46 protein-coding genes and 3 pseudogenes are annotated in these 53,217 nt (G+C 58.2%); 17 read left to right on the top strand and 32 right to left on the bottom strand.

Annotated features, from left to right (window positions below; translation table 11 throughout):
- Positions 1 to 131 precede the first annotated feature (131 nt).
- The 5 genes from ACVWZ1_RS08505 to rpsO form a co-directional block, all read right to left on the bottom strand.
- Entirely contained in the window at positions 132 to 1,913 is a 1,782-nt protein-coding gene (locus ACVWZ1_RS08505; RefSeq protein WP_457467093.1) for an NADPH-dependent assimilatory sulfite reductase hemoprotein subunit, read from the bottom strand.
- A gap of 153 nt (positions 1,914 to 2,066) precedes the next feature.
- Positions 2,067 to 4,094, bottom strand: coding sequence for an ABC transporter ATP-binding protein/permease (locus ACVWZ1_RS08510; RefSeq protein WP_457467092.1), 2,028 nt, complete (start codon positions 4,092 to 4,094; stop codon positions 2,067 to 2,069).
- Between the two features lie 150 nt (positions 4,095 to 4,244).
- Positions 4,245 to 5,438 carry a nickel pincer cofactor biosynthesis protein LarC gene (gene larC / locus ACVWZ1_RS08515; RefSeq protein ID WP_457467107.1) on the bottom strand — a complete coding sequence of 398 codons (1,194 nt, stop codon included), beginning with the start codon at positions 5,436 to 5,438 and terminating at the stop codon, positions 4,245 to 4,247.
- A gap of 95 nt (positions 5,439 to 5,533) precedes the next feature.
- Entirely contained in the window at positions 5,534 to 5,971 is a 438-nt protein-coding gene (locus ACVWZ1_RS08520; RefSeq protein WP_457467091.1) for a PAM68 family protein, read from the bottom strand.
- Positions 5,972 to 6,007: 36 nt separating this feature from the next.
- On the bottom strand, positions 6,008 to 6,283 hold the full coding sequence (gene rpsO / locus ACVWZ1_RS08525) for a 30S ribosomal protein S15 (RefSeq protein WP_457467090.1): 276 nt from the start codon (positions 6,281 to 6,283) through the stop codon (positions 6,008 to 6,010).
- A 92-nt stretch (positions 6,284 to 6,375) separates the two neighbouring features.
- On the opposite strand from rpsO, the gene ACVWZ1_RS08530 reads away from it, so the two are divergent.
- Entirely contained in the window at positions 6,376 to 7,059 is a 684-nt protein-coding gene (locus ACVWZ1_RS08530) for a HEAT repeat domain-containing protein (protein WP_457467089.1), read from the top strand.
- 4 nt (positions 7,060 to 7,063) lie between these two features.
- On the opposite strand, the gene apcD is transcribed toward ACVWZ1_RS08530, so the two are convergent.
- The 4 genes and pseudogenes from apcD to ACVWZ1_RS08550 form a co-directional block, all read right to left on the bottom strand.
- Entirely contained in the window at positions 7,064 to 7,549 is a 486-nt protein-coding gene (gene apcD, locus ACVWZ1_RS08535) for an allophycocyanin subunit alpha-B (RefSeq protein WP_011431857.1), read from the bottom strand.
- Positions 7,550 to 7,740: 191 nt separating this feature from the next.
- Positions 7,741 to 9,066, bottom strand: coding sequence for a type IV pilus twitching motility protein PilT (locus tag ACVWZ1_RS08540; RefSeq protein WP_457467106.1), 1,326 nt, complete (start codon positions 9,064 to 9,066; stop codon positions 7,741 to 7,743).
- A gap of 271 nt (positions 9,067 to 9,337) precedes the next feature.
- Positions 9,338 to 9,907 (bottom strand): annotated as a pseudogene (folE, locus tag ACVWZ1_RS08545) (GTP cyclohydrolase I FolE); the annotation flags it as partial.
- Positions 9,908 to 10,154: 247 nt separating this feature from the next.
- On the bottom strand, positions 10,155 to 10,886 hold the full coding sequence (locus tag ACVWZ1_RS08550) for an SDR family oxidoreductase (RefSeq protein ID WP_457467088.1): 732 nt from the start codon (positions 10,884 to 10,886) through the stop codon (positions 10,155 to 10,157).
- Positions 10,887 to 11,128: 242 nt separating this feature from the next.
- Here ACVWZ1_RS08550 and ACVWZ1_RS08555 point away from each other — a divergent pair, with 242 nt between their 5' ends.
- The 5 genes from ACVWZ1_RS08555 to ACVWZ1_RS08575 all read left to right on the top strand — a co-directional run bounded on the left by ACVWZ1_RS08555 (position 11,129) and on the right by ACVWZ1_RS08575 (position 15,978).
- Positions 11,129 to 12,364 carry an ABC transporter ATP-binding protein gene (locus ACVWZ1_RS08555; RefSeq protein ID WP_457467087.1) on the top strand — a complete coding sequence of 412 codons (1,236 nt, stop codon included), beginning with the start codon at positions 11,129 to 11,131 and terminating at the stop codon, positions 12,362 to 12,364.
- A gap of 164 nt (positions 12,365 to 12,528) precedes the next feature.
- The gene (locus ACVWZ1_RS08560) at positions 12,529 to 13,272 is read left to right on the top strand and encodes an NUDIX hydrolase (RefSeq protein WP_457503126.1); all 744 of its coding nucleotides are present in this window, start codon (positions 12,529 to 12,531) and stop codon (positions 13,270 to 13,272) included.
- A 386-nt stretch (positions 13,273 to 13,658) separates the two neighbouring features.
- On the top strand, positions 13,659 to 14,000 hold the full coding sequence (gene trxA, locus ACVWZ1_RS08565; protein ID WP_011431863.1) for a thioredoxin: 342 nt from the start codon (positions 13,659 to 13,661) through the stop codon (positions 13,998 to 14,000).
- A gap of 127 nt (positions 14,001 to 14,127) precedes the next feature.
- Positions 14,128 to 15,198 (top strand): LOG family protein, encoded by a 1,071-nt coding sequence (locus ACVWZ1_RS08570; protein ID WP_457503128.1) that lies wholly within the window; start codon positions 14,128 to 14,130, stop codon positions 15,196 to 15,198.
- A 99-nt stretch (positions 15,199 to 15,297) separates the two neighbouring features.
- Positions 15,298 to 15,978 (top strand): phosphoribosylanthranilate isomerase, encoded by a 681-nt coding sequence (locus ACVWZ1_RS08575; RefSeq protein WP_457503148.1) that lies wholly within the window; start codon positions 15,298 to 15,300, stop codon positions 15,976 to 15,978.
- A gap of 16 nt (positions 15,979 to 15,994) precedes the next feature.
- Here ACVWZ1_RS08575 and ACVWZ1_RS08580 read toward each other — a convergent pair whose 3' ends face one another.
- From ACVWZ1_RS08580 to rbfA, 5 genes and pseudogenes are all read right to left on the bottom strand, one after another.
- On the bottom strand, positions 15,995 to 16,522 hold the full coding sequence (locus ACVWZ1_RS08580; RefSeq protein ID WP_457503149.1) for a DUF4115 domain-containing protein: 528 nt from the start codon (positions 16,520 to 16,522) through the stop codon (positions 15,995 to 15,997).
- Between the two features lie 156 nt (positions 16,523 to 16,678).
- Positions 16,679 to 16,891, bottom strand: a pseudogene (locus ACVWZ1_RS08585) (helix-turn-helix domain-containing protein); the annotation flags it as partial.
- Between the two features lie 65 nt (positions 16,892 to 16,956).
- Positions 16,957 to 17,829, bottom strand: coding sequence for a pseudouridine synthase (locus ACVWZ1_RS08590; protein ID WP_457503129.1), 873 nt, complete (start codon positions 17,827 to 17,829; stop codon positions 16,957 to 16,959).
- A gap of 41 nt (positions 17,830 to 17,870) precedes the next feature.
- On the bottom strand, positions 17,871 to 18,404 hold the full coding sequence (locus ACVWZ1_RS08595) for a hypothetical protein (protein ID WP_457404785.1): 534 nt from the start codon (positions 18,402 to 18,404) through the stop codon (positions 17,871 to 17,873).
- Between the two features lie 351 nt (positions 18,405 to 18,755).
- Positions 18,756 to 19,190: a 30S ribosome-binding factor RbfA gene (gene rbfA / locus ACVWZ1_RS08600; RefSeq protein WP_457503130.1), complete on the bottom strand. Its 435-nt coding sequence runs from the start codon at positions 19,188 to 19,190 to the stop codon at positions 18,756 to 18,758.
- 106 nt (positions 19,191 to 19,296) lie between these two features.
- Here rbfA and ACVWZ1_RS08605 point away from each other — a divergent pair.
- From ACVWZ1_RS08605 to ACVWZ1_RS08615, 3 genes and pseudogenes are all read left to right on the top strand, one after another.
- Positions 19,297 to 19,480: pseudogene (locus ACVWZ1_RS08605) on the top strand (hypothetical protein); the annotation flags it as partial.
- Between the two features lie 165 nt (positions 19,481 to 19,645).
- Positions 19,646 to 19,876: a hypothetical protein gene (locus ACVWZ1_RS08610; protein ID WP_414399672.1), complete on the top strand. Its 231-nt coding sequence runs from the start codon at positions 19,646 to 19,648 to the stop codon at positions 19,874 to 19,876.
- 127 nt (positions 19,877 to 20,003) lie between these two features.
- Positions 20,004 to 21,479, top strand: a complete 1,476-nt coding sequence (locus ACVWZ1_RS08615; protein WP_457503131.1) for a cryptochrome/photolyase family protein — start codon at positions 20,004 to 20,006, stop codon at positions 21,477 to 21,479.
- Between the two features lie 85 nt (positions 21,480 to 21,564).
- Here the strand turns inward: ACVWZ1_RS08615 and ACVWZ1_RS08620 are convergent, their stop codons facing one another.
- Both ACVWZ1_RS08620 and ACVWZ1_RS08625 read right to left on the bottom strand, forming a co-directional pair.
- The gene (locus tag ACVWZ1_RS08620; RefSeq protein WP_457503133.1) at positions 21,565 to 22,914 is read right to left on the bottom strand and encodes an alkaline phosphatase; all 1,350 of its coding nucleotides are present in this window, start codon (positions 22,912 to 22,914) and stop codon (positions 21,565 to 21,567) included.
- Positions 22,915 to 23,161: 247 nt separating this feature from the next.
- Positions 23,162 to 25,540, bottom strand: a complete 2,379-nt coding sequence (locus ACVWZ1_RS08625; protein ID WP_457503134.1) for a transglutaminase family protein — start codon at positions 25,538 to 25,540, stop codon at positions 23,162 to 23,164.
- A gap of 192 nt (positions 25,541 to 25,732) precedes the next feature.
- On the opposite strand from ACVWZ1_RS08625, the gene uvrA reads away from it, so the two are divergent.
- The 5 genes from uvrA to ACVWZ1_RS08650 all read left to right on the top strand — a co-directional run bounded on the left by uvrA (position 25,733) and on the right by ACVWZ1_RS08650 (position 34,391).
- Positions 25,733 to 28,636, top strand: coding sequence for an excinuclease ABC subunit UvrA (gene uvrA / locus ACVWZ1_RS08630; protein ID WP_457503136.1), 2,904 nt, complete (start codon positions 25,733 to 25,735; stop codon positions 28,634 to 28,636).
- Between the two features lie 223 nt (positions 28,637 to 28,859).
- The gene (locus ACVWZ1_RS08635; protein ID WP_457503137.1) at positions 28,860 to 31,100 is read left to right on the top strand and encodes a WD40 repeat domain-containing serine/threonine-protein kinase; all 2,241 of its coding nucleotides are present in this window, start codon (positions 28,860 to 28,862) and stop codon (positions 31,098 to 31,100) included.
- A 329-nt stretch (positions 31,101 to 31,429) separates the two neighbouring features.
- Positions 31,430 to 32,752 (top strand): NAD(P)/FAD-dependent oxidoreductase, encoded by a 1,323-nt coding sequence (locus tag ACVWZ1_RS08640; RefSeq protein WP_457503139.1) that lies wholly within the window; start codon positions 31,430 to 31,432, stop codon positions 32,750 to 32,752.
- 86 nt (positions 32,753 to 32,838) lie between these two features.
- Positions 32,839 to 33,513, top strand: a complete 675-nt coding sequence (locus ACVWZ1_RS08645) for a hypothetical protein (protein WP_457503140.1) — start codon at positions 32,839 to 32,841, stop codon at positions 33,511 to 33,513.
- Between the two features lie 125 nt (positions 33,514 to 33,638).
- Positions 33,639 to 34,391, top strand: coding sequence for a glycerophosphoryl diester phosphodiesterase membrane domain-containing protein (locus ACVWZ1_RS08650; protein ID WP_414358464.1), 753 nt, complete (start codon positions 33,639 to 33,641; stop codon positions 34,389 to 34,391).
- Positions 34,392 to 34,403: 12 nt separating this feature from the next.
- Here ACVWZ1_RS08650 and mnmA read toward each other — a convergent pair whose 3' ends face one another.
- Both mnmA and ACVWZ1_RS08660 read right to left on the bottom strand, forming a co-directional pair.
- The gene (gene mnmA / locus ACVWZ1_RS08655) at positions 34,404 to 35,516 is read right to left on the bottom strand and encodes a tRNA 2-thiouridine(34) synthase MnmA (RefSeq protein WP_457503141.1); all 1,113 of its coding nucleotides are present in this window, start codon (positions 35,514 to 35,516) and stop codon (positions 34,404 to 34,406) included.
- Positions 35,517 to 35,618: 102 nt separating this feature from the next.
- Complete coding sequence (locus tag ACVWZ1_RS08660) at positions 35,619 to 36,356, bottom strand: HEAT repeat domain-containing protein (RefSeq protein WP_457503142.1); 738 nt, start codon at positions 36,354 to 36,356, stop codon at positions 35,619 to 35,621.
- Between the two features lie 136 nt (positions 36,357 to 36,492).
- Between ACVWZ1_RS08660 and ACVWZ1_RS08665 the strand changes: the two genes are divergently transcribed.
- On the top strand, positions 36,493 to 37,467 hold the full coding sequence (locus tag ACVWZ1_RS08665) for a hypothetical protein (RefSeq protein ID WP_457503143.1): 975 nt from the start codon (positions 36,493 to 36,495) through the stop codon (positions 37,465 to 37,467).
- 188 nt (positions 37,468 to 37,655) lie between these two features.
- On the opposite strand, the gene ACVWZ1_RS08670 is transcribed toward ACVWZ1_RS08665, so the two are convergent.
- Positions 37,656 to 38,243, bottom strand: a complete 588-nt coding sequence (locus tag ACVWZ1_RS08670; protein ID WP_414329849.1) for a hypothetical protein — start codon at positions 38,241 to 38,243, stop codon at positions 37,656 to 37,658.
- Positions 38,244 to 38,550: 307 nt separating this feature from the next.
- Here ACVWZ1_RS08670 and ACVWZ1_RS08675 point away from each other — a divergent pair, with 307 nt between their 5' ends.
- A complete protein-coding gene (locus tag ACVWZ1_RS08675; protein WP_414373965.1) occupies positions 38,551 to 39,492 on the top strand; it encodes a hypothetical protein in 942 nt (313 codons plus the stop codon).
- Positions 39,493 to 39,539: 47 nt separating this feature from the next.
- Here the strand turns inward: ACVWZ1_RS08675 and ACVWZ1_RS08680 are convergent, their stop codons facing one another.
- The 3 genes from ACVWZ1_RS08680 to selD all read right to left on the bottom strand — a co-directional run bounded on the left by ACVWZ1_RS08680 (position 39,540) and on the right by selD (position 42,527).
- Positions 39,540 to 40,676 carry an ABC transporter permease gene (locus tag ACVWZ1_RS08680; RefSeq protein WP_457503145.1) on the bottom strand — a complete coding sequence of 379 codons (1,137 nt, stop codon included), beginning with the start codon at positions 40,674 to 40,676 and terminating at the stop codon, positions 39,540 to 39,542.
- Between the two features lie 142 nt (positions 40,677 to 40,818).
- Positions 40,819 to 41,316, bottom strand: coding sequence for a hypothetical protein (locus ACVWZ1_RS08685; protein ID WP_457503146.1), 498 nt, complete (start codon positions 41,314 to 41,316; stop codon positions 40,819 to 40,821).
- A gap of 143 nt (positions 41,317 to 41,459) precedes the next feature.
- On the bottom strand, positions 41,460 to 42,527 hold the full coding sequence (selD, locus tag ACVWZ1_RS08690) for a selenide, water dikinase SelD (RefSeq protein WP_414329229.1): 1,068 nt from the start codon (positions 42,525 to 42,527) through the stop codon (positions 41,460 to 41,462).
- A gap of 117 nt (positions 42,528 to 42,644) precedes the next feature.
- On the opposite strand from selD, the gene ACVWZ1_RS08695 reads away from it, so the two are divergent.
- Positions 42,645 to 46,142, top strand: a complete 3,498-nt coding sequence (locus ACVWZ1_RS08695; protein WP_457467332.1) for a DNA polymerase III subunit alpha — start codon at positions 42,645 to 42,647, stop codon at positions 46,140 to 46,142.
- 37 nt (positions 46,143 to 46,179) lie between these two features.
- Here ACVWZ1_RS08695 and ACVWZ1_RS08700 read toward each other — a convergent pair whose 3' ends face one another.
- The 10 genes from ACVWZ1_RS08700 to ACVWZ1_RS08745 form a co-directional block, all read right to left on the bottom strand.
- Positions 46,180 to 46,446, bottom strand: coding sequence for a glutaredoxin family protein (locus ACVWZ1_RS08700; protein ID WP_414522819.1), 267 nt, complete (start codon positions 46,444 to 46,446; stop codon positions 46,180 to 46,182).
- Between the two features lie 9 nt (positions 46,447 to 46,455).
- Positions 46,456 to 47,283 (bottom strand): carbon-nitrogen hydrolase family protein, encoded by an 828-nt coding sequence (locus ACVWZ1_RS08705; RefSeq protein WP_457467333.1) that lies wholly within the window; start codon positions 47,281 to 47,283, stop codon positions 46,456 to 46,458.
- Positions 47,284 to 47,324: 41 nt separating this feature from the next.
- Positions 47,325 to 47,546, bottom strand: coding sequence for a DUF2839 domain-containing protein (locus ACVWZ1_RS08710; RefSeq protein ID WP_011432808.1), 222 nt, complete (start codon positions 47,544 to 47,546; stop codon positions 47,325 to 47,327).
- Between the two features lie 149 nt (positions 47,547 to 47,695).
- On the bottom strand, positions 47,696 to 48,442 hold the full coding sequence (locus tag ACVWZ1_RS08715) for an anti-sigma factor domain-containing protein (RefSeq protein ID WP_414522818.1): 747 nt from the start codon (positions 48,440 to 48,442) through the stop codon (positions 47,696 to 47,698).
- Entirely contained in the window at positions 48,439 to 49,020 is a 582-nt protein-coding gene (locus ACVWZ1_RS08720) for a sigma-70 family RNA polymerase sigma factor (RefSeq protein WP_457467334.1), read from the bottom strand. Before ACVWZ1_RS08720 ends, ACVWZ1_RS08715 begins: the two co-directional genes overlap by 4 nt.
- A gap of 298 nt (positions 49,021 to 49,318) precedes the next feature.
- Complete coding sequence (locus ACVWZ1_RS08725) at positions 49,319 to 50,119, bottom strand: DUF4394 domain-containing protein (protein WP_414341748.1); 801 nt, start codon at positions 50,117 to 50,119, stop codon at positions 49,319 to 49,321.
- A gap of 281 nt (positions 50,120 to 50,400) precedes the next feature.
- The gene (locus ACVWZ1_RS08730) at positions 50,401 to 51,183 is read right to left on the bottom strand and encodes an ABC transporter permease (RefSeq protein ID WP_457467335.1); all 783 of its coding nucleotides are present in this window, start codon (positions 51,181 to 51,183) and stop codon (positions 50,401 to 50,403) included.
- A gap of 1 nt (position 51,184) precedes the next feature.
- On the bottom strand, positions 51,185 to 51,931 hold the full coding sequence (locus ACVWZ1_RS08735; protein ID WP_457467336.1) for a class I SAM-dependent methyltransferase: 747 nt from the start codon (positions 51,929 to 51,931) through the stop codon (positions 51,185 to 51,187).
- Between the two features lie 42 nt (positions 51,932 to 51,973).
- Positions 51,974 to 52,609 (bottom strand): FHA domain-containing protein, encoded by a 636-nt coding sequence (locus ACVWZ1_RS08740; protein WP_457503147.1) that lies wholly within the window; start codon positions 52,607 to 52,609, stop codon positions 51,974 to 51,976.
- Positions 52,610 to 52,640: 31 nt separating this feature from the next.
- Positions 52,641 to 53,129, bottom strand: a complete 489-nt coding sequence (locus tag ACVWZ1_RS08745; protein ID WP_457467338.1) for an RNA-guided endonuclease TnpB family protein — start codon at positions 53,127 to 53,129, stop codon at positions 52,641 to 52,643.
- Positions 53,130 to 53,217: the final 88 nt, after the last annotated feature.

The raw sequence follows: 53,217 nt of genomic DNA on the forward strand, positions 1-53,217 counted from the left end.
AGCCTAGAGGTCAAGCCTACGGCTCGCTTCGCGAACGTGGTTGGCTTGCCAACTGCAGGGCTACCGTTCGCGCCAGCGGGCCGGAGGCCTTAAGCTCGCCCTGTACTGCGAAGCAGTCAGGGTTGGGTAGTTTACGCAAAAACGCCATCCCTTTGCTGCACCTGGGCCCTCAGGTAGGGGATCCCCACCCGATGGCAGTAATCTCCAAAGCTCTCGCCAGGACGGCGCTCCTGCTTGTAGGCCTGCAGGAGAACTCTCATGAGCGGCACGATCTGGCTGATGTGTACCCGATCCTGAAACACTTGCGCCAGGCGATCCCCGCGGGGGCTGGCTCCCAGCCAAATCTGGTAGTAGCCATCGGGGGCGGATCCCACCAATCCCAGCTCGGCCAGGTAGGGTCGGGCACAGCCGTTGGGGCAGCCGGTCATGCGCACCAAAAAGGGCGAATCCTGCAGATCCAGCTCCTGCAACAGCCGATCCAACTGGCGCACCAGCCCCGGCAAAGCCCGCTCCGACTCGGTAATCGCCAACCCACAGGTGGGCAGGGCAGGGCAGGCCATCGACAGCCGCACCAGTTGAGGGATCTCTTCTTTGGAGAGCACCCCGTGGGACTTGAGGATCTGGTTGATGGCCTCCCGCTGGCCATCCTCGATGTCAATAAAGATCACGTCCTGAGTGGGGGTCAGCCGCACGTGCAGAGAAAAGGCTTCCACAATCCGGCGCAGCGCCGTTTTGAGCTGCCGCTCTGGGGTGTCCTGGATGCGGCCATTTTCAATGGAGATGCCCAAAAACCAACGGCCATCCCCCTGCTCGTGCCAGCCTAGGTAGTCGTCGCTGTTGGGGACAAACTTGGGCATGCGCCGGAAGGGCAACAACTTCTCCCCCAGGTACTGCTCGACCACACGGCGAAACTTGCGGATCCCCCAGTCTCTCACCAAGTATTTCAACCGCGCCTGCTTGCGGTCGTGCCGGTTGCCGTAGTCCCGCTGCACAGCCAAAACCGCTTGGCAAACCCGATACACCGCCTCCGGCGGGGCAAAGCAGAGCTTCTGGGCCAGCAAGGGCTGGGTTTCTTCCTTGCCGTGAGTGCGTCCCATCCCGCCACCTACCACGATGTTGAAGCCCTTCAAGTTGCCCTTGCGATCCGTGAGCACAATCAAGCCCAAGTCCTGGGAGTACACATCTACCGTGTTTTCCCCGGCTACGGCGATGGCTGTCTTGAACTTGCGGGGCAAATAGACGGGGCCATACAGGGGTTCTGGCCCCTCCAGGCGCACCCCGTTGCCCACAAACTGCTCTGCTTCCCGCACTTCCTCATCCACCGGTGGGATGGGAACCGGCTCCCCATCCACCCAGATCTCGTAGTAGGCAGAGGTCTTCGGAGCCAACAGATCCGCCAGCTTGCGGGCATACTCTTGGGCATAGCGATAGGCAGGGCGATTTTTGTAGGGGGCAACCGGTGCCATCACGTTGCGGTTGACATCGCCGCAGGCGGCCAGGGTGGATCCCATCTGTTTGAGAATGCTGGCTATGGTGGCCTTGAGGTTTTTCTTGAGGATCCCGTGTAGCTGAAACGTCTGCCGCGTTGTGGCTCGCAGGGTGCCATTGCCGTACTCATCGGCCAGCCGATCCAAGGTCAAATAAAGCTGCGGGGGCACGTGTCCCCCTGAGATGCGGGTGCGCAACATGATGGAATAGGCCCGCTCCAATCCTTCCTGCTTCCGTTGCTGCCGCAGATCCCGGTCATCCTGCTGGTAGGCGCCATGGAACTTGAGCACCTGCACCGCCGCCTCGCTGAAATGGGTGGTGTCTTGGGCCAGCTCCTGCTGAAGGGGATCCCGTAGAAAGTGGCTGTCTGCCTTGATCTGCTCCACCTTGGAGCGCTTGGCCTCGGATGGGATCATGGGGGGCATTGGTGATCTCCGGTAAACCGGTCGGAATACTTGTGAATAACAGGCTATCACCTCCCTTGGGCGGCGTCCAGTTGGAAAAGTCAGCCTCCTATCCGGGTTTTGTCCCAAACCCGCAAAACTTGTTATTTGAGTCAGCTGGAGATGTCGGCGCTTCTAGCTGGCCAGGGCTAGGCGGGCACCATACTCCTGCACCGACCACAGTTGCCAGGCACAATTCCCCTGCAGCTCCAAAACCAGGTCGTGGTAGGCCAAGAGGGTGGGACGATGGCCGACGCTGATGTAGGTGGTGTTCAGGTGTTGCAGCTGCAGGTAGAGCAGTTTTTCGTTGGCCACATCCAGGGCGCTGGTGGCCTCGTCCAAAATGGCGTAGCGGGGCTGGGTGATCAAAATGCGGGCAAAGGCAAGACGCTGCTGTTCCCCTAGGGAGAGAGTGCTGGCCCAGTCTTTCTCCACATCAAAGCCGCCCACCCGCTCCGGCAAGTCTCCCAGGTTCACCTGGGCCAAGACTCGGATGAGATCTTCATCGGTGAGGTCTCGGCGGCGTTTGGGATAGAGCAGTTGATCCCGCAGGGATCCCAGCAGCATGTAGGGCTTCTGGGGCAAAAAGAGCATCTCCTGGGTATCTGGGCGGGCGATGGATCCCTTGCCGTTGGTCCATAGGCCGGCAATGGCCCGCAGCAGAGAGCTTTTGCCGCTGCCGCTAACACCGACAATCAGCAGCCGTTGGTCGGCTTCCAAGGCGAAGGAGAGATCCCGAACCAGGGTTCGTTCTGAATTGGGGGTGAGCAAAGTGACGTGGTTTAGCGCCAATTGCTGGGCAATGCGAGTTTGAATGTTGCTTTCCCGAGCGCCGGTGTGGCGCAGCGCCGGATCTTCCAGAGACTCGTGAAAGGAGCCTAAGCGGTTGATCCCAGCGGCAAAACTGGAAATGCTTTGAATCTGGTTGGCCACAATGGAGAGGGCGCTCAACACCTGGCTGAAGGCAATGGTGGCCTGGGTGATGGTGCCGAAGTCTCGCACGCCGCTGAAATAGAGGGGAGCCACGATGACATAGGGCACAATGCGGGTGAAATAGTTGTAGGCGTATTGGAAAATATCGATGATGGCCTGCCAGATGATCAGCAAATTAAAATTGCGCAAGGCCGCACCAAAGCGATGCAAAATTTGCCTGAGTTCTTGATCCTCTCCCTGGTAGAAGGCAATGGACTCGGCATTATCCCGCACGTGCACTAAGCTGTAGCGAAAATCGGCTTCGTAGCGCAGTTGATCGAAGTTAATTTTGATCAGCTTGCGACCAGCCAAAATGGCGATGGCGGTACCAATGGTGGCATAGACTACCAGCCCCAACGCCAACGGACGAGAAATGCCGTAGAGGATGCCGGTGAAGGCGTAGAGGGTGAGAATCGAGTCAAGGATGTCCAACAGGAAGGAGAGGGTGGTGCCGGTAAAGGAGCGGACATCCTCTGATATACGCTGGTCGGGGTTGTCGATTTCGGTGTTGGCGGCGTTGGAATCCAGCTCGTAGTAAGCCCGCTGATTGAAGTAGCGATCCAGAAAATGATCGGTCAGCCATTCTCGCCAAAACAGCCCTAGCTTGAGGCGAGTGTAGCGGTAGATCACCAAAATGGGAATAGCTGAGATAATCAGCACTCCATAAATAATCAAAAACTGCCAGAAAGTGGGCTCTTCTTTTTGCTGCAGAGCTGTGTCGATAAACCGAAAGATAAAGCTAATCATCACGTTCAGCCGGTTTACCGTCAGCGACAGAAACAGCAAAAAGGTGAGCAGCGCCCACTGCAACCAGCGCTGGCGAAGCTGCCGCCACACTGCCCCAAAACAAAGGCTGCTCAAAGCCAAGCTGACCGAGGCCACCCACAGCACTGGCGAGGACAAGTTTCTCTCCGTTTGCGCCACCAATCCGGCTGCCACATTGGTGAAAAACTCCGGGAACAGGGCCTGACCGACCAAAGTTACCCCAATCTCCACAAAGAACATCAGGGCAACCACAAACACCATGGCCGCTGCCAGCAAGCCCAAAAAGATCCAGCCCCCATAGCGCACTCTGGGGTAAAAGTAGGGCTGGGCCACGGTGATAAACCGATCCCACAGTTTGCGGTCGAAGTTAAATTGAGAGGCTTGGGATTCCATTGTTGTGGTCGGCGGAGAGAGCAAGATCGACATCTCCCAGGCTAGCAGGCCATGGGTGCCAATCTGTGTTCAACAGGAGCGGATTCATTGGGGGTGAAACGCGGATCCCCCTTGTCCCATCCAAACCGTCTTGGCTCTGGGTCTTGCTCACCCACACACCCCTTGCTTAAAGCCAGTGTCCCTTCAACCTTGCAACCGGCTTTGCCAAGCCGATTGGGCCGCCAGCCACACCGTCTGAACCGGCACGTGCAATTCCTGGGCGCGGGCCACACAATCGCGAAACTCCGGCTGAGCGTTGACGATGCGGCCATGGTGGCGGGCTACCTTGATGTCTACCAGGCCGTAAGGGGTTTCCACCCGCTCAATGACCCGCTCCAGTAGGGTGCGCTGCTGTTGGAAGTGGCGAATGCCCAGGGTGGTGGTCTCCCGGAAGATGAGATCTTGACACTCCGGCACCCGATCCGGCGGACAGATAACGGTGAGCAGGATCCCCGGTCGCCCCTGTTTCATGGTGATCGGCTGGGTAAACACGTCCCAGGCCCCCAGGGCCAACAACTGCTCGCAGGTGTAGGCAATCACTTGGGGGTTGAGATCGTCGATTTGGGTTTGCAACACCGATACCGTTTCCGTTAGCTCTCCCCCATCGGCTTCCCCAATCCAGAGACGAAACACGTTGGGAATGGGCAGCTCTTGGGCACCGGCCCCACGCCCCACTTTTTCCACCCGCATCAGCGGACAGGGGCCAAACTCTTCCGCCAACGCCACAGCCAAGGCTGCTCCTGTGGGGGTCACCAGCTCGGCTTCCACCCCGTTGCTGAACACCGGCACGCGGCCCATTTCCCACAACTCGATCACCGCCGGCACCGGCACGGCCAATTTGCCATGCTCTGTGCTCACCCAGCCGCCCCCAATAGGATGGGGGGATGACAACACCCGCTCCACCTGCAGCCAATCCAGGCCGATGCAAGTGCCGACAATATCCACCAAAGCATCCACTGCCCCCACTTCGTGAAAGTGCACTTTTTCCACGGGCACTTGATGGACTTTTGCTTCTGCCTGCGCCAACTTTTCAAACACCGCCAGGCTGCGGGTCTTGATGGCTGGGGAAAGCTGGGATCCGGCAATCAAAGCCTGAATCTCCGACCAGTGCCGAGCAAGGGATCCCCCACTCTGGGATCCCAGCACCTCCACCACAGCTTGCAGAGCAGGCTGCCCACACCGCTGCACCCGGCTCACCTGCAGGCTATATTCCCCCTCGATGCCCAACGCCTGGAGCTGACGGTTGAGGTACTCCAAAGGCACCCCGCAATCCAGCAGGGCTCCTAGACACATATCGCCGGCAATGCCCGCCGCACAGTCGAAGTAGGCTATTTTCATGCTGGAGAACTGGGGGTAGCCGCTGCCGCCGGGATGGATGGGATCCCTCTTGATTGTAGGCAGCAACCGGCCTGGAAAAGGCGATGGGAGAAGAATCAAGCTTCTCCAGAGTCGGAAGATTCAGAAGATCGGGCAGCAGATTCCCGCCACTGTTGGATGACGTTGCCCAAATTGCGCCGAAACTCTCCAATGCCCAGCAGGGATCCGGGCTGGGGATCCCAGGAAGCTGAGAACACACCGTAGCTGATGCCCAAAAAACCAAGGCCAAACAAAGTTAGCGACTCCGCCAAGGTGAAGTAAGGGGGCAGAGGAACCACGTGGTTGGTCAAGAGATAGTAATTCACAAAAAAGCTGCTCAGACCTAGCCCCGAAGGGATCCCAGAAAACACCAGAATCCGCCGCACCATCCGCCGGCTGACCTCAGGGGGAATCACGGCAACAGGCTCCTTCTTGGCCGGCTTCTTCTCCACCTCAACAGAGGCGGAGGGGGAGCGACGGCGAAAGGTTTTGGACTGGCGGCTGGATTTGCCCACGAAGACAGATCTCCGATAGCGTTTTGGATGGGCTGCCTACTTTTTCACCCGGATGTTCAGCCGTTCGGCCAGCTCCCGGAAGCGGTCAGGAGAATGCTTGGCGATGTAGTTGAGCAAACGCTTGCGACGACCGATCATCATCAGCAGGCCGCGGCGGGAGTTGAAATCCTTCGGGTTTCTCTGAAGGTGCTGAGAGAGCTGGTTGATGCGACTGGTGAGCAGAGCCACCTGAACCTCGGCAGAACCGGTGTCGGTGTCGTGCAGTCGATAGCTCTCAATGATCTGCTGCTTCTCTTGTTGCAATAAGGACATAAGATCAAGGGACTGGATGCACTGCTTCAAGATAATAACATCGGCTTTTCCTCCCTCGCTATGGCCGAGGAGGGTTATGGAGAGAATGGGATATGACAACAACCTCTGGGGATCCTCCGGCACTGCCCGCTTTGCTGGAGCTGTTGAGCTCACAAGACTTGGGAAATCGGCTGCGCGCTGTCAACAAAGCCAGAGAACTGCCTGGGCCAGAAGCCCTGACATTGCTGCAGCGAGCGATTCACGACGAGAATGCCCGCGTCCGTTATGCTGCCATCAGCCAGATGGGCACCCTGTCTGGCGTCGATCCGAACCTACTGTTGCCCATTTTGCAGCGCTCTTTGCGAGAGGATCCGGAGTTCGATGTGCGGGCTGCTGCCGCCGCTGCCCTGGGGGATCTCAAGCAGCCACAGGCCCTGGCCGATCTCCTGGAAGCTTATCGGCGAGAAACGGAGTGGCTGGTACGGTTTAGCATCATCGCTGCCCTGGGAGAGCTGGGGAACCCTGCCGCCTTCGACACTCTGGTGGAAGCTTTGCAGGACAAGAGCGAGCTGATCACCACAGCCGCTGCCGCTGCCTTGGGCGATCTGGGGGATCCGCGGGCCATCCCCTACCTGGATCCCCTCATTGATTCCGACGACTGGCAACTGCGCTACCGCGTCTGCATTGCCCTGGCCAAGTTGGGAACAGAAGCCGCTCGCGCCGGACTGACCCGACTGGCCCAGGATTCCCAAGAACAGGTGGCCGTACATGCCCGGGCTGCCTTGGGATCCCTGTAGTTCCCTAGCTCATGGCATTGATGATGTAGTCAAAGTAAGGGGCGGCTTCAGCGGCTGCCGCCGGCTCCAACAAGCTGAGGGCAGCTTCCTTCAAAAAGACAATCGCATCGATCATGCCGGCGATGGGTACGTTGAGGGCATTGTACATTTCCCGCACCCCTATCAGGCCGATAGACTCAATCGGCTCTTTGCTGCCGGCAATAATGCCATAGGTCACCAGACGCAGATACCAGTCGTAATCTCGCAAACATTGGTTGTAGCGCTTGTCACCGTAGGCATTGCCACCGGGTTGCACATACTCGGGCCGCTTGGCGAATAGCTGCTTCTGGGCCTGGTCAATGATGCGCTTTTTGTTTTCTGCTAACACCTGAGCGATTTGCAAGCGCCTCTCGCCGGTGGTCATGTAATTCCTGATGGCTTCCAGTTCGCTAACTGAGAGGTAACGCAGCTGGTCATCTGCGGTCTCGATGATCTGGTTGATCACGCTCACGGTAGGGATTCTCCTGTTTTCTAACTTGCTTTCAATTCGGTTCATCAATTCGCAACCCATCCCCCCAGCCCAAGGTCGGCCCAAGAGATGAGCAGGTAGCTCGGCAAGCCAGCGCCGCCGGCTGCTCCCAGTTTAGGATAGGGCAAACCTTCCCTCAAGCACTTTGGCGTGACTCCATCTCGAGACTGGCCCTAGATCCGGCCTCGCAGCCATTGGGCCATCTCATTGCGGCGTGGGGCAGCCTCCAGACACACCTCTTCGGTAATCCGCCCCTCTTGGTAAAGCCTAAACAGGGATTGATTCATGGTACACATGCCCTCATAGGAGCCGTCGGCGATCAGCTCCTCAATTTCATCCACCGCCCCCCGCTTGATGTAGTCGCGAATGGCATCGGTGTTGCGCATGATCTCGTGGGCCGCAGCTCGCTTGCCATCGGTGGTGCGCACCAGGGTTTGAGCGATGATCGCCACCAGGGTTTCTGCCAGTTGCAGGCGCATCGGCTCCTGTTCTTCCGGCTTGTAAATCCCCAGCAGACGCTCGATGGTGCGGACGGCGCTGTTGGTGTGCAGGGTTCCAAAGACCAAGTGGCCCGTCTGGCCAGCCTTTAGGGCAATATCCACCGTCTCTCGATCCCGCATCTCCCCAATCAGGATGATGTCCGGATCTTCCCGCAGAGAGGCTTTCAGGGCATTGGCAAACTCCAGGGTGTGGATCCCGACCTCCCGCTGCCGCACCATCGATTTCTTGCTCTGGTGGACAAATTCGATGGGATCCTCGATGGAAATGATGTGTTTGGGAAAGTTGGAATTGATGTAGTCCACCATCGCTGCCAAGGTTGTGGACTTACCGGATCCGGTGGGGCCGGTCACCAAAACCAAGCCTTTGTGCTCTTCGGCAATGCGCTTCAAGACTTCCGGCGCCCGCAACTGCTCCAGCGTCAAAATTTTCAACGGGATCAGACGCATCACCATAGCCGGGCCAAGCAAGGAAACAAAGCAGTTGACCCGACAACGCACCAAACCCTCGTACTGGATGGCGGTATCCAGTTCCAAACATTCTTCAAACTGGCGAATTTGGTTCTCCGGCAGGCTTTCCCGCAGCCAGCCATAGAACATCTCGGTGGTGGTGACCGGGTAGTTGGTCAAGAGCATCTGCCCCCGATCCCGAAAGCGAGGCACTTCCCCCACCCCCAAATGAATATCGGAGTAGCCTTTGTCATAGGCTTCCTGCACCAGTTGGCGCAGAGTCAGGCCCGCAGGAGTAGCCGGGGCCACTGGGATCCGACCGGCAGCCGTTGGGCGAGCTGGTGGCGCAAAAGGCGGAGCGGCAGGATTGGGGCTGGGCGGCGGCACTGGAGGCCGAGCAGCAGCCGGGGTGGGCGGGGGCATCTGAGGAGAAGCGGCAGAGCCCGGCACAGGCACCGGTACCTGAGGGGGAGCGACAGCCACACCAGGCGGAAGGGGCCGACCCAGAATGGGGTTGGGGGGGCTTTTGGCGTTGACAGGCCGGGATCCCATCCCTTGGGAAGCTGAACCCAGCACCGGATCCAGTTGCGTTGGGGGCTCCACCGGGGGCGTTTGAGCAGCCGGACGAGACGGACGCTGCATGACCGGCGGAGCCGGGGGCTGCCAATTGGAGTCCAAATCGGTGGGAAACTGGTTTTCGGGGCTGACCTCGCTCATGACAAGCCTCGCTTCTGGCAGGGTTTGAGTCAATCTTAGGCTAGTATTCCCAGCCTGAGCAGAGGGTTAACTCAACCCAACCACCGGCAAAGCTCCGGGAAGCTCCCTAAAAATTGGACGGATGGCGAATAAGACTCAAAAACTCCTCACGGGTACGGGGATCCTCTTGAAACACCCCCACCATCGAGCTGGTGACCGTCCAGGAGCCAGCTTTCTGTACCCCCCGCATCACCATGCACATGTGGGTAGCCTCGATAACCACCCCCACCCCATAGGGATCCAACACCTCCATCAAGGCTTCAGCAATTTGCCGTGTCAGGCGTTCCTGAACCTGCAGGCGACGGGAGTACATCTCGACGATACGGGCAATTTTGCTTAGGCCCACCACCTTTTGCTTGGGGATGTAGGCCACATGGGCTTTGCCGATAAAGGGCAGCAGATGGTGCTCGCACAGGCTAAACAGAGAAACATCCCGCAACAGCACCATCTCGTCATGGCCCTCATCAAAGATGGCACTGTTCAGTAGCTCCTCCAAAGACTGCCGATACCCACTGGTCAAAAACTTCAAAGCCGCAACCACTCGTTCCGGGGTTTTTCGCAGCCCCTCCCGTTGGGGATCCTCCCCGATCCCCCGCAGCAGCGTCTCCACCGCCGCCACCATAGCCGGATCTGAGACATCCGAGCTACCCAATTCTTCTTCCGCAAAAGTGGCTCGATCTCGAATCACCCGAGACTTGAAATGGGCTTTGTCATCCATTCGAGATTGCGAGCCAGATCCGGGTTTTGCAAGGGTCATAGCAGGATATTCCTTGTTGAACGAAAGGCTAAGAGAACTCAGTGCAACTCAGCTCAAGGGGCATCCAGTCAAAAGCTGCGATAGCCAAAACCCTCCCAAGTCACGGGCAACCCCAAACCAGCCAGGTCTAAAAGGCTCCCACCGCAGGCATGAAGGTGAGATCTTCCACCACCGCGCCTGTGGGCAACCGAACAATGTAGGCAATCAAATCGGCTACCCATTCCGGCGAGAGCATTTTGGAGCGGTCGAAGTTGACTCCCACCGTGTCCGTATCCCAGAGGGACGTGTCCACGGCACCAGGGCACAAGCTGGTGACCCGAATGCCATGCTGTCGCTCCTCTTCGGCCAGAGCTTGAGAAAAGCCCATCAGGCCGAACTTGCTGGCACAGTAGGCTCCCCAGTTGGGAAAAGCTCGCTTGCCCGCAATCGAGATGACGTTCACAATCGTGCCGAAGCGCTGCCGGCGCATTCCGGGAAGTACGGCTTGGGCGCACAGAAAAGCTGCCGTCAAGTTCAAGTCGATCACTCGCTGCCAATCCGACAAGGGTAAGGTGGCCAAGGGGCCAACATGGGCTATGCCCGCATTATTGACCAAGACATCGCAGACGCCAAATCGATCCAGGAGAGCCTGCAACTGCTGGGGCAGAGCCGCTAGGTCGGCCAAGTCGATGGGAAAAATCGCTGCCTTGCCGCCCTGGGCTTGGATTTGGGCTTGCACCGCCAGCAGATCAGGTTGGGAACGGGCCACCAGAGCTACTGCTATCCCTTGTCGAGCTAGGGCTAGGGCTACAGCTCTGCCGATCCCTCGACTGGCCCCTGTAATCAGAGCACGTTCGGGAAACTTTGTCTCAAAACTCATTTAGAACAAGCCTCTGGAGTGCGCCACACAAGCAAGCGCCGCCCAGGCCTGAGAAACTTCGTTAACTAAGTTTAACACTGATTTTCCGCTGCTTCGCTTGGAATCAGGGCGAGGCGTAGAAACCTTATTCTGTCCTGCTCAAGATCTGGCTGCTGGCTGTTGGATCTCGATCCGGTTGGACGGGATCCGGGGACATGGTAGTGTGGTAAAAATAGTGAAAATCTTTTGCAACAACAACCGTCATGGCTGAGTTCTTGTTTTCTCCAAGTCCCACTGCCGTGCGCGAGGATCCCTCCTACATCCTTCAGCTCGAGGGCATCAGCAAGGGGTTTCCCGGCCAGCGGCAGTTGGTTTTGCGGGAAGTTGAGTTTCGCCTGCCCCAAGGAGACATCCTCGGCATTGTGGGCCCATCGGGCTGTGGGAAAACCACCTTATTGCGCACCATTGCCGGATTTGAGCAGCCGGATAGCGGGCGGATCCTCCTGGGGGGGCAGGTTGTGGCCGGGGAGGGGCAGTGGATCCCACCGGAGCGACGGGGAGTGGGGTTGGTGTTTCAAGATTTTGCCCTTTTTCCCCACTTGGATGTGTTGGCGAATGTGATGTTTGGCCTACGGCCCACTGTCGTGAATGGCCTACGGTTCACCGGTGTGACCGCGTCAGCGTTGCGCAGCGACCCTCGCTCTCCCCTGGCCGAGTTGCCAAATCCGTCTCAGCAGGCGCGCGAACGAGCTTACGAGGTGTTGCGGTTGGTGGGCCTGGAAGACTACACCCATCGTTATCCCCACGAGCTTTCGGGTGGGCAACAGCAGCGAGTGGCTTTGGCGCGGGCTTTGGCCCCCAAGCCCAGCTTAATTCTGTTGGATGAGCCCCTGAGCAATTTGGATGTGCAGGTGCGCTACTACCTGCGGGAAGAAATCCGCAAAATCCTCAAGCAAACCCAGACCTCGGCCATTTTTGTCACCCACGACCAAGAGGAGGCTCTCTGCCTTTCCGACTGGGTGGCGGTGATGCGGGAAGGCCGTATTGAGCAATGGGGATCCCCGGAGGAGGTCTATCGGGAGCCGGCTACCCGCTTTGTGGCAGAGTTCATTACCCAAGCCAACTTTCTCCGCTGCGAGCGGCGGGAGTTGGGTTGGCAGGCTGAAGAGTTGCTGCACATCCCATTCCAGGCTTTGAGGAATCAGCCCGACCCCGGTTTACGCTGCGCAGAGTTGATGGTTCGCCAGGAGGAGTTGCATTTGCACCCTGATCCTCAGGGAGGCATTGTCATTCGGGATCGGCAGTTTTTGGGACGAGAGTACCGCTATTGCCTGATCACAGAGACCGGCAAAGAACTGCACGCTCTGGCGCGGGAAGCTCTGCCTGTGGGCACGCGGGTTCAGATCGCTGTCAGACAAGGTCGGCTGTTTCCCCTCTCTGAGGGGCCATCTGTGGCTGAAAAAGAGCCAAATCGGGCAAAAGGCAAAAGTGTTGCCTGACATCGAGGTTCTTTTGCACACCCTCGGCAACGCATCTTCCCCCCAGAACACGCAAGCCCTTGCCCCAGACAAGGCTTAGACCGGCAAGACGGTGGTTCATGCCGGCGGCTCCCTCTGGAGCGACAAACTGGGTAGGCTGTTGGTGGAGGATTCGATGCCAAGCTATGCAGGGATCCCGCATCGTGGCAGGCACATCGGAGAACCGGATCGCCATGGCGGAGTTCCGGGTGGGCGTGGATGCGGTCATTTTCTCCATCGATACCGAGCAGAATCGCCTTCTGGTGCTGCTGGTGCGGCGGCGGGAGGATCCCTTCCGCGGTTGCTGGGCTCTGCCGGGAACGCTGGTGCGGCGCTCAGAATCCTTGGAAGCAGCGGCTTATCGCATCTTGGCCGAGAAGATTCGTGTTAGGAACCTCTATCTGGAGCAGCTCTACACCTTTGGGGGGCCGGAGCGGGATCCCCGCGAGGCCGAGGATGCCTATGGGGTGCGCTACCTGTCGGTCAGCTACTTTGCCCTAGTGCGGTTCCAGGATGCTGAATTGCTGGCGGACGGAGTGGAGGGCATTGCCTGGTATCCCGCCGACCAGATTCCCCCCTTGGCCTTTGACCACGAAGAGATTTGCCGCTACGCCCGCCGTCGCCTCTGCGCCAAGTTGGAGTACAGTCCGATTGCCTTTGACATTTTGCCCGCCACCTTCACGCTAGGGGAGGTCTACCAGCTCTACGGCACCGTTTTGGGCGAGGGGTTCTCCGACTACTCCAATTTTCGCGCCCGCCTGCTAAAACTGGGCATTTTGCGGGATACCGGCCAGAAAAGCACCCAAGGCACAGGCAGACCGGCAACCCTCTACCGTTTTGATGCGGCTGCTTTCGAGAAAATCCGTCATAAGCCAATGGTATTTGTCTAAGGGATCCCAGCTCACCAATGCTAATCCGGCCAGTCCAGCCAGATCGTTAACGTTCTCCCCACGGCTAAAGCCGGGGGATTTTTTCCATCGCTCCACGCTCCTCGCGCTTCGTTGCAATGGGCTACACGAGGGCCTATATCCTCGTGGGGGACGCCATCTCCTCAACTACTGAGATGCCAAAACACCCCAGATACTTCTACTTCACCTTTAACGCTGCACCCTTCCATAAGCGGGTGGAGCGAGTCTCCCGTCCTGTCATGAGACGGTGACTTATCCCCAGGCATGAATGCCGGGGCCTGCGACGCCGAGTTTTCGGTCAGCAGCAGCCAGAGAGCTGTGCTAAGATTAGAAACCATGATAGGTATTGTTTCAGGAGTTCTCCAAGCATGTCTGCAGCAATAGATATCGCTGATGCTACCTTTGAGGCAGAGGTGCTGCGCAGCGATATTCCGGTTTTGGTCGATTTTTGGGCACCTTGGTGTGGCCCCTGCCGGATGGTGGCTCCTGTGGTTCAGGAGATAGCTGAGCAGTATGTCGGCAAAGTTAAGGTTGTAAAAATTAATACTGACGAGAACCCTCAAACTGCCAGCCAGTACGGCATTCGCAGCATTCCCACCCTGATGTTGTTCAAGGGCGGCCAGAAGGTGGATGTGGTGGTCGGCGCCGTACCCAAGGCAACTCTGACCACGATCCTGGAAAAGCACTTCGACACACCTGCCGAAGCCTGAGGACAGCCCTGAGGCCAGGAGCCTGGATGTTTCAGAATGTAACTTTTGGGTTCTGCATTGGAACCTGGTTGATATTTTGTGCTGAGAACTGATTAAAGTGAATCCCAGAGAACTTTAGGATCCCAGCTTGACCGATTCTGTTTCTTCCCTTCTGCGAGAGGTTTTTTCCAACGCTGAGACTCGCCTAAAGCAGTTGGAGCATCACCCCAACCGGACAGCCTGGCTGCGTATTTTGCAGTCGCTGCAGCGCATGGGATCCCTAGAGCTGAGCCGTTTGGATGCCAAGATCTTGGCGGCCACTCTTGAGGATCTAGAGCAGGGGTTTGCCGCCTTCCAAAACTACGCTCATCAACGCAAGATCACCGTTTTCGGGTCGGCACGGCTAGGGCCAGAAAGTCCCGAATATCGCCAGGCCCAGTTGTTCGCCCACTGCATCAGTCAACGGGGGTTCATGGTGATGACGGGGGGCGGCAGCGGCATCATGGAAGCCGGCAATCGAGGGGCAGGGCTGGAGAACTCTTTTGGGCTCAACATCCAGCTTCCCTTCGAGCAAATGGCCAATCCCGTCATTGCTGCCAGCGATCGGGTTATCAACTTCAAGTATTTCTTTTCCCGCAAGCTCTTTTTTGTTAAAGAAACTGACGCGCTGGTGCTTTTTCCCGGCGGTTTCGGCACTCAGGATGAAGCCTTTGAATGCCTAACCCTAATGCAAACCGGAAAAACCAAGCTCATGCCCTTGGTGCTGGTAGACAGAACAGGTGGCTGCTACTGGAAAGAATGGGACGAATACGTGCGGGAGCACCTGCTCGGTCGCGGCCTGATCAGCCCAGAGGATCTCTTTCTCTACACCCTAACCGACGATGTGGGAGATGCCTGTCAGCAGATTGTCGATTTTTATCGCGTCTTTCACAGCAATCGCTACGTGCGAGAGCTCCTGGTTTTGCGCTTGAACACTAAACTTTCACCGGAAGCCCTAGAGATTTTAAACGAAGAGTTTGCCGACATTCTCGATTCGGGCCGGATCGAGCAAACTGGGGCTTTGCCGGAGGAAGCCGAGGAAGATATTGCCCATCTGCCACGGCTGGTGATGCACTTCAACCAGCGCAACTTTGGACGGCTATGGCAAATGGTGCACCGGATCAACAAGCTTCACCCGGAGCACCCGGATCCCTTGCAAATGCGCCCTGAACAAAAGTAGATGTATCGGCACCCTCAGAAAAATCTAAAGAACCAGCAGCTAACCGTGTTTATTCTTTGTTTATTAGCTATTTATTAGCTAGCACTCCCAATGGGCCGGTTGTTTGTCAAAATCTGCGGCATCACCTGTCAGGATCAAGCGGAGGCTATCGCCGCACTGGGGGTGAGTGCCCTTGGGTTTATTGCGGTGCCCAATACACCCCGCTATTTGCCCCTCTCGGAAATGGCCCGTTGGGTGGGATCCCTGCCCGGCCCTGTGGAAAAGGTGGGGGTCTTTCTGGATCAGGATCCCCGCGCCATCGCCGCCTGGGTGGAAACGGTGGGCCTCACGGCTGTCCAGTTGCATGGCCAAGAATCCCCGCAAGATTGTCAGCAATTGGGGGAATGGCTTCCCGGGATCCGCCGCATCAAGGCCCTGCGCATTCGCCAGCCGGCGGATCTGGAAGTAGCCCATCTCTACCGAGACTGTGTGGAGATGCTGCTTTTGGATGCTTATCACCCCCAACAGGCGGGTGGAACGGGGCGAACTCTGAATTGGTCAGAACTTGCCCACCGCTCCCTGCCCTTGCCTTGGCTACTGGCTGGTGGGCTGAACCCGGACAATGTTCTGCAGGCGCTCAGCCACCTTCAGCCAAGCGGCATCGACCTCTCCAGTGGTGTGGAACGCCACCCCGGCGATAAAGACATAGACAAAGTCCGACACCTGCTGCAGCAGCTCCGCTCCCAGGGGTGGGAGATTGCTCCTACTCTGCCGCCGATAACGCCAAGCGCAACGGGATGATCATTTGGCTGGGTTCCTACTGCAGCGACTGAATATCCAACCCCGGCTCGAACATCAGCTCTTTCACTTCCCCAAGTCGGCCCATCACTCCAAGCTCCCGGTCGTTAAAGGTCACCAACACACCGCCCGCATTGCCGGTACGCAACACGATTGACTGCTCCGCTTCCCAATTCAACTCGGCCCCTGGCTGTAAGGTGGCCTCAAAAACCGTTTGCCCATCGGCGATGACCCGCAACCAGGAAGGGCGCTCCACAACGCGAATATCCAGACGCACCGGCTTGCGCCCCGCCCCCCCTGAGTGAGCATCCAAGACCTCGGGGAAGACGCCCTGAATGCGCGTCCATTGGTCGAGGGTGGGAAACAGTTGGCGGGCCGTGGGCTGAGCTGCCGACAGAGTGGGATCCGGGGAGTTGGCAGCAGGCGGTTGCTGGCCGGATCCCTCCCGACTGACCGTTGACAGGCTCACCAGCCAACGCCCAAAGGGATTGCCTGTGCCTTCCAAAAGAGCCGACAATCCCCCCACCGTCAGCACAATCAGCACCACATAAGCAGCCCAAAGGTGGAGAGGACGCAGGGCAAAGGCAGGTTGCTGGCCGACAACAGCAAGAGGAGCTGGCGCGCGGGGGGTTTTGGCCGATCGCGTAAGCGGGCCGGAGGCCTTTAAAAGCGGAGAGGCACGCCGAGAGAGGGTTTCGCCATCCAACCCCAAATAGTCGGCATAGCGCTTGAGAAACCCTTGCACATACACCGGCTCCGGTAACCGGCTCAAGTCAGCTTCCTCCAGCGCCTGCAGATATTGGCAGCGAATGAAGGTATCGTTAGCTACTTCTGTCAACGTCAGTCCCCGTGCCTCCCGTGTTTGCCGCAACAGGGATCCCAGGGCTTCTAAAGAGTATGCTGGCTCTTGCATCATTTGGCCACCTGCGGAAGAAAGGAGGCTACTGTGAGAGTTTGCACTCAGTTAGAGGCTCTGACGAGCTAATCGCGTGAGCGGGCCGGAGGCCTTAGAGGGCGCTTCCCGTTCGCGTAAGCGGGACGGAGTCCTTGCGCGTAAGCGGGACGGAGTCCTTGCGAGGATGAGCTGCTGTGCCCGGTGAGAGGGGCCAGCAAAGCTTGGAGCTCATGGGGATCCAACTGGCGGAACTGGCCTGCTTTCAGGTTGCCCAAGCCCAGTGGGCCAATGGCTTCCCGATGTAAGCTGAGCACCGGATGCCCAAGACGCTCCGCCACCCGCCGAATTTGCCGGTTGCGTCCCTCAAACAACACCACCCTCAGCCAGGAGCAATTGGGATGCTCCCTTTGCCGGAAATCCGGGGCAGGACAAAACTCCACCTCCGCCGGCAGAGTGGTGTACCCCTCTAAGTCTACTCCGTCTCGCCAATGTTGCAGAGTGGCCTGACTCGGATGCCCTTGTACCTGTACCCGGTAGGTTTTGGGCAGATGATAGCGCGGATGGGTCAGCTTCAAGGTCAAGTCGCCATCATTGGTGAGCAGCAAAGCGCCACTGCTGTCCGCATCCAGCCGGCCCACCGGGTAGAGGCGGGTTTGCCGTTTCCAAGATGGGGGGAGCAGATCCAGCACCGTCTTGCGTCCCCAAGGATCTGCACAGGTTGACAAAACCCCCACTGGCTTGTGCAGGAGCAACACATAGCGCGCCGGATCCTTGGCCAAAGGGATCACTTGCCCATTCACCTCGATGCAATCCCGCTCTGGGTCGGCTTTGGAGCCCAGCTCAGTGACCACCTTCCCATTGACCCGAACGCGCCCGGCCAGGATCCAGGCTTCCACCTGGCGACGCGAGGCCAATCCCTGCTGAGCCAAGAGCTTCTGTAGCCGTTGGGGTTCTGCCATGGGGATTTGAACAGCAAAAGCAGCAACCGAAGCTGGGGGTGCTAGGCGGCAGAGCCTGGGGCCTCCGGCCCGCTTACGTGAACGGGGTTGGAGAGCCGGTCGGACAAATCAGCAGAATTGGAGGGCAACAGCAGCATCTCCGACTGAGACTCTGAGTTTCCTCCTAGAGAATAGCTGAGGCCACAGTCGAACTCTTCTGCCAGCCGACAGACTTCCTTGAGATCTCCCACCGACCAAATGCTCCAACTGCTGCGAATTTGGTTATCCACCCACACTTCCACGCGATTGCCTTCGATGTGCATGATGCGCTTGGGCTTGGCTTCTGAAGGGCAACCTGCAGGCTCGGCCAAGGCCTCCGGCCCGCTCACGCGAAGGGAAGATTTTTGCCTCAAGGCCCCCAGAGCCGCCATGAGCTGCGGCAGAGCCAGCAAAAGGTGCTGAGTGGCCTGTTGGGGTTGCCCTTTCAAGCAGGAAACCAAAGCTTCGGCAACACTCTGGTTTAGGGCCTGCAGAGCTTGGAGTGGAGTAGCACCCCCTAGAGAGGGATCCGGTTGCAGTGGGCTTTGAACATCCATGAAAAGGCAGGAAAGGCATGGACAGCAACCTTACAGCCCTTTCGCAGGTTGACCACAACAACGCCGCTGCCCTTTGGAGCAGAGCGCTCTGGTTTGCGCAAGTGTGCCGCAGACATGGAGTCCTGTACGGATAGACGATCGGGGGAAGGGCTGTATAGCTCCCTTAAGCCTAACAAATCCAAAAACTTCAGGGCCCGCTTACGCGACACGAACGGTAAAAAACCTTTCTTCCATGTTGTCCGCATTGCTGCAAAGCAAAGGCCCCTCTATCTAGTGGCCATCAAGGCAGATCCTTTGCTCTCTCGTGCAAAGCAGGCTGAGCTCCAGCGCGGATCCCTCGAAATGGTGCAACTATTCGCCGCTCGATTCGTTTTCTTCGCCCTCGGCGGTGTTCTCTAGCGGTTCCTCAACCCCAGTCTGGGCCTTGGCCTCAAAGGTCGGTCTCAGTTGGTTGAGCAGGGCCAAAACGCGGGATCCCCGCTCCAAAGAGCGATCCTGCAAAAACGCCACCGTTGGCACCCGTCGCAGGCTGAGGCGCTGGCCGATTTCCCGCCTCACAAAGGGTGTGGCCGCTGCTAGCCCTTCCATAGCTCGGTGTTGAGCTGTCTCATCCCCATAAATGCTGACGAAGATGCGGGCGTTTTGCAGGTCATTGGAAACCTCGACATCCACAATGCTGACCATCCCTGCCCCAACCCGGTCATCTTTGATCTCCGAGAGCAGGATTTGGCTGACCTCTCGTTTGATCAGCTCTGCTACCCGTGCCACCCGTCGCGCTGTCGCCATTTTTGGATACCTAGGCTAACATCATCCGCAAGCCTGCTCTGGCTGGTGTGGAGCATGACTCTAGTCAATAATAAGCTCAACTATACTGAAAATAATGTATAATATGTTCAGTACGGATTACTACCAGTTGATCTTTCTGTTTACTTTCGAGTCTGCCAACATGGTAGCCAAAGCAAAGCAGAAAATTGGTAGTAAGACGACACGGAAACTGCGCTTTGGGTATTCTACTCAAAGCTTTGCGGGATACCGCCATTCTGTTTGGAAACAAACAGAATGCTATCGCTGCATAGTTGAACAGTGATGTTCAGCAGTGTTCAGCGTAAATGTATCAGCTCAGCCCTTGCCGGCTCGATCCCAAGAACAGTAGCCAATGCTACGAGCATCTCTTCCTTCCACCTTTATCCTGAGTCCATGTCCATCTTGCCTTGAGTATGAATACCTAAAGCCATCGATGGATGGATGGAGACGTGATGATCAAGACGCCAGAGGCGCTGCGGCGCTCCATTGAGCAGTTCATGCTGAATGTGACGGAGCCGCTTGACCCGTTGCTCTCGCTGAAGCTGACTCAGCTTGTGGTGATGTTGGGGGATACAGCTTACGCGATGGGATACAGCGATGGCCAGCAAAAGCCGGATGAGCGCTGCCGCTATTGTCCCAGTCGGGTGTTCGACAGTCTAGAGCTTTGATAGGGTTCTTCAAGGTTCTTTACAACGCAGTGTAGCTTCTGGCTGCCCAGGATCCCGGCCTTGGGGGGAGTGAGTTGAAAGAGGCGGTGGAAACCAGCCAAGATGGGATCCCATTGCTTGGCAGCCTATGACTTCCCCCGTTTTGCTTTGGCATCGTCGCGATCTGCGGTTAGGGGACAACACAGCCCTGCATGAGGCAGCCCAGCGCAGCTCTCAGGTGGTGCCTGTCTTCATTTTCGACCCGCAGATGCTGAGACGGTCGGACATGGCCCCAGCTAGGGTGGCCTTTTTGCTTCAGGCTCTGCAAGAGCTCCAAGAGCGCTACGCCCAGATGGGGATCCCGCTGATCTGGCGGCTGGGGGATCCCTCGGTGGAGTTGCGGTGCTTGGCCACAGACCTGGGAGCCAGGGCCGTGTTTTGGAATGCCGATGGGGAGCCGTTCGCCCTACAGCAAGAGAGTCGAGTGCAGGCCAGTTTGGCCGCAGCCGGGATCCAGTCCTTCTCCTACCAAGATATGCTGCTGCACGGGCCGGGGGAAGTGTTGACCCAAGCGGGGGAGCCCTATTCGGTCTTCACTCCCTTCTGGCGCAGGTGGGCGAGCTTGCCCAAGCGGGATCCCTACCCGATTCCCAAAGGGCTACAACCGGTGTCCGGTCTGAAGGCGCAGCCTCTGCCCACTTTGGCGGATTTGGGCTTTGTCTGCGAACAGCGGATCCCGGCAGCGGGGGAAGCAGCAGCTCAGGCCCTTTTGGAAGACTTTTGTCAGGGGTTGCGCATTTTAGACTATGAGCGATCCCGCGATTTCCCGGCTGAACAGGGCACCTCTCTGCTCAGCCCCCACTTGTGTTGGGGAACCCTCGGCATTCGCCAGGTTTGGCAGGCCACGCGAGAAGTAGAGGCCGAGGTGCGCAGCGAAGAAGCCGAAAGCAGCTTGCAAACTTGGCGGCAGGAGCTGTGCTGGCGAGAGTTTTACAAGCATGTCTTGGCCCACTGGCCCCACGTGGAAACCGGAGCCTATCGACGAGCCTTTGATGCACTGGAGTGGGACAATCGGCAGGACTGGTTTCAGGCTTGGTGTGCGGGGCAGACGGGATACCCCATTGTGGATGCGGCCATGCGCCAACTGAACGAAACCGGCTGGATGCACAACCGCTGCCGCATGATTGTAGCCAGCTTTTTAACCAAGGATCTGCTCATCGATTGGCGCTGGGGAGAACGCTACTTTATGCAAAAGCTGGTGGATGGGGATCTGGCGGCCAATAACGGCGGTTGGCAGTGGAGCGCCGGTGTGGGAACGGATCCCAAGCCCCTGCGCATTTTCAACCCGGCCAACCAAGCGGCCCGCTATGACCCGGAAGGAGAGTACATCCGCCGCTATCTGCCGGAGCTGGCAGGGCTGGATACGCCTGCTCTGCTGTGGGTGGGAGATGACCCCAAGGGAGCCTGGGCTTTGCGGGAACGGCGAAGTTGTGGCTATCCGGATCCCATCGTGGATCACAAGGTGCAGCAGCAGGAGTTCAAACGGCGCTACCAGGCGGTGCAGCAGGGGTACTCCAAGTCTGTTCAACGATCAAACGATCATAGAAATCCAAGCGTTGTGTAGTCTCGTAAAAAAAGGGGATCCAATGGATCCCCCGTGGCTACCAGAGCTTAAGGCAAATGCCCGTCCAAAGCAGGTAACTGCAGCACTAGGGCTTCAGCTCGCTGGGGATGCGCTCCCCGAAGAGCACGAAGTAGAGAATCCGATAAATGTCCGTGTTCAGGATCCCGGTGGTCGGCACCAGCTCTTGGGCATTCAAGCCCGCAGCGCGAGCGATGACGCCGCTGCCCACGTCATCCTTACTGGCCCAAGCCACGGCAAAGGGAAAGCGCTTGCCATTTTTGTCGGGAGCGGAAATGAACGGCTTGCTACCGGTGCCGTCAACCCCGTCAATGGGGGCACCACTGCCTTCGGGGTCAGTAGGGGGCAGCGGCTCCTCGGCGGACTCGACATCCACCAACTGCATGCCACCGGCATTGCTGTCGCTGGTGGTGATCATGAAGGTCTTGGGATTCTTCTCGATAAAGTTGAGAATCACCCCGATGGCATCGTCGGCCCGCTTCATAGCCTCCAGGCAGCCAGAGGCATTGAGGTTATTGCACATGTTGTCGGTGCCCTCTTCTTCGATGACGGCGAAGAAGCCCTTAGGATTGCGGGAGATCCGCGCCAGGGCAAATTCGGTCATCTCGGCAATGGTGGGGGCGCTGGCGATGTAGTTGGGCAAGTTTTCTTTCCGCAACTCTTCTTCAGGCTTGTCGTAGAAGGTGTCCTCGACGTTGAACACCCCCAAAACCTTGGAGACATCTGCCGGCAGCTTGAGCAGCTCGTCGCGGGTGTAGACAACGGCGTACCCCTTTTTCTTGGCCTCCTCAATCAGGTTGCGGCCATCCTTGCGCTTCCCTTGGCCAAAGCGGCCCTGGACACCTTCCGGCAGCAGCCATTCCTCGCCAGCCCCGAGAATGATGTCCACCCCCGACTCCACCACCTGCAGGGCAATCTCCTCATAGTCGCTGCGCTTGGCAGCTTTGGCAACGAAGGCAGCCGTCCCCGGCTCAATGATGGATCCCGTTTGCACCAGAGCCGTACCCAAGCCTGCCGCCACGGCATCTTCCATGATCGTGTTCAGGGTGCCGTTGGCAGAAGGATACTCCTTGCCGTCCGGATCCAACCCAAAGCTCTTGGCGTGGGCACGGGTTCCCGTGGCATGGGTCACCGCTCCGGCGTTGGAAGTTCCCCCAAGCTGGTCGAAAAGGTGCCCGCGATAGGTGGTAATCACGGGAAGACGATCCCAGTTCAGAAAGCCATCGGGGCCGTAGTGGAGAATGCGTGTGATGTCCCAGTGGGAAGCCGAAGTGCCATCCGGGTGGAAGAAGATGGCCCCGTTTCCGGTCGGCTGAGGCGCCGCTTGAGCCACACTAGAGGAGAAGACGGAAGAAGACAAAACGCATACAGTCGCAGCCAACGCTGCCCTCAAAGAATAGCTACGCATAGCTAACACGCCCTTGCTCGTTCGAAGCTGAACGTTGAAAAACGTAACACAGCTTCAGATGAGTTTGCAAGGGCATAGCAATCCAGCAGCGCGAAACGTGCCTGAAGCGAGTGCGCCACTGAGCGATCTCCCCGTCTGACAGTGCAGCTTACGGGGTCTATAACTAACGTTAACTATCTCTTAACTGTCTCATAACTGTCAAGGCTTCTCGCAGGGCTTTTGGGGTACCTGTTCTAAGGCGCAGCCGTCCCTCTGGTCAAGTGGCTCTTCTGGAGGTGATGGCGGGGTTTTTGGCCAGTGGCTGCCATGCTTGCCTAAGCTGTCTGAGTTGCTGCTGCCAGCGCTGCAGTTCCCCCACCTCCAACGGGATCCCACCGAAGCGCACCTCCAGGTAGCGCTCCAAGAACTGGATGGCCACCTGGGCTTGTGGTAAGTCGGAGTGGCGCAAGTGTTCCAGGCAGGCCTCAGGGCCTAGGTGGGCTGGGATCCCCACCGCCGTCGCCAGATCCCGCAGTTGCAGATAAAGCCTTGAGATAAGCTGGCGGCGCTGCTGCGACTTGGGCAGAGCTGCCGGACTCCAGCGCATCCCAGCAAAGGCCAGACTCGGTAGCAAGAGGCCAACCATCCAGGTGAGCCAGGGGGGCGGAGGCTGCCACAGGGATCCCATCACCACCCCATTGCCGGCAGTGGCTAGGAGAATCCACCCCCCATCCTGCCAGCGCACGGCCTGATAGCGGCGGCGGCGACCCCAATAGGCCATGGATCCGGTGATCAAAACCACCCCCAACACCGGCAGGCCATTCTGCTGCAACGTTTGCCCCAAGGCAACCAGGCTGCGACGGAAGCCAGCACCGACATCCTCTCGATCCGGAGAGGCGGCTACAGCGCTGGCCATCTCCTGAATCTGCCGCCAGATCTGCTGCTGGGTGGATAGGTCGTACTGGATGACGTACTTAAACCAGCGGAAGCGCAAGCTGTCGTAGAAATCTTGAAGGGGATCCCACCAGCTCTGCCGCTGACTAACATTGGCCTCTGCCGGCGTAGCGTCAAAGATGACCCAGCCGTAGGGGCCAAAGGGGATCTCTGTCCAGGAATGGGCGTCGGCATTGCGTACTGCCAGATAATTTTCCTGCGCCACCCAGCGCCCGCCCAAAAAGCCATTCACCATCCGGGCCGGGATGCCAATGCTGCGGGCCAGTATCGTCAGGGCTGTGGCGAAATATTCGCAGTGGCCCCGCCGATGGGTGAACAGAAAGGCTTCCAAAGGCGGTTCAGGGCCGGGATCCGGCAGATCGGTGGTATAGGCGTAGTTCTCCAGCAGGTAATTCTGCAAGGCGGTCATCTTGCTGAAAACGTCAGGGATCCCAGCGGTGATCTGCTCCGCCAAAGCCGGAACGCGCGGATCCAAATCTTGCGGTAGTTGCAGATAGGCTTCCCGTTGAACCGCATCGAGGGCATTGAGCAGCTCTGCGTGGCTCAGCCGGCGCAAGCGCGGGCCCAACTCCCTTGGGATCCGGCTCCGGGCACGGTAGAGATGGGGCACCTGCCGAGGCAGAGAATGGCCAACATCTCCGGTCTCGCTCAGGATGAGGCGGCGATTCTGCCGTTGCCAAGCTTGTTGCACCGTCGCTGCTCCGCCCCGCTCCAGCCATTCCATCTCCACCAGCGGGGCCACCCCAAAAACGGTGTTGGTGACCAGCGGCTCCAGATAGATAAGCTGCTCCAAGGGGAGAAGCAGCAGGTCGGGAGCAGTGGGGATCAAGCTGGAGGCAGAGAGATCAAATACCCCTGCTGCGTTGGGGAAAATGGGGATGAAGCGGTCTAGCGTTCGCGACCAGGCCCGTCCATCGTAGCGATCGAAGCTGATCCCGCGCCAGTAGAGGGACTCCACACGGGGCGGCACCCCTGCCGGAAATTCCACCCGCATGACAACGGTGTTATCGGTTTTGAGGGTGCCGAATGCTCCCAGGCTGACTTCCTCGGCAAAGCCAGTGGTCATCACCGGCGAGCGGGCCTGGCGACCCAGAATTCCTAAACTGACCCGCGGGAACAAGAAAAACAAAGCCACGGATAGGATCACCGCCAGCAAAGCCAGGGATCCGAGAAAGCCCAAAAAGTTGAGGTTGATGCCACGGGTTTGGCTGGCTGCCTGCGGGTGCTGCTCTGCTTGCAGGCGCAGGTGGTAAAGGGTGAGGTTGATTAGCCCTACCCCCACGTACAGCAAAAACAGCAGCCCAAAGCTGATGTCTTCGTTGAACAGGGTGGCAATGGCCATCAGCAGCAGAGACAGCACCGCCAACTGGATGTGATCGGCTGCCCGTTCCCGCTGAAACAGCTTGGCCCCCGTTAGGTAAAGCACCAAGCCAATGGCCCCATCGGAAAAGGGAAGGATCCCAAAGATAACCAAAGCCAGCAGGCTAAGCAACACCGCCACCGTCAGGGGCATCCACAGGGGGGCATAGCGGGCAAAAGCAATCCTTGGCGGCTCCCAAAACCAACTGCAGGCCCCCGCTGCCAAACAGACACCAATCACCGGTGGCGACAAAGCCTGATCCCCCAGACAAAGAGCCGTGAAGGCAATCCCCACCAACAGGTAAACAAACACCTTTTGAACGGATGGCAGTGTCCAGGTCATGGCCCTTGGGATTCAATCCTTTCCAGCATAGCCAAGTCTTTTTTGCTACCGATTTGTCGTCCCCTGGTCGGCTGGGATCCCCTTCTGGACAAAGCGAAGGGCATTAGAATCGTTAGCTAAGAATCGTTAAGATTTTGTTACTCGCCGGTCTCGACGGGATACCTGTGACACGCTGCGCGAAAAGGTGGTGAGATGTCCAGCCAAAACGAAATTCATGTGGTGGGGGCGCGGCAGCACAACCTCAAAAATGTCAACCTGCGGATCCCGCGCGATCGCCTGGTGGTATTCACGGGCGTCTCCGGATCGGGCAAGTCCTCCTTGGCTTTCGACACCATCTTTGCCGAGGGACAGCGGCGCTATGTGGAATCCCTCAGCGCCTATGCGCGACAGTTTTTGGGGCAACTGGACAAGCCGGATGTGGATCGCATCGAAGGGCTGAGTCCGGCCATCTCCATCGATCAAAAGTCCACCAGCCACAACCCCCGCTCGACGGTTGGCACCGTTACCGAAATCTACGACTACCTGCGGCTTCTGTATGGGCGAGCTGGGATCCCGCACTGTCCCCATTGCAACCGGGTGATCGCCCCCCAGACGGTGGATCAGATTGTGGATCAGATCATGGCTCTGCCGGATCGGACGCGGTTTCAGTTGCTCTCGCCGGTGGTGAAGGGGAAAAAGGGCACCCATGCCAACCTGTTGCAAAGCTTGCGCCAGCAAGGGTTTGTGCGCGTGCGCATCGACGGCCAGGTGCGGGATCTGAGCGAGGAGATCGAGTTAGCCAAAAACAAAACCCACACCCTTGAGGTTGTGGTGGATCGGCTGGTCAAGAGCCCCGACATAGCGGAGCGACTGGCCGATTCTCTGGCAACCTGCCTGCGCCAGTCCGGAGGAATTGCGGTGGTGGAGCTGCTGCCGCGGGAAGAGGAGCGAGAACATCTGCTGCAAAAGGTGGCCGAGTCGGCGGGGCAATACCTGAACGGCAAGCCAACGGAGCTGATTTTTTCTGAGCAATTTGCCTGCCCGGAGCACGGTTCGGTGATGGGCGAGCTGTCGCCGCGCCTGTTTTCCTTCAACTCGCCGATTGGGGCCTGTCCTGTCTGCCATGGGCTGGGTTTTGAGCCCATCTTCGACCCCGAGCGGATCGTGCCCGATCCCAAGCTCCCCTTGTACGCGGCCATCGCCCCTTGGGCAGAGCGGGAGAACCCCTACTATCTGGCTTTGTTGGCGGGAGCCGCCAAGGCTTTTGGCTTCGACCTCAGCAGCCGCTGGTGTGATCTCACCCCCCAGCAACAGCAGATCATCCTCTACGGCGCCGACCAGGAGGTCTACATCGCCGAGGCGGAATCTCAGTACCGAGGCCGGGGGTACTATCGCCGCTATGAGGGGGTGATTCCCCAATTGCAGCGGCACTATCAGGAAACCACTTCCGAAATCTATCGGCAAAAGCTGGAAGCCTACCTCACCTACCGTCCCTGTTCCGCCTGTGGGGGATCCCGTCTCAAGCCGGAAGCTCTGGCCGTGCGCATCGGCGGCTACCGCATTACCGATCTCACCGAGATCTCCATCCGCGACTGCCTGCACCGCCTGGAGCAGCTAAACCTTACCCCCCGCCAAGCGCAGATCGGCGAGTTGGTGCTGCGGGAGATCAAAACCCGGCTGCAGTTTTTGGTGGATGTGGGCCTCGACTACCTCACCTTGGCCCGTCCGGCCATGACCCTCTCCGGGGGCGAGGCGCAGCGGATCCGGCTGGCCAGCCAGATGGGCTCCGGCTTGACGGGGGTGCTCTACGTGTTGGACGAACCCTCGATTGGCCTCCACCAGCGGGACAACGAGCGCCTGTTGCAAACCCTGTTTCGCCTGCGAGATCTGGGCAACACTCTGATTGTGGTGGAACACGACGAAGAAACCATCCGTGCCGCCGACCACATCGTCGATATCGGCCCTGGGGCCGGCATCCACGGGGGGGAAGTGGTGGCCCAGGGATCCCTGGCGGACATCATGGCCTGCGAGCGCTCCATCACCGGAGCTTATCTTTCGGGGCGGCTGCGGATCCCTACCCCTGCGCAGCGGCGGGCTGGGAAAGCGGTTGCCCTCAAGCTCACCAATGCCCACAAAAACAACCTCAAGCACATCGATGTGGAGATCCCTCTGGGCAAGTTGGTCTGTGTTACAGGCGTCTCCGGCTCCGGCAAATCCACCTTGGTCAACGAATTGCTCTACCCTGCCCTGCAGCACCATCTTGGACACAAGGTGCCCCAACCCGCGGAGATGGGAGCACTTGAGGGCATCGAACACATCGACAAGGTGATCGTCATCGACCAATCTCCGATTGGCCGTACCCCCCGCTCCAACCCTACCACCTACACGGGTTTGTTTGATCCCATCCGCCAAACCTTTGCCCAAACCTTGGATGCCAAGGCCAGAGGCTACCCATCCGGCCACTTTTCCTTCAATGTCAAGGGGGGGCGCTGTGAAGCCTGCAAAGGGCAGGGGGTGAACGTGATTGAAATGAACTTCCTGCCCGATGTGTACGTCACCTGCGAAGTCTGCGGGGGCAGCCGTTACAGCCGCGAAACCCTGCAGGTCAGGTACAAGGGCAAGAACATCGCCGAAGTCCTGGATATGACGGTGGGGGAGGCGCTGGAGTTTTTCGCTGCCCTGCCTCCTGCCGCCAAGATCCTGCAGACCTTGGCCGATGTGGGCCTCGATTACATCAAGCTGGGCCAGCCAGCTCCTACCCTCTCCGGTGGGGAAGCGCAACGGGTCAAGCTGGCCGCAGAACTGGCCCGCCGCTCCACCGGCAAAACCCTCTATCTGCTGGATGAGCCCTCCACCGGCTTGTCTTTTTACGATGTCCACAAGCTCTTGAACGTCCTGCAACGGCTGGTGGATACAGGCAACACCGTGCTGGTGATCGAGCACAACCTGGACATTCTCCGCTGTGCTGATTGGATTATTGACTTGGGGCCAGAGGGCGGCGACCGCGGCGGCCAGATCATCGCCGTTGGCACCCCAGAACAGGTGGCTGAGCACCCCGGATCCCATACAGGGCGATATTTGAAGCAGGTTTTGCAACAACATCCCCCAGGTCGCTGAGCAACTCAGCCTGCTCCAGGGAGAAAGTTGACCGAAAGCGGCTGTCGGGATCCCCTTTCGCTTTTTGCTCTGCTCACCTCAGCCATGGCGGTGGAGGACTGATGCGGCGAGGACTCTATCCCACCCAGGCGCTCCGCACCGTGAACGCAAGGGTGAACGGTTAGCCTGAGTCTCACGTCGCTATGGCATGATGGGTCGGAAGGAAAAGGTTCGCACTCTCCCCATGGTAGGGCAGACCCTGGGTGGCCGCTATCAGATCTTGGAAGCACTGGGATCCAGCGGACAAACCTACTTGGCACAGGATAGCCATCATCCTGAGCGGCTTCGGGTGGTGCTCAAACGCTGGCAGGCCGGCCAAAATGCTCCGCACCGCGAACACAGTGAGGACTCCGCCTCGCTACGGCATCTCTTTCAACAAGAAGCGGCCCTGCGGGAGCACCTGGGATCCCACGAGGGTATCCCCCGCCTGTTGGCCTGCTTTGAGCAAGAGGGGGAGTTTTATTGGGTGGAAGAATGGGTTGAAGGGCCCACCCTGGAACAAGCTCTATTGCTAGGTAACGCAACCGAGAGGGGCCAGCTAACGACTCCGTCCCGCCAAATGCACTGCCATTGGGGGCACGACTGGACAGAGGCTGAGGTACGAGCCTTGTTGCAGGATGTGCTGCAAACCTTGGCCTTCCTGAATGGGGAAGGGGTGAGCTGCTGCAACCTGCAGCCCTCTCGCTTGATCTACCGTCAGGCGGATGGCCGATGGGTGTTGTTGAAGTGGGGGGGTGAGGAACAGGGTCTGGCTTTTTCCGGCTCTGGCTTCGGGAACCCCTATGGCCCCAGGCATTGCAGCGACCTCTATGCTCTTGGGCTGATTGCCCTGCAGGCCCTCTGCGGGATCCCGCCCCAGAAGCTGTTTCGCGACCCGTTGACGGGGGAGTTGCGCTGGCACGATCTGGCCTCTACTAGCGCTCCTTTTGCTGCTTTTCTGGATCGTTTGGTGAGCTGCAACCCACAACAGTGCTTTCCTTCAGCAACAGCAGCTCTGGCCGCTTTGCAGGCTTTGCCCCCCGCCGAGAGCCCCCCTGCCGCCGAACTCCTGTCCCAGCCCAGCCCTGTCGCCGCCGAGCCCTTACAGGAGCCAACCACCCCACCGCGTTCTCCGGTATCGCTGCGGGCGCGTCCCCGGATCCCACCGGTTTGGGCAGGAGGCAGCTTGGCGGCTTTGCTGGCGTTGACGGTGGCAGGGGTATGGCAGATGAGGGCGAACCTTGGCCTGCGGGGGGAGCCCAAGGATTCTGTCCCCCTCACGAGAACGGGATCCTCTAGCCCGGCAAAGCGCAACGGCCTGGGACTCCGTCCTACTCGCGAGAACGGTTCTCATGCCTCCGTCCCCACCGCCGTCACGGTCGCGGAAGCGTCGCGTAGCGATAACGACCCGGCAGACTGGGCCAAGTCTTTGCAGCTCAAGGCTACGCTGGAAGGCCCTGTCGCCGTCACTGCTCTGGCCATCAGCCCGGATGGAAATCTCCTTGCTGCCGGGGGAGACGACGGCGTGATCCGGCTTTGGGATCCCCAGGCTGGCCAACTGCTCCAGAGCTGGGCAGGCCACGAGGGATCCGTTGAGGCACTGGCCATCAGCCCAGATGGTACCTTTTTGGTGAGTGGGGGGGCAGACAAGACGGTACGGGTCTGGGATCTGGCGACCCTGGGGGATCCGGCTCTCTCGCCTGGGGATGTGCTGGCGCGGCTGCAGTTGCAAGGGCACACCGGGTTGATCAACAGTGTCGCCATTAGCCCCGATGGTCGTTGGATTGCCAGTGGCAGCGCCGACCGCACCATCCGCCTTTGGCAGGCCGACAACGGCCAGTTGATCCGCACCCTGGCGCCTCCCACTGCTGCCGCCCAGGAGACCCCTCAGAGGGCTGGCATTACAGCGGTGGCCTTTGGCCCAAGACCCACCCGTATGAATACTTCCCACCAATCTGAAGGGATCCCCCCTTGGATCTTGGTGGCCGCCAATGGAGATCCCACCGTTCACCTTTGGGATCCTGGCAGCGGGGCCTTGCTGGAAACCCTAAAGGCCGACTACCCCATCGAGCAGGTGCTTCTGAGCCCAGATGGCCGCTATTTGCTCGCTGGCAGTGCCGGTGGCATCTTGGTCTGGAACTTGGGCACGGGATCCTTGGAGCGCACCTTGCCCCAGACTTTGTCCGGCTTGGCCGCCCTTGCCCTCAGCCCTGATGGCCGCTTGCTCGCCAGCGGCACCGATTACCGCGCTCACCAGATCAAGCTCTGGGATCTGCGCAGCGGAGAACAGTTGCGCACCCTGGGCGGCCAGACTTGGATGGTGAGCGTCTTGCTGTTTGGCCCCGGTCGCGGAAGCGTCGCGCAGCGATATGGGCAGACCCTTCTCAGTGGTGGCGCCGATGGCTCAATTCGCATTTGGGGGCCAGCCGACCCAGCTCAGCCCTAGTGGGATCCAAGCAGATAAAATACTCGACGAAGAAGGGATCCCGGCAGAGCATGACTCTAGTCAATAATAAGCTCAACTATACTGAAAATAATGTATAATATGTTCAGTACGGATTACTACCAGTTGATCTTTCTGTTTACTTTCGAGTCTGCCAACATGGTAGCCAAAGCAAAGCAGAAAATTGGTAGTAAGACGACACGGAAACTGCGCTTTGGGTATTCTACTCAAAGCTTTGCGGGGTACCGCCATTCTGGTTGGAAACAAACAGAATGCTATCGCTGCATAGTTGAACAGTGATGTTCAGCAGTGTTCAGCGTAAATGTATCAGCATGGGCAAAGTTGTCATCATTGGGGCGGGGCTGGCCGGCTTGGCTTGCGCCAAAGTGCTGAGCCAGGCGGGGTGGAGGGATGTCCTGGTTCTGGAAAAAAGCGACGGCCCTGGGGGGCGGGTGCGTACCGACAAGGTGGATGGCTTTCGCCTGGATCGCGGTTTTCAGGTGCTGTTCACCGCCTATCCCAAAGTGCGACAGCATTTGGATCTGGGCAAGCTCGATCCCCGTCCCTACCGGCCCGGCGCTATTTTGGCTCAACCCGGTCGCTGCTGGCTGTTGGGGGATCCCCTACGGGATCTGTCCAGCCTTCTCCCCTCTTTGCTCAACCCCTTGGCCAGCTTTGGGGACAAGCTCAAGGTGCTGCAATTGCGATCCGAGCTGGCGCGCCGCAGCCCGGAGCAGGTTTTCCAAGAAGGACTAGGGGGATCCGATTGCTCGCTGCGGGAGTTTCTGGAGCAGTACGGCTTTTCCCAACAGATCTGCCAGCACTTTTTCTACCCCTTTTTCCGCGGGATCCTTCTAGATCCGGATCTGGGCAGTAGCGCCCGCCTCTTTGCCTTTTATTTCAAGATGATGGCCGAGGGATCCATTGTCACCCCGGCCTTGGGCATGGGAGAACTGGCCCGACAACTGGCCGGTCACCTGTCCCCCGAACAGATTCGCTACCAAACCCCGGTGGAGCGCATCCTGGCAGAAGACGGGAAAGTGCGCGGGATCCGCACCGCCAAGGGTGAAGAGATCCCTGCCGAGTGGGTAGTTTGTGCTACTGATGCCCCTCAGGCACGGGCCTGGCAGGCGGAGCTGTGCCCTCAAGCCCCCACCCCCATTCCCACCCAGGGGCGAGCGGTGACCTGTCTCTACTTCTGCGCCCCCTTTTCCCTCAGCCGCGGCGCCTACTTGTACCTCAACGCCACCGGCCAGGGCTGGATCAACCATTGGGTCCAACTTACCCGCATCAGCCCGGCGCTGGCTCCTCCTGGCCAACACCTGTATTCGGTGGTGGTGCTAGGGGATCCCCCCTTGAGGGACGAGGAACTGGCCCAAGCCTGCCGGGCCGAGCTGCAAACTTACTTCCCCGTCGCGGCAGCGTCGCGTAGCGATAAAGCCCCCTTGGAGCAACTGCGCCTGCTGCGGGTGTACCGGATCCCTTTTGCCCAGTTTGTACAACCCCCCGGCTTTCAGCAGCATCTGGTTCCCACCTTTAGCGGCCTGCCGGGCCTCCTTTGGGCCGGGGAATACACCCACCAGAGCAGCCTCGAGGGATCCCTGCGCAGCGGCGAACAGGCAGCGGCCTGGATCCTGCAAAAATCGGCCTTGTAGACTTTCTTAACTCTACTCCCGGAACCAAAGCCGGGATCCCGTGGTATGAAGGGGGTGGACTGGATGCCGACGAGGATCCCTCTGCCATGCAAAACGCCACCCTTAGCCCAATCCCGCTCCTGCGGCGGTCGTTTGAGTTGGTAGGTCCCATCTACTGGCCGCTGCTGATCCTGGCCTCTCCAGGCTTTATCCTGGCCATCGTCACGGAGCTGACCCCACTTCTCGGGGGCATCCTCCGACTGGCCTATGGCATTGTTGCACCGATCCTAGGCGGAGCAGCCTTGTGGCTAGTGGATCAGCACCTGAAGCGGCAAGCTCCCCTGCTGGGCAACAGCCTCAACCGAGCGGTCTCGAAGGCAGTGCCTCTAGTTCTGAGCACCCTCTTAGCAGCACTCCTCTCTTCCCTTGCCTTCATCTTTCTGATCATTCCAGGCATTTATGTAGGGGTTAAGCTGGCCCTCACACCTTGTGCCATTGCTCTAGAAAATCAAGGAACTACAGGAGGGCTGCGCTACAGTTGGAATCTCGTCAAAGGTCGTTGGTGGGGCGTGTTTTGGGCCCTTCTGGTCCTGGGCTTGATTCTTGGTTTTGCGGGTGGATTGATAGTTGTGCTTGTCAGTAGAGTTGTGGCTGATTTTGGCGACTCTGTGGTGAACGTAGTTAGGACTGCCGCTGCCACAGCCGTTATGCCCATCTTCTGGGTCTATGTGGTTCTCCTGTTCCGATCCCTGCAACGATTGAAGGGGCAAGCAGCCTCCTAGTTTCCGCTTTTGCCCCCATTGGGGATAGCAAAAAGGGTGCTCCCCGTGCCTAGCTTTGAGATGAGAAGGGATCCCTTTTTGGGATTTCGGCTCAACCCAAGATGTCCTAGGTGAGATCCCGTGGTATGAAGGGGGTGAACTTGGTTGCCCACGAGGATCCCTCTGTCATGCAAAACGCTACCCTCAGTCCCATCCGGCTCCTGCAGCGGTCGTTCGAGATGGTAGGCCCCATCTATGGGCCGTTGCTGATCCTGGCCTCTCCCGGCTTCATCATTTCCATCATCGCCGAGCTAATCCCACTTTTCGGGGGAATCCTCAACTTGGCCTATGTCCTGATTGGTGCGCCCATCCTGACAGGAGCAGCCTTTTGGCTGGTGGATCAGCACTTGAAGCAGCGAACTCCCCCGCTGGGCAACAGTCTGGATCAGGCTGTCTCCAAGGCAGTGCCTCTGATATTCGGCAGCCTCCTGGTGGGGTTGATTTCCTTAGTCGGGATGATGTTATTCGTGCTTCCTGGAATCTACTGGGGAGTAAGGCTGGCTTTCACGCCCTGCGCAATTGTCCTGGAAGACAAAGGCACTACAGAAGGGTTGGGCTACAGTTGGAGCCTCGTCAAGGGCCGCTGGTGGGGAGCGTTTTGGGCACTTCTTATCTTTGGCCTCACGGTGGTTGTGGCATTTCTGGCCGGGAATTTCATCTTTGGCTTCACGGTAGGTGTGATTTCGTCTTCTGACGAGACTTTTGCTGAGAAAATTTTGGAAGTTGTGAGTGTGACTGTGGTTGGGAATGCCGCCGCCACGGCGGTTGCCCCTATCTTGATTGCCTATATGGTGCTTCTCTTTCGATCCCTGCAGCAGGTGCGGGAGTGGGCAGCCTAGTTTGGCTTCCCCTCACCCCTGAGAAGAAGGGCGCTCCAGGATCCCTCCCCCCAGCAGGAGATCCCCGTGGTACCAGACGGCGGCTTGGCCAGGAGTGACCCCAAACTGCGGCTCGGCAAACTGCAGCTTTACCCGCTCTGGCGATTCCGGGATCACCATGGCGGGCACTGGGGGGGTACGGTAGCGCACCTGAACCTCAACAGCCAAGGATGCCGTCGGCGCCGGGATAGAGACCCAGTTGACTTGGCTTACCCACGCTTCAGCCTGGGTAGCCTCCTCCCGTTCCCCCACGACAACGCGGTTCATGGCGGCATCGATGCGCACCACGTAAAGCGGACGGGAAGAGGCAATCCCCAACCCCTTGCGCTGGCCCACCGTGTAGTGGTGGATGCCCTCATGGGATCCCAGCACTCGCCCCTGGGTATCGACGATTTCCCCTGGCCTTTGCCCAAGGTACTGATCCAAAAAGCTCCGCATCGAGCCATAGGTTTCAATCAGGCAGAGATCCTGGCTTTCGGGCTTGTCGGCTGTAACCAGCCCGTAGCGGGCAGCCAACTGGCGGGTTTGGGCTTTGGTGTATTCCCCCAGGGGAAAGCGGCTGCTGGCCAGATGGTCTTGGCTGAGGTCGTAGAGGAAATAGGACTGATCCTTTTGCCGATCCACCGCCCGCAGCAGTTGATAGCGCCCCGATTCGGTGTCCAAGCGCACCCGTGCGTAGTGGCCAGTGGCAATCTGGGAGATGCCCAGCTTTTCGCGGGCATAGGCCAGCAGGGGGCCGAACTTCACCGTTTTGTTGCATTGGGAGCAGGGCAGGGGAGTAATGCCCTCCGCGTAGCCGGCTACCAGGTAATCGACAATGTTGGCCTGGAACAGCTCGCGGCTATCCACCACATGGTGCGGGATCCCCAGCTGCTCACAAACAGCTGCCGCATCCACCAAGCCTTCGGTGCAGCACTGGCCCTTCCCCCTCATGAGCCAGAGGGTGACCCCCTCCACGGCGTAGCCCTGTTCCTGCAAAAGGGCCGCCACCGTAGAGCTATCCACACCCCCAGAAAGGGCCGCCACAATGCGGGGCCGCGACGGGGATGCAACAGGTGAAACTGATGAGTGGGGGCTGATAACCATTGAGACAAGGGATCCTAGGAAAAGAAAGGCTCAGCCGGAAACAGAGGAGGCCTCTCTCTGGGGATTGGGGAACCCGGAACAAGCTGAGCCGGGATCTTTACTTTAGCCTTCCTCAGGGTTGGCTGGCTGGGATCCGGTTTCTGAGATGCCCCTTTGCCGCAAGCGCCGCAGCGAATCCAAAGCAGCCGCCACAACGCTATCGTGGGGATCCCTGGCCAAGTAGTTGAGGGCAGAAACGCTCTTGGGAGAGGGCAAATTGCCCAAGGCCTGGGCCAGCCGCTGCCGCACCAGCCAATCTTCCGATTGGGCAAACTCCAGAATCCGATCCAACGCCCGCAGATCCCCCAATTCCCCCAAAGCCGCAATGGCCGCTTGCTGCAGCAACACCTCCGGCCCATCCAAGGCTCGCAGAAGCACCTCGTAAGCCCGCGGATCCTTCAAGTTCCCCAAGGCCACCGCCGCGCTGAAGCGCACCAGCCACTCCACATCTTCGTAAAAGGCGCGCACCAGGGCCTCAAAAGCCCGCGGATCTTCCAAATAGCCCAGGGCACCTGCCGCGTCGGCGCGAATGCCGTAGTCCGGGTCTTGGGTGAGGATTTCCAGCAACTTGGGCAGACAGGCGTCCGTTTGCTTGATCCCCAGGGCGAAGACGGCAAAAGAGCGCACCTGCAGGTTTTCATCGTCAATGACTTGCAAAATCAGCGGCACCGCCTCTTCTGCCGGCACATCTCGCAACTGGGCCAAGGCCACCATGCGATCTGCCGGACGTGGGCTGCGCAAACGTTGAGCGATCTCCTGTAAACGGGCAGGGTTGGCGGGATCCAAAGCAGAGACAGTCATGGCATTAACAAATGTTTACAATCTTTCTCCAGTATGGCAGATGGGACTGCGCTCCGACAGGGGCCAGGTTTGCTTGCTCCGGTCGGGATCCCTGGGGACATGGCGCTACAGTTTCGATTGGGAAATCCTAGCACTGTTGTCGAGAAAAGCAGCTCGGCTTGGCCCCATCACCAAGATTTTGGATATTTTGGTGGAGAGGATACGAGGCTCTCTCCCGGTGGTCTCTATGCTGAAATCGCTGCCTGCTCGCCCATTGTCCTGCTTTCTTGTAGCCGGCCTGCTGTTGGCAGGGGGCGTTGCGTTTTTGGCCCCCCGTTGGTTCCCGGCTCTGGCCAACGAACAGGCTGTTCCTGAGGCCGAACTGGCGCTTCGGCCCCTCTTGCCTCCGGGATCCCGGATCCTCAGCTCGCGGCGATTGAGCGACACAGAAGCGGAAATTTGGGTGGAGTCTCGGGGGGGAACCAGCCCTGTGATCATGCGGCTGAATGCTGCAGGGACTTGGGAACAGGATATGAGCGCCACCTTGGCCCGCGGAGCCAGCCAGATGCAAGCTCTCGCCCGGCAACAAACGGTGAACTTGCCTGCCGGCTTTGGCCAGACCGCCCCCGATCAACCCCCGCCGCCGGTGCCCTCCCTTCTGCAGGCTACCCAAGCTGCCTCTAGCCTGATCCCGCCAGTGGATCGAGAGCAGGAAACCCAGCGGGCCTTGAGTGGGGCTGGCCGTGTGGATCCCTTTGTGCCTCAAAACGTGCGTGCTCCTGAACCGCAGATTGTCCTGCCGCCCCTGCCTCCACCTCCGGTTTTGCCCCCTCCTGGCGACGGCAATGGAGCGCCTGTAGCAGTGGCCACCCCGATCCCAACGCCTACCCCCGACCCGGCTGCCTTTGCCCGCAGTGTACAGGTTTCCGGGATGATACAGATCGGCGGCGAGTCCTTTGCTCTGGTTTCTGGCCCAGGTGTCATTCCCTCTGTGGTGCAGGCCGGTCAAAACTATCAAACTGCCAAGGTGGCCGGAGTGTCAGTGCCAGAGCGACGGGTTGTGCTCTCGGAAGGGGGAGAAACGGTCGTGAAGCAAATGGAAGACACCAGCGTGATTGTAGGTGCGCCCTAGCTTCAGCGGTAGCAAGACACCGGTGGTAGAACAGGCTTATTTCCAGCAAAACGGTTAGCTGGGTTGATTCCCATTGAACGGGCTTAGAGCAGCCGTAGCTCTCAAGATCTGAGCTGGGAAGAGCGGAGTTGCCAGATCTCCAGATTTTGAGAAGATTTTGAGACCTGGGCAGCAAGGCCGAGAAGACTTCAAAAGCGGGGTTCGCTGCTGAGGCGTGAGGGCTGCTGTTTGAGATAACGCAAAAACTCCCGCAGCTCGGCGTCGCTGAGTTGGTGGCGAGATTTCTTCTGAAAGCGACGTTCCAAAAACTCTTGTCCTTCCTTGCGGCCCCAGCCAATGCGCTGCATCTCCACATCCGTTTGGGCAATGATGTCCGATAGGTCATCCCCATAGGCCGCCGGCTCACTTAGACCGGGCAGCTCTGGGGAACTTGGCTTTGCAGGGATCCCTATCGACTCAGGGGCTGGAGAAGCAGGGGAAGACTGAGCGTGTCCGTTGGCCAACTCAGGAGTTGGCAGATAAGGCACCCTGGCGGCAGCAGAATCCATGCCCAAACTCAAAGAGGAAGTGGGGCGACCAAATCCTGCGTGGTGGAGGGCGCGCTTCAAGGCAGCATCTTCCGCCTCTTCGACGGTGTTCGAGCCAGCCATGCCACTGCCCAAAACCGTGTTATTCACCACCACCTGGGCTCTGACGATGTAGATCCCTTCTTCCACCCGCAACAGATCGGTGAGCAAACTGCCCATAGGGTACCGCTCTCGAAAGTCTTGGATCATGTTGGCGTCAGAACCTGTTGCTGCTGAAGCTCTGACTACAAGCTAGCCCGAAAGTTAACTTGGCATCCAGATCTCAATCCAATCCCACCCTCAATATCGACATTGAATTGATATAAAGCGAGAGATCTCAACAAGAGGGAGCTGTCCGAGCAGATAACATCCCGGCTGGTGAGGGTATGCTATGGCCAAGGAATCCAGTTATATTAAGCAAGCGTCAACCCACGTGGCTGGCTTGGAAAACCTGAATTATCAGCAGCTCAGCCTTGACTCTTAGCTCTATTGTCGGCGCCAAGACAGATGGGGGACTATGGCCAGCGATACCATCGGGGTCAGCTCAGCGAGTTTGGGACGGGCAGCCATTCGAGAGCGCAACTACGGCACTGCTTTGCAGTTGCTCCGGCGGGCTTATCGTGCGGATCCCAGCCCAGAGAATGCCCGTTGGCTGGCCACCGCCTATGAAGAAGCGGGGTACCTGCAATTGGCCGCTCTGTACCGAGAATTGGCCCAAGAGCGCAGGGAGACTCCCAAAGCGATTCAATTTCAAGCCCCCAAACCTCCCAGCACCCTTGAGGAGCTGAAGCAGCCATCTCCTGAACCGCCGGATCGCAAGACCATTCCCTTGCCGCAGCCGATCCCACGCCCAACCCCACCCGCATCTCCTCCGGATCAGCCAATTTGGGTTTACAAGCCCACCCCCATCGATCCCAAAAGCATCAGCCGCCAAGCGCCCCTTCGACCTCAAGCTGCAGAGCCTGCCCCTTCCCCTCAACCATCGGCGAAGAGGGACGACTATCTGCCGGTTCAGCACGCCCCGGATTTGAAAAACCCGCAGCAGGGATCCCCCTTTGTGCGGCGACTGAACCAACTGCATCGCCAGTTTAAGGATCAGCCCACAGCGGAACTGGCGCTACAACTGGCGGAAGCCTACGACGAGCAAAAGAACTTTAAAGAGGCCCAGCGCTACTACCGAGAGGTTTTGGATCTGGATGACTCTTGGCTGTTACGACCGATGGTGCAAGAGCGCCTAGAAGAGCTGCGGCAACTGCAGGAGCCAACAGCCGAACAGAATCCTTGGGCAGATCTCTCAGCCCAAAACTTGCTCAAGCTAGGAGAAAAGTTGGAACAGGAAGGGGAAGTGGCTCGTGCCGAGCAAGTTTACCGGCAGATCCTGAAAATGGATGCCACCCTGGATGTCCATGCTAAGGCTCGCAAGGGTCTAAACCGGCTCTATCCCGACGGAAAGCGGTGATTTGCAGGCCACTCCATTCCCCTCACTCGGCGCAATGGGGAAGCAGCTCACCCTTCCCGAGGATCGAGGGCGTCCCGCAAACCATCCCCCAGCAGGTTAAAGGATAGAGAGGTCAGCACCACCATCAAAGTGGGGGCCAGCACCAGCCAGGGCTGTAGGATGATCACCGAAGCGTTGGTGGCCAGCGAGAGCATGTTGCCCCAAGAGGCATCCGGCTGTTGGATCCCCAACCCGATGAGGCTCAGCACCGACTCTGCCGCAATGTAGCCGGGCACCGCCAAGGTTGCCGAGATCACCACATAAGTGGCTGTCTGGGGCAAAATATGGCGCACCAGCAGGTACAGGGATCCCGCCCCGGCCACCCGCGCTGCCTGCACAAAGTCCCGCTCTCGCAAGGACAGCACCTGCCCGCGAATCACCCTGGCTAGGCCCGCCCAACCGACAAAAGAGAGGATCACCACAATCACCAAAAAGCGCTCGGCATTGCTGAAAGGCACCCCGGTCAGCGGATTTACCTGCAACACCGCTGCCAGCGACACCAGCAGATACAGCGTCGGAATCGACATCAACACCTCTGCCAAGCGCATCAGGAGCGTATCCACCCAGCCCCCAAGGTAGCCGGATATGGCCCCCACCAGCAGACCAATGGGGAAAGAGATGCCAATGCCCACCAAGCCGATAAACAGGCTGACGCGCCCGCCATAGACCAAGCGACTGAAATAGTCCCGACCTTGATCATCGGTGCCCAGCAGGTGCAGCCGTGCCACAGGTGGCTCTTCGCCGATTTGCGATCCCACTTGTCCTGCTTCTGCAACAGGCCGCAGCGGGACGGTGCCGAACAGATGCCGATTGGAGGGGATCAACCCCAACCAACGGTAGGGAGTACCGGCCACAAACAAGCGGATCCCGGCTGGACGGCTGGTATCCACCAAGAGCGGGCGTTCTCCCGTTTCCAGATCCACTGGCCCCTGGCGGGTTGGATAAACGTGGGGCCCAATCCAAGCGCCCGATTCATCCCAAAAGTGAATGGCGGTGGGCGGCAGAAGGGATCCCCCCGGTTGAGATTCCAGTGGGCTGTAGGGGGCAACGAACTCGGCAAAAATGGCGCAGGCGTAGAAAACAAGAAGAATGTAGGCTCCTGCTTGGGCCCATCGATTGCGGCGAAGCCGTTTCCACCACTGCATAAGGCAGAGATTCCAGTCGAGTCCAGTTGAACCAAATGCCAGCAGTGTAGCTGATCGTGTCTTGTTCCAGTTGCAGAGAGGGCTGCAAGGTGTCACCGATTCATGCTGGCAGGACGAGTCCCTTCCCCAGTCCAAGACAAGCTCAGCCTGCCAAGGAATAGCTGGGGCTATAGCGGGCCATCATCTCCATCCGCACCGCAGCAATCGTCTGGGGCAGCACCCCCACCAGCCGCGCCAAAATGTCATCGGGCAATTGGCTGACCAAATCCGCAGAGAAGAACTCCTCTAGGCTGAAGAGCAAAATCCGCGCCCGTTGCGCCGGCAAAGGATTGTCGGTGATTTGCTGCAGCCAACGCATCCAGTGCAGCCGCTTGGCATAGGCATTTTGCCGCTCTTGGTGGTCTTGCGGATGCAGCAAAACCACATCCCCAATGGGGACAACGCCGCCGGACTCCACATCCAATGGCCCCCCAACAGCAGCACCCGGCCCGGCAAACTCAGCATGAAACGTCTTGCAGATGATCAGGGCGTTGTGCCGCTGGGGATCCACCATCAGCAATTGCCCACTGCTGAGGGTTCGAATCAGCTGGCCAGGCTCAACTCGCTGAACCAGACTACGGCTGGGGGGAAGCTCGCTCATAGATCTCAGGATATCCTAACCTTCCCTTGCCTTACATGGTATCTTTAACTTTCTCAGAGCTGCTTGACGCAATCTTCATACTGAGCCCTCTATCGAGACTTTGCATGAGACTTTGCATGGTGAGTATTGCCAGAGGGTCTTCTTCAGGCTGCCGCTGGGCTGAGGCTGATCTTGCCGGTAACATGGATTCTGGTGTCTCCAGCTTGGCATCGGCCAATGCGACGGGCGTAGGGGTAGCCGGCACTGTGCAGCTCTTGCAAGAGGTCTGAGGTGTAGCCGGGATCCACCGCCACCAGCAAGCCCCCGCTGGTTTGGGGATCTGCCAGCAGCAGTTGCTGCCACTCGGGCAGGGATTCTGCCTGTACCCCCTCATAGCCCTGCCAATTGCGACGAGCCGCCCCTGGAAAGATCCCCGCCTCTGCCAGCGAGAGCGCTTCTGCCAAAAACGGAATGGAAGCCAGATCCAAACTGGCCCCCACTCCCGAGCCGCGACAGACTTCCAGCAAGTGTCCCACCAGGCCAAACCCTGTTACATCCGTCATGGCGTGAACTTGCGGTCGCCGAGCCAGTTGCGAGCCGATGCGATTCAGCTGGGTCATCACCTGCAAAACTTCCGCGTAGCCTGCCGCACTGAGCTGACCCTTTTTCAGAGCGGTGGTCATCACCCCGATCCCCAGCGGCTTGGTCAGGATCAGATCGTCCCCGGCTTGGGCCGTGGCATTGCGGCGAATGTGGTGTGGATGGGCCAAACCTGCTGCCACCAAGCCGAAGATGGGCTCCGGCGAATCGATGGAGTGCCCCCCTGCCAAAGGGATCCCGGCTTCTTGGCAAACCTGGATCCCTCCGGCCATGATCCCTTGGATGGCCTGCATCGGCAGGGTATTGACCGGCATGCCCAAAACCGCCAAAGCCAGAATGGGAGTGCCCCCCATCGCGTAGACATCGGAAAGGGCATTGGTCGCCGCGATCCGACCAAAATCCACCGGCTCATCCACAATCGGCATGAAGAAGTCGGTGGTCAAAATTAGGGCTTGGTGGTCGTTTAGTTGATAGACAGCCGCATCATCGCTGGTTTCAGCTCCCACCAACAAAGCCGGATTTGGGGAGAGCAGGGGTACATCCCTGAGAATTTGTTGCAGCAGGGCCGGGGCAATTTTACAGCCGCAGCCGCCACCGTGGGAGTACTGGGTGAGGCGAATGGGAGCATCCATAGATTCAAGAAAAGGGAAAAAACATCAGCTGACTTTACTGTAGCGGCATCTGCAAGCAGTCGAGAAATGGACACGCTGAGTTAAGGTTAAAGGGATCCCACTATCCATAGCGTTGCCATGTCTTTTGTTCCTTTGCATCTCCACAGCGAATACAGCCTCTTGGATGGCGCCAGCCAATTGCCGCGTCTGATCGAGCAGGTGGTGGCTATGGGTTTGCCGGGGCTGGCCCTGACGGATCACGGTGTCATGTATGGGGCGTTAGAGCTGGTGAAACTGTGTAAAAGCAAAGGGATTACTCCAATCATCGGCAATGAAATGTATGTAATCAACGGCGATATCCGCGACAAAAGCCGCAAGTACCCCAAGTATCACCAAGTGGTTCTGGCCAAAAATACCCAGGGCTACAAAAACTTAGTGAAGCTAACCACCATTTCCCATCTACATGGCATTCAAGGGAAAGGGATTTTCTCTCGCCCCTGCATCAACAAAGAGTATTTGGTGCAATACAAAGAAGGGCTGATCGTCACCAGCGGCTGCTTGGCAGGAGAAGTGCCTCAAGCTATTTTGCAGCGGCGGCCAGAAATTGCCCGTGAAGTTGCCGCTTGGTACCAAGAGCAGTTTGGGGATGATTATTACATCGAGATTCAGGATCACGGTTATCAAGAAGATCGCTTTGTCAATGTGCAGTTGGTGCGCATCGCCCGCGAATTGGGGATCCCGATCATCCTCACCAACGATAGCCATTTTATTTCCTGCTGGGATGTAGAGGCCCACGATGCGCTGCTCTGCATTCAAACAGGCAAATCCCTTACTGAAAAAAATCGCCTTCGCTACACCGGAACCGAATACCTGAAAAGCCCAGAAGAGATGCGCCGTCTCTGCCGTGACCATTTGGAACAGGAGGTGATTGACGAGGCCATCGCCAACACCCTGAAGGTGCTGGAAAAGATCGAGGGCTATGACCTATTTGGGGAAATGCGCATGCCCGACTACCCGGTTCCACCGGGCCATTCTGCCGATAGCTATCTCACAGAATTGGCCTGGCAGGGGCTGGCGAAGCGCTGCGGTGTTGCTCAGCCGGATCAGATCCCCCAAAACTACCAGGAGCGCCTGCGCTTTGAGCTGAACATCATCCAACAAAAGGGCTTCTCCAGCTATTTCCTGGTGGTCTGGGACTACGTTCGCTATGCCCGCGAGCAGGGGATCCCGGTGGGGCCGGGGCGAGGCTCGGCAGCAGGATCCCTGGTGGCCTATGCCCTACAAATTACCAACATTGACCCGGTTAAATACGGCCTACTGTTTGAGCGATTTCTCAATCCAGAACGTCAATCGATGCCGGATATCGATACGGATTTTTGCATCGAGCGGCGGGGAGAGCTGATCGACTATGTGACCCGCAAATACGGCCAAGAGCGAGTCGCCCAGATCATCACCTTTAACCGCATGACCTCTAAAGCCATTCTCAAAGATGTCGGTCGAGTCTTAGACATTCCCTACTCAGAAGCCGACAAAATGGCGAAATTGATCCCGGTATCCCGAGGCAAGCCCGCAAAATTGGAAGAGATGATTGGCGAGGATACTCCCGCTCCAGAGTTCAAAGAAAAATACGAGAAAGACCCAACCACCCACCGCTGGATCGAGCTGGCACGTTTGTTGGAGGGCACCAACAAAACCTTCGGGGTTCACGCTGCCGGTGTGGTGATTGCTAAGGATCCCTTAGATGAGATCGTGCCTCTGCAGTACAACAATGAAGGCCAAATTATCACCCAGTACTCGATGGAAGATATCGAGTCTTTGGGCTTGCTGAAGATGGACTTTTTGGGTCTGCGCAACCTGACGATGATTCAGCGGGCAGTGGAACTGATCCGAGAACACAATGGCGTCAATATAGATCTGGATAACCTACCCCTAGACGACAAGAAAACCTACCAGCTTTTGGAAAAGGGAGAGCTGGAAGGGATCTTCCAACTGGAATCTTCTGGCATGAAGCAGGTGGTGCGGGAGCTCAAACCTTCCAACCTGGAAGATATTTCTTCAGTATTGGCCTTGTACCGGCCAGGCCCATTGGATACGGGAATGATCCCCGACTTTATCGATCGCAAGCACGGTCGCAAACCGGTAACCTATGCCCACGAACTCCTCAAGCCCATTCTTCAGGATACCTACGGAGCCATCCTCTACCAGGAACAGATCATGCGCATTGCCCAAGACATGGCCGGATACACCTTAGGCCAAGCCGATCTGCTGCGGCGAGCGATGGGGAAAAAGAAAGTCTCCGAGATGGAGAAACACCGCGAGCAATTTGTGCAGGGGGCAGCCAAGCGGGGTGTAAGCCAAGAAGTTGCCACAGAATTGTTTGATCAAATGGTTGCTTTTGCCGAGTATTGCTTCAATAAATCGCATTCTACTGCCTATGGGTTGATTACTTTTCAAACAGCTTACCTCAAGGCCAATTACCCAACCGAATATATGGCAGCCTTGCTCTCTTCTGTGGGGGGGGATCAGGACAAGGTACAGCGCTACATCACCTATTGCCTGTCAATTGGGATCCAAATTCAGCCACCGGATATCAACCGTTCTGGAATGGACTTTACTCCCCAGGGATCCAGCATTTTGTTTGGCCTGGGAGCCGTGAAGAATGTGGGGGAAGGTGCCATTCAAAACATTCTTGCCGCCCGTCAAGCTGGTGGCCCCTTTACCTCTCTGGCCGATTTCTGTGAGCGGGTGGATCTGCGTATTGTTAACCGTCGTGCCCTGGAGGCCCTGATTTGTGCGGGCGCTTTTGATTGTATTTCTGGAAATCGTAAACAACTAATTGCCGATTTGGATCCCATCCTCAGTTGGGCAGCGCAGCGAGCCAAGTCCAAAGCCATCGGCCAAGCCAGCTTGTTCGATCTACTGGGGAGCAATAGCAGCGCCGGCAATGGATTTGTGGAAGCTCCGCGTGGGCCGGTTACCGAGGATTTTCCACCCCAGGAAAAGTTGAGGCTGGAACGGGAACTGTTGGGGTTTTATGTCTCGGATCATCCGCTGCGTCGCATTCAGGAACAAGCGCGGCTACTGGCCCCCGTCAACCTAGCTGACCTGGGCGGCTGTGCAGCCGATGCCTCTGTGGGTGTTCTCGCCTTGGTGACTGCCATGAAAAGTGTGACAACCAAGAAAGGGGATCGCATGGCCATTTTGCAACTGGAAGATCTCACCGGCAGTTGTGAAGCGGTGATCTTTCCCAAAACCTACGAACGTTTGCGAGGTCGCCTGGAGGTGGATCAACGGCTGTGGGTCTGGGCCAAAGTGGATCAGCGGGATGAACAGGTGCAACTGATTGTGGAAGATTTACAACCGATTGAATCTGTTAGCTGGGTAACGGTGGAGATCCCTCTCGACTCTGCCGGGACACTGGAGGATCGATATCGTTTACAAACCTTGATCGCCCGCCAACGCTCGGAAACCAAAGAAGAAAATCGCATTCCTGTCGTGGCTGCCATCACCGCCCATCCCCATACCCTTTGGGTGAGAATGGGATCCCAATTTTGGGTTAACAATGCCCAAGCCGCCGTTGAAGCCCTGCGTCAAGCCGGCTACACCGCCCGCAGCGAATCGCTGCTCTCTCCATAGGCATGGCAGAGAAAGCTCCGGCAGCAGCAGGAGAAATTCAACGGAGCTGTTTCTCAAGCCAAGCCCGCAACTGGCTCACCGTCAGCCGAGGGGAAGGACGTGGCAAAGGTCGCTCGGGATCCCCTGCCAGGGTGAGCACGGGAACTTTCAGTTGGTATTGCTCCCACCAACTCGGGTTGGAGGTGATGTCGCGGATTTCCAACAGGGTGATCTCAGGGATTTGCCGCAACTTATCGGCCAAGCCTTCGCACAGGTGGCAGCCGGGCTTGCTGTAGAGAATCAGCGCAGGCCAAGGGGATGGCATAGCGGATCCCTAGCGGGTGACGGTGCAGGCCAGCCGACGGTGTTGTAGGGAAGGCATCTGCCGCCTGACCAACTGGAAACGCTCTGGGTTAATTTCAGCAATGGCCACCCCCGGTTTTTCGCCACCCGCATCCGCCAAGATAGTCCCCCAGGGGTCCACGATCATGGCATGGCCGTGACACTGTCGCCGCTCGTAGTGGGTGCCCACCTGGGCGGGGGCTATCACGTAACAGGTGTTCTCAATGGCCCGGCATTGCAGCAAAACCTGCCAGTGATCCCGACCCGTGTAGGCCGTGAAGGCGGCAGGGATGAGCAAAATCTGGGCTCCGCGATCCACCAGGGATCGGTACAGCTCTGGAAAGCGTACGTCGTAGCAAACCGACAAACCGAGGTTCCCCAGTTGCTCTTGCTCGCAGGTGACCACCTCATCTCCGCTGACCACCGTGTTCGACTCGCGGTAGGTATTGCCATCGGGCAAATTCACATCGAACAGGTGAATTTTGCGATAGCGGGCCAGCTCTTTGCCGTCAGGGCTGTAGAGGGCGGCGGTGTTGTAAACTTTGCCCTGCCCATCCGGCACAGGATACCCTCCTCCCAAAATAAATACCTGGTAGCGCTGGGCCATCTTGCTCAGAAACTCCTCAGCCCGCTCCGCAATCTCGGGGGCAAGGCGGGCTTTCTCGGCTTCCGGCCCCATGAAGGCAAAGTTTTCCGGTAGCGTCACCAGCTCGCACCCCTGGCGCGCCGCAAAGTCGATCCACTCTTCCGCCTGCTGCAAGTTGCTGGCCAGATCGGGAATGCTGGTCATTTGAATGGCGGCTGCCAGATAAGAGCGCATAGACGGAAACTCCAAAGGATGCTAAAGGGGATCCGACAGGCTCAGCCGACCAGATGCCACCAGCCCAAGGCAGGCCCCACAAATCGGATCACCACCCAAACAATCGCCAGCAGAATAATGCCTGCCCAAGCACCACGGGTTGTCCAATTGTAGATCGCGCGAGCTTGCCCTTTGGTGAGGGGAATGTCTTTGAGGTTGGGAAACACCAGCTCTTGGTCGGGATCTTGGCTGATGCGGGTTTTACGGCGCTTTGCTTCGCCCATGGGGTAGCCTCCGAGTTCTTCGCCGGGTGGCGACTTTTATCTTAAGGTTTTCTGTCTGGGTCACAAGACTGGGTGGATATCAATCTGCATAATAATCGCCTATTTACGCCATCAGGCCACGCCAATCCATGGGCCTGCCGATGCTTTCCCTAGCCGGAAATCCACAAGGGGGATCCTTCGTGCTCTTGGGGACGATTGCCATCCTCTTCGGTAATGGCCACAGCCCGCACCCATTCTGTAGATTCAAACACCGGCGGTAGGCGCAGCTCCTGTTGGCGATTTCCTGTTTCATCCACCGGAAAAGCTGCCACGAGAACGGCCCCCGCCCTATCGGTGGTAAAGGGCGCCTCCGGTTCCAGCACCACCCACAGGGCATAGACCCGGCCTTCCGGCAAAGGCGGCAAACCTTGGGCCACCAATCGCCCTTGCAAGCGCTGGGGATCCACCTCAAGCTTGACCGAGCCGGCCAGGTTCTCCGCAGTCGGCTGCAACTCATAAGTCAACACCTCGGCAGGGATCCCTTGAGTCTGGGCTAGCTGCAGCCTGCGCCACAGGTAGAGGTTCCCCAGCCCCAAAGCGACGATCAAGCCTGCGGCCACTGCCCCCAAGCCCCGCTGCCAGAGACGGGATCCCTTGGCAACCCAGGTGGGGGTGTGCATCGGTTGGGCTGCCTGCGCCTGCAACAGAGAAGCCCGCAGGGCGGGGGGAGGTTGCTTTTCCTCTATACCGTAGGCTGTCTCCAATGCCTGTTGCAAAGCCTGCAGTTCTCGGTGCAGCTCCGGGCGCAGCTTGAGCAATGCCTCCAGCCGGTCGGCCTCTTCCGGGGAGAGATCCCCCAGCACATAGCCTGCCAGCCACAGTTGCAGTTCTTCGGGAGACACAGATTCGGCTTTCATGAGGGGCCTCCCAACAACTCGCGCAGCCGCAGCAGAGCCCGCCGAGCTCTGGCTTTGACCGTTCCCAAAGGCAGATCCAGTTGCTTGGCAATTTCCGTTTGGCTCATGCCTTCGTAATAGGCCATCTTTAAGACTTGCCGTTGACTTTCGGACAACTCGGCCAAGGCCGTTTGCACCTCGGTCACCCGTTCCGCTTGAGCCAACTGCTCCAAGGTGGGATCCGCAGCAGGACTACCCTGCAATTCCACTCTGCCCTGTTCCAGGGAGCGCTGTCGATTCCGCCAAGAGCGCAGCCGATCCAAACAGCGAGAGCGAGCCAAGATGCTCAGGTAGGTGCGCAGGGATCCCCGCCTGGGATCGAAGGCAGAACGGGCCAAGTTCAAAAAAATATCTTGGGTGAGATCTTCGGCTTCGGCAGTGTTGCCCAGCATTTTGCAGGCAATTCCGTACACCAAGCCGGCATGTCGGTCGTAGAGAATGGCCAGAGCTTGTGACCGGCCTGCTTTTAGGGCTGCAAACACCTCTGCATCGGTTTTTTCCTGCAGGGATCCCTCAGCTTTGTCGCCCTCGATCTTCATGAGCGGGAAGAGGAAACGGGATGGAAAAGAGAAAGAAACTGCAGAGGCACAAGCATCGCCCAGAGTAATCCAAGCAGGGCAGCGGCTCTCATAATTTATCGTCTGCATAGGCGGAGGTCAACCCCGAGCTAAGGGGAGATAGAAGGCCCAATCCTGAGCTGGGATCGGGCCGGGTCAAGGATCAACAGCAGCAACGATCTCAAAACGATTCCAACAATTGGTTCCAAATCAATGAATCCAAAACATTGATTAATGTTGATTAACCTTGATTTAGATAGGCAAATGGGAATCGGCTTTCCTAGAGGGCGGCCAAGCCAAAGAACGGCCCACCTGGCAGGGTGCCCAGGGATGTGGCACGACCGGTGTTGAGGTCAATTCGATACAAGGTGGAGCCGCCGATGGCAAAGCCGGTATCCACCCCATCAGCAGTACGGATGTCAAACCCGCCCACAGGGCCGAAGTTCACCCCCAGGGGGCCAATGGGCACCTGAACCCCATCGTTGGGGGGATTCTGCAACACCAGCAGGTTCCGTTGCCCGTCGATGTTCAGCAGCCGCGTGGATTGGGCACCCGCCACATTGTTGGTGTAGGCGGCGGCGGTGATGGCCGGCTGGGATCCCTGTAGTTCCATTGGGCCAAAGGCCAAAGGTCTATCTTGGATCACTTCGCCCGTATCCACATTGATGCGGAAGTTCTGGCCATTGGCTCCCACCAAGCGCAGCCGATCCGGAACAGGGTTGAAATCCATGCCAGAAAGCGTGCCCGCGGTGAAGGGAACCGACAGAGTGCTGGCCACGGTAGCGACACCGGTCTGCAAGTTGATGGTGTAAAGGATGCTGGTGTCGGTCAGCCCGTAAAGCAGCCGGTTGGCAGGGCGCACATCGATACCAATGAGGTTGCCGTTCACTCCTGTTACCGTCAGGGATCCCTGCACAAAGGCATCGGCAGAGCGGATGAAAGTGAGGCGATTGCCGCCGCTCAAAGCCACCAAATCCGCTTGGAAAGGCATCATCGAAGACGAAGTGCTGCTGCCGCAGCCCAACAGGGCAAAACCACCGGCTACCACAGAGGCTGCTACAAAGCTCGGGTGTTTGTGCATTGAAAATGCTCCTCAAAAGATCGACAGACCATCAAAATCACTGACAGGACAAGTCGCCCCCCAAACCACAGGATGTGTGGCTGCAGATCGCTATAGTGGAAACCTTTTTTTGCAGTCCATCGAGAGAACTCCCGGATCCCGGCTGCAGGCTGGGATCCCCTCTGCCTTGTGAAGGAGAAGGCAGTTGTTCTCTGCGATGGCAGCGCATGGGGAGCGTCTGTAGAAATTACTCAACTCCCCAGAACTCGGATGCCTGGGATCCAAGGGTTTTGGACCAGACTTTAACTGGAAGCGCTGGTGTAGAAGCGCAGGGCAAAGCGCCAGAAAAGATGGGATCCCCACAACAGCCCCGCCGCCAGCAGACCGGATCCCAGCAGCCACGGCCATTGGACTCGCCCCAGCAAGGTCTCCGCCGGGATGGTGGTCAAGAAAGCCACCGGCACGATGAAGGTAAAAAACACGCGGTAGGCCACCGGATAAGCCACCATCGGGAACCGCCCTGCCTCTACCAAGCCCCGTAACACCTCGGTCACGTTGTAGATTTTCACAAACCAAATGCTGGTGGCTCCCAACATAAACCAGAGGCTATAGAGGATGATCAGCCCCAGCAGCAGAGGCAACAGCCCCACCGCATAGGCCCACCCGGGCAAGCCCAACTGGATCCCGGCATGGAGAATGAGCAGTAGGCCAAAACCCACATCCGTCAAGCCCCAGGGGGAAAACACCCTGGCCGACAGCCAAAACTGGCTGCTGATCGGCTTCAGCAAAACAAAATCCAAGGTGCCTTCCTGCACCTGCTGCACAATGCGATTGAGATTGACATTAAAGACGCTGGCTGCCACCCCCTGCAGAATGGTGAACACCCCCAACACGATGAGCGCTTCCGGCCAACTCCAACCGCCCAGCCGATGCCCCTGCTGATAAAACAACGACAGCCCAAACAGAGCCGATCCCAACCCACCCAAACTGCTGAGGCTGGCAAAGAAAAAATTGGCGCGGTACTCCATTTCCGCCGCAATTGAGGTGCTCCAGAACAGCCACAACACCCGCAGATAGCGCGTCATCTTAGGAATCGGTCTTCCACTTACGGTAGCAGCGAGCAGTAATGAAGTAGGGGTGAAATATCTCTAAAAAGTGGCTTTGTAAAACCTGGAAAAACTCCTCAATCCTTTGCGGATCGTCCAGATGAAAAGGAAACTCGCCGTTAAACCCCTTGAAAAAGTACCAGTTGATCAAAAGCTTACCTGACGGCTTGAGCCAGTCGTAAAACTGCCGCAACTGCGCTGCCGGATCCGCCAGATGTTCCACCACATCGAAGCAGATGACGGTGTCAAAAAAGATCTCTTCTGGGAAGTTTTCTGGACAGTGGATGCGCTCGGTTAAGCCCAGCTTTTCCGCCCGCCATTGCACAAACTGCCGATGGATGGAGTTGATATCCCAGAAGATCACCTGATCCACCGCTGCGCAGAGGGCCGCCCCGATAGCATGGGTGCCGATGCCGCCGCCAAAATCCAGCACCAGCCCGCGGGCATGATCCGCAACCAGGCGTAAGGTATCGCCGATGTAGTCGGTGCTGCTCAGGTGCCAAGCAGCCAAGTCCAGCAAATAGGCGGATCCCACCTGATCCCGATAAAACGCATCTGCCCGATCCCAGCCAAAGTCTCGCCGGCCCAACTCCGCCAATTGCTGCTGCCCTGCCCGCAGTTTCTCCCGCAGATCGGCAGCCCCAAGGCCCAGGAAGGATCCCAGATGGTCTTCTAGGTCAAAGGCATTTTGCCAGTAGCCGCTCAGCGCAGGTGGAATGGGGGGCACAGCAATCAGAGCTCGATCATCTGCTGAATTCGGGGCAGGGAATCAGGCGGCGGTAAAGTCGCCGTTTTTTTTCGGGATCTCTTCCGAGGTTTTCTTCTGGGATCCCAGCAGGGCCCTGTGGCCGCCGGGGGATAAAGGCTTTAACAGACCGGCCAGGGTTTCGGGAGTGAGGCGGTCGGTGCTCTCCACAATTGCCGTCACATTCGGGCCAAAGCCTATCTTATCCAACAACTCAAGGCGATGGGACAAAACCCGTTTCCCATTGACGAATAGGCCGTTGGTGCTGCGGCCAGATCCAGAGCCGCCATCGAACACCACATAGCCATATCCAACCCGGTTCTCATCGGGAATGCGGATGATCAACGCATGCTTGCGAGAGACGCAAGGGTCGTAAAGGCGAATGTGGTTGTTCACTGCCCGGCCTACCGAGTAGTAAATGTTGTCCAGGACAACACCGCGCCGACCCATCTGATCGGTGAAGATCAAGACCAGGTGAGCAGGGTTGGGTTGGGCAGCAGAAGCGTTCATGCTATGGGTGCGCTCGGCGTGGTTGAGGTGTTGGAAACGGCAGCCCAAGGACGGCCAGGCAACGAAGCTGCAGTTAACCCCAGAATGAGGACTTCCCCCTCTTATCGCCCGCCATCGGCTCAAATCATACACCACCATCTTATTTGACATTCTCCCCCGCCTGAAGCCGGGGGATTCTTTCTCAGGTTGCAGAATGACTCCTGCTTACTGAGCTACACCGGGTATGGGGTCGAAACCTCAACCCGATGGGGGATGCCATCACCCCAACTACTGGGACATCAAACTGCCCCAGATACTTTCGTCTCAGATTTACCGACCCTACGCCGTCGCGGTGAAACCGAAAGCCACAAGCCCGGCAATGATACTCCCTACCCCTGGGCTTGTGGAGCATGTGGCAACGCGGGCACTTCTGCGAGGTGTACCGTTCCTCTTGCAACACCACCCACATCCCCAACTTCTCTGCCTTGTAGGTGAGCAGCCGCCGCACCTGTCCCGACAGCATTTGGTGGATTTTCTGGTTCGCTACCTTGTTGTACTGGGCCGACCGCCGGATATCCCGGATGTCCCCAATCACAACCGTCTGCACGCCTCGCCTGTGGAGCGTGGAGACAAGCCTGGTCGTTTGCTTGTGTAAAACGTCCGTAATCTGTCTACGCAGCCTAGGTGACATACTCCCGCACTCATGCTGACGCAAAGCGCTCCGCGCCGCTAAAGCGAAAGAGTGCGGGCTTCAAGGACTCCGTCCCGCTGACGCGAAC

It is taken from the genome of Thermostichus sp. MS-CIW-25 (assembly GCF_054060015.1).

What these genes read in the sequence shown, in the direction of transcription:
- ACVWZ1_RS08505 (WP_457467093.1), bottom strand. Translation starts at nt 1,913, where the DNA reads ATGCCCCCCATGATCCCATCCGAGGCCAAGCGCTCCAAGGTGGAGCAG.
- ACVWZ1_RS08510 (WP_457467092.1), bottom strand. Translation starts at nt 4,094, where the DNA reads ATGTCGATCTTGCTCTCTCCGCCGACCACAACAATGGAATCCCAAGCC.
- larC (WP_457467107.1), bottom strand. Translation starts at nt 5,438, where the DNA reads ATGAAAATAGCCTACTTCGACTGTGCGGCGGGCATTGCCGGCGATATG.
- rpsO (WP_457467090.1), bottom strand. Translation starts at nt 6,283, where the DNA reads ATGTCCTTATTGCAACAAGAGAAGCAGCAGATCATTGAGAGCTATCGA.
- ACVWZ1_RS08530 (WP_457467089.1), top strand. Translation starts at nt 6,376, where the DNA reads ATGACAACAACCTCTGGGGATCCTCCGGCACTGCCCGCTTTGCTGGAG.
- ACVWZ1_RS08540 (WP_457467106.1), bottom strand. Translation starts at nt 9,066, where the DNA reads ATGGGATCCCGGCCTGTCAACGCCAAAAGCCCCCCCAACCCCATTCTG.
- ACVWZ1_RS08550 (WP_457467088.1), bottom strand. Translation starts at nt 10,886, where the DNA reads ATGAGTTTTGAGACAAAGTTTCCCGAACGTGCTCTGATTACAGGGGCC.
- ACVWZ1_RS08555 (WP_457467087.1), top strand. Translation starts at nt 11,129, where the DNA reads ATGGCTGAGTTCTTGTTTTCTCCAAGTCCCACTGCCGTGCGCGAGGAT.
- ACVWZ1_RS08560 (WP_457503126.1), top strand. Translation starts at nt 12,529, where the DNA reads ATGCAGGGATCCCGCATCGTGGCAGGCACATCGGAGAACCGGATCGCC.
- trxA (WP_011431863.1), top strand. Translation starts at nt 13,659, where the DNA reads ATGTCTGCAGCAATAGATATCGCTGATGCTACCTTTGAGGCAGAGGTG.
- ACVWZ1_RS08590 (WP_457503129.1), bottom strand. Translation starts at nt 17,829, where the DNA reads ATGGCAGAACCCCAACGGCTACAGAAGCTCTTGGCTCAGCAGGGATTG.
- ACVWZ1_RS08595 (WP_457404785.1), bottom strand. Translation starts at nt 18,404, where the DNA reads ATGGATGTTCAAAGCCCACTGCAACCGGATCCCTCTCTAGGGGGTGCT.
- rbfA (WP_457503130.1), bottom strand. Translation starts at nt 19,190, where the DNA reads ATGGCGACAGCGCGACGGGTGGCACGGGTAGCAGAGCTGATCAAACGA.
- ACVWZ1_RS08610 (WP_414399672.1), top strand. Translation starts at nt 19,646, where the DNA reads ATGGATGGAGACGTGATGATCAAGACGCCAGAGGCGCTGCGGCGCTCC.
- ACVWZ1_RS08615 (WP_457503131.1), top strand. Translation starts at nt 20,004, where the DNA reads ATGACTTCCCCCGTTTTGCTTTGGCATCGTCGCGATCTGCGGTTAGGG.
- ACVWZ1_RS08625 (WP_457503134.1), bottom strand. Translation starts at nt 25,540, where the DNA reads ATGACCTGGACACTGCCATCCGTTCAAAAGGTGTTTGTTTACCTGTTG.
- uvrA (WP_457503136.1), top strand. Translation starts at nt 25,733, where the DNA reads ATGTCCAGCCAAAACGAAATTCATGTGGTGGGGGCGCGGCAGCACAAC.
- ACVWZ1_RS08635 (WP_457503137.1), top strand. Translation starts at nt 28,860, where the DNA reads ATGGTAGGGCAGACCCTGGGTGGCCGCTATCAGATCTTGGAAGCACTG.
- ACVWZ1_RS08640 (WP_457503139.1), top strand. Translation starts at nt 31,430, where the DNA reads ATGGGCAAAGTTGTCATCATTGGGGCGGGGCTGGCCGGCTTGGCTTGC.
- ACVWZ1_RS08645 (WP_457503140.1), top strand. Translation starts at nt 32,839, where the DNA reads ATGCAAAACGCCACCCTTAGCCCAATCCCGCTCCTGCGGCGGTCGTTT.
- ACVWZ1_RS08650 (WP_414358464.1), top strand. Translation starts at nt 33,639, where the DNA reads ATGAAGGGGGTGAACTTGGTTGCCCACGAGGATCCCTCTGTCATGCAA.
- mnmA (WP_457503141.1), bottom strand. Translation starts at nt 35,516, where the DNA reads ATGGTTATCAGCCCCCACTCATCAGTTTCACCTGTTGCATCCCCGTCG.
- ACVWZ1_RS08660 (WP_457503142.1), bottom strand. Translation starts at nt 36,356, where the DNA reads ATGACTGTCTCTGCTTTGGATCCCGCCAACCCTGCCCGTTTACAGGAG.
- ACVWZ1_RS08670 (WP_414329849.1), bottom strand. Translation starts at nt 38,243, where the DNA reads ATGATCCAAGACTTTCGAGAGCGGTACCCTATGGGCAGTTTGCTCACC.
- ACVWZ1_RS08675 (WP_414373965.1), top strand. Translation starts at nt 38,551, where the DNA reads ATGGCCAGCGATACCATCGGGGTCAGCTCAGCGAGTTTGGGACGGGCA.
- ACVWZ1_RS08680 (WP_457503145.1), bottom strand. Translation starts at nt 40,676, where the DNA reads ATGCAGTGGTGGAAACGGCTTCGCCGCAATCGATGGGCCCAAGCAGGA.
- ACVWZ1_RS08685 (WP_457503146.1), bottom strand. Translation starts at nt 41,316, where the DNA reads ATGAGCGAGCTTCCCCCCAGCCGTAGTCTGGTTCAGCGAGTTGAGCCT.
- selD (WP_414329229.1), bottom strand. Translation starts at nt 42,527, where the DNA reads ATGGATGCTCCCATTCGCCTCACCCAGTACTCCCACGGTGGCGGCTGC.
- ACVWZ1_RS08695 (WP_457467332.1), top strand. Translation starts at nt 42,645, where the DNA reads ATGTCTTTTGTTCCTTTGCATCTCCACAGCGAATACAGCCTCTTGGAT.
- ACVWZ1_RS08700 (WP_414522819.1), bottom strand. Translation starts at nt 46,446, where the DNA reads ATGCCATCCCCTTGGCCTGCGCTGATTCTCTACAGCAAGCCCGGCTGC.
- ACVWZ1_RS08705 (WP_457467333.1), bottom strand. Translation starts at nt 47,283, where the DNA reads ATGCGCTCTTATCTGGCAGCCGCCATTCAAATGACCAGCATTCCCGAT.
- ACVWZ1_RS08710 (WP_011432808.1), bottom strand. Translation starts at nt 47,546, where the DNA reads ATGGGCGAAGCAAAGCGCCGTAAAACCCGCATCAGCCAAGATCCCGAC.
- ACVWZ1_RS08715 (WP_414522818.1), bottom strand. Translation starts at nt 48,442, where the DNA reads ATGAAAGCCGAATCTGTGTCTCCCGAAGAACTGCAACTGTGGCTGGCA.
- ACVWZ1_RS08720 (WP_457467334.1), bottom strand. Translation starts at nt 49,020, where the DNA reads ATGAAGATCGAGGGCGACAAAGCTGAGGGATCCCTGCAGGAAAAAACC.
- ACVWZ1_RS08725 (WP_414341748.1), bottom strand. Translation starts at nt 50,119, where the DNA reads ATGCACAAACACCCGAGCTTTGTAGCAGCCTCTGTGGTAGCCGGTGGT.
- ACVWZ1_RS08730 (WP_457467335.1), bottom strand. Translation starts at nt 51,183, where the DNA reads ATGACGCGCTATCTGCGGGTGTTGTGGCTGTTCTGGAGCACCTCAATT.
- ACVWZ1_RS08740 (WP_457503147.1), bottom strand. Translation starts at nt 52,609, where the DNA reads ATGTCAAATAAGATGGTGGTGTATGATTTGAGCCGATGGCGGGCGATA.
- ACVWZ1_RS08745 (WP_457467338.1), bottom strand. Translation starts at nt 53,129, where the DNA reads ATGTCACCTAGGCTGCGTAGACAGATTACGGACGTTTTACACAAGCAA.